General features: G+C 59.1%; 48 protein-coding genes, 5 pseudogenes and 1 other annotated feature (1 of these 54 running past the window's edge). Of the genes and pseudogenes, 32 read left to right on the forward strand and 21 right to left on the reverse strand.

The genetic code is table 11. From position 1 onward, the window contains the following. Both AC1D2R_RS16860 and cmoA read right to left on the reverse strand, forming a co-directional pair. On the reverse strand, positions 1-736 hold a 736-nt coding region (locus tag AC1D2R_RS16860), incomplete at its 3' end, for a methyltransferase family protein (protein ID WP_477968564.1). A 23-nt stretch (positions 737-759) separates the two neighbouring features. Continuing rightward, a complete protein-coding gene (gene cmoA, locus AC1D2R_RS16865; RefSeq protein ID WP_477968566.1) occupies positions 760-1521 on the reverse strand; it encodes a carboxy-S-adenosyl-L-methionine synthase CmoA in 762 nt (253 codons plus the stop codon). A gap of 655 nt (positions 1522-2176) precedes the next feature. On the opposite strand from cmoA, the gene AC1D2R_RS16870 reads away from it, so the two are divergent. After that, on the forward strand, positions 2177-3853 hold the full coding sequence (locus AC1D2R_RS16870; protein WP_477968968.1) for a phosphoethanolamine transferase: 1677 nt from the start codon (positions 2177-2179) through the stop codon (positions 3851-3853). Positions 3854-4148: 295 nt separating this feature from the next. Here the strand turns inward: AC1D2R_RS16870 and AC1D2R_RS16875 are convergent, their stop codons facing one another. After that, positions 4149-4430: a hypothetical protein gene (locus tag AC1D2R_RS16875; protein ID WP_477968568.1), complete on the reverse strand. Its 282-nt coding sequence runs from the start codon at positions 4428-4430 to the stop codon at positions 4149-4151. Between the two features lie 317 nt (positions 4431-4747). Here AC1D2R_RS16875 and AC1D2R_RS16880 point away from each other — a divergent pair, with 317 nt between their 5' ends. After that, the gene (locus tag AC1D2R_RS16880) at positions 4748-5131 is read left to right on the forward strand and encodes a response regulator (RefSeq protein ID WP_477968569.1); all 384 of its coding nucleotides are present in this window, start codon (positions 4748-4750) and stop codon (positions 5129-5131) included. An 81-nt stretch (positions 5132-5212) separates the two neighbouring features. Here the strand turns inward: AC1D2R_RS16880 and AC1D2R_RS16885 are convergent, their stop codons facing one another. The 3 genes from AC1D2R_RS16885 to AC1D2R_RS16895 all read right to left on the reverse strand — a co-directional run bounded on the left by AC1D2R_RS16885 (position 5213) and on the right by AC1D2R_RS16895 (position 8770). Next, the gene (locus tag AC1D2R_RS16885; RefSeq protein ID WP_477968571.1) at positions 5213-5923 is read right to left on the reverse strand and encodes an acid phosphatase; all 711 of its coding nucleotides are present in this window, start codon (positions 5921-5923) and stop codon (positions 5213-5215) included. 259 nt (positions 5924-6182) lie between these two features. After that, positions 6183-7286 (reverse strand): hypothetical protein, encoded by a 1104-nt coding sequence (locus AC1D2R_RS16890; protein ID WP_477968573.1) that lies wholly within the window; start codon positions 7284-7286, stop codon positions 6183-6185. Between the two features lie 386 nt (positions 7287-7672). Continuing rightward, positions 7673-8770, reverse strand: coding sequence for an alpha/beta hydrolase (locus tag AC1D2R_RS16895; RefSeq protein ID WP_477968575.1), 1098 nt, complete (start codon positions 8768-8770; stop codon positions 7673-7675). A gap of 375 nt (positions 8771-9145) precedes the next feature. Here AC1D2R_RS16895 and AC1D2R_RS16900 point away from each other — a divergent pair, with 375 nt between their 5' ends. The 3 genes from AC1D2R_RS16900 to AC1D2R_RS16910 all read left to right on the forward strand — a co-directional run bounded on the left by AC1D2R_RS16900 (position 9146) and on the right by AC1D2R_RS16910 (position 12432). Further along, positions 9146-9403: a hypothetical protein gene (locus AC1D2R_RS16900; protein WP_477968577.1), complete on the forward strand. Its 258-nt coding sequence runs from the start codon at positions 9146-9148 to the stop codon at positions 9401-9403. A gap of 368 nt (positions 9404-9771) precedes the next feature. Then, positions 9772-10998, forward strand: a complete 1227-nt coding sequence (locus AC1D2R_RS16905; RefSeq protein WP_477968579.1) for a cation:proton antiporter — start codon at positions 9772-9774, stop codon at positions 10996-10998. A gap of 528 nt (positions 10999-11526) precedes the next feature. Continuing rightward, positions 11527-12432 carry a LysR family transcriptional regulator gene (locus tag AC1D2R_RS16910; RefSeq protein WP_477968581.1) on the forward strand — a complete coding sequence of 302 codons (906 nt, stop codon included), beginning with the start codon at positions 11527-11529 and terminating at the stop codon, positions 12430-12432. A 19-nt stretch (positions 12433-12451) separates the two neighbouring features. Here the strand turns inward: AC1D2R_RS16910 and AC1D2R_RS16915 are convergent, their stop codons facing one another. Continuing rightward, positions 12452-12700 carry a CBU_0592 family membrane protein gene (locus tag AC1D2R_RS16915; protein WP_477968583.1) on the reverse strand — a complete coding sequence of 83 codons (249 nt, stop codon included), beginning with the start codon at positions 12698-12700 and terminating at the stop codon, positions 12452-12454. 249 nt (positions 12701-12949) lie between these two features. On the opposite strand from AC1D2R_RS16915, the gene AC1D2R_RS16920 reads away from it, so the two are divergent. The 5 genes from AC1D2R_RS16920 to AC1D2R_RS16940 are packed head-to-tail and all read left to right on the forward strand — an operon-like array spanning position 12950 to position 19937. Beyond that, positions 12950-14518 carry an ABC transporter substrate-binding protein gene (locus AC1D2R_RS16920; RefSeq protein ID WP_477968585.1) on the forward strand — a complete coding sequence of 523 codons (1569 nt, stop codon included), beginning with the start codon at positions 12950-12952 and terminating at the stop codon, positions 14516-14518. Next, on the forward strand, positions 14518-15465 hold the full coding sequence (locus AC1D2R_RS16925) for an ABC transporter permease (protein ID WP_477968587.1): 948 nt from the start codon (positions 14518-14520) through the stop codon (positions 15463-15465). Before AC1D2R_RS16920 ends, AC1D2R_RS16925 begins: the two co-directional genes overlap by 1 nt. Next, positions 15462-16289: an ABC transporter permease gene (locus tag AC1D2R_RS16930; RefSeq protein WP_477968588.1), complete on the forward strand. Its 828-nt coding sequence runs from the start codon at positions 15462-15464 to the stop codon at positions 16287-16289. Before AC1D2R_RS16925 ends, AC1D2R_RS16930 begins: the two co-directional genes overlap by 4 nt. Beyond that, positions 16286-17899: an ABC transporter ATP-binding protein gene (locus AC1D2R_RS16935; protein ID WP_477968590.1), complete on the forward strand. Its 1614-nt coding sequence runs from the start codon at positions 16286-16288 to the stop codon at positions 17897-17899. The genes AC1D2R_RS16930 and AC1D2R_RS16935 overlap by 4 nt, the downstream gene beginning before the upstream one ends. A gap of 31 nt (positions 17900-17930) precedes the next feature. Next, complete coding sequence (locus AC1D2R_RS16940) at positions 17931-19937, forward strand: CocE/NonD family hydrolase (RefSeq protein ID WP_477968592.1); 2007 nt, start codon at positions 17931-17933, stop codon at positions 19935-19937. 278 nt (positions 19938-20215) lie between these two features. On the opposite strand, the gene AC1D2R_RS16945 is transcribed toward AC1D2R_RS16940, so the two are convergent. Together AC1D2R_RS16945 and AC1D2R_RS16950 are read right to left on the reverse strand one after the other, a co-directional pair. Continuing rightward, the gene (locus tag AC1D2R_RS16945; RefSeq protein ID WP_477968594.1) at positions 20216-20728 is read right to left on the reverse strand and encodes a hypothetical protein; all 513 of its coding nucleotides are present in this window, start codon (positions 20726-20728) and stop codon (positions 20216-20218) included. Positions 20729-21379: 651 nt separating this feature from the next. Further along, positions 21380-22477 (reverse strand): calcium:cation antiporter, encoded by a 1098-nt coding sequence (locus AC1D2R_RS16950; protein WP_477968596.1) that lies wholly within the window; start codon positions 22475-22477, stop codon positions 21380-21382. 1074 nt (positions 22478-23551) lie between these two features. On the opposite strand from AC1D2R_RS16950, the gene AC1D2R_RS16955 reads away from it, so the two are divergent. After that, positions 23552-27157, forward strand: coding sequence for a hybrid sensor histidine kinase/response regulator (locus AC1D2R_RS16955; protein ID WP_477968598.1), 3606 nt, complete (start codon positions 23552-23554; stop codon positions 27155-27157). Positions 27158-27547: 390 nt separating this feature from the next. On the opposite strand, the pseudogene AC1D2R_RS16960 reads toward AC1D2R_RS16955, so the two are convergent. From AC1D2R_RS16960 to AC1D2R_RS16975, 4 genes and pseudogenes are all read right to left on the reverse strand, one after another. Then, positions 27548-28302, reverse strand: a pseudogene (locus AC1D2R_RS16960) (alpha/beta hydrolase); the annotation flags it as partial. A 105-nt stretch (positions 28303-28407) separates the two neighbouring features. Further along, positions 28408-29025: pseudogene (locus AC1D2R_RS16965) on the reverse strand (tetratricopeptide repeat protein); the annotation flags it as partial. A gap of 139 nt (positions 29026-29164) precedes the next feature. Next, a complete protein-coding gene (locus tag AC1D2R_RS16970) occupies positions 29165-29431 on the reverse strand; it encodes a hypothetical protein (protein ID WP_477968600.1) in 267 nt (88 codons plus the stop codon). 143 nt (positions 29432-29574) lie between these two features. Next, a pseudogene (locus AC1D2R_RS16975) lies at positions 29575-29733 on the reverse strand (SUMF1/EgtB/PvdO family nonheme iron enzyme); the annotation flags it as partial. Between AC1D2R_RS16975 and AC1D2R_RS16980 the strand changes: the two are divergent. Continuing rightward, the gene (locus tag AC1D2R_RS16980) at positions 29716-29985 is read left to right on the forward strand and encodes a hypothetical protein (protein WP_477968984.1); all 270 of its coding nucleotides are present in this window, start codon (positions 29716-29718) and stop codon (positions 29983-29985) included. The pseudogene AC1D2R_RS16975 and the gene AC1D2R_RS16980 sit on opposite strands and share 18 nt — an antisense overlap. A gap of 34 nt (positions 29986-30019) precedes the next feature. Here the strand turns inward: AC1D2R_RS16980 and AC1D2R_RS16985 are convergent, their stop codons facing one another. The 3 genes from AC1D2R_RS16985 to AC1D2R_RS16995 form a co-directional block, all read right to left on the reverse strand. Beyond that, complete coding sequence (locus AC1D2R_RS16985) at positions 30020-31267, reverse strand: enolase C-terminal domain-like protein (RefSeq protein WP_477968602.1); 1248 nt, start codon at positions 31265-31267, stop codon at positions 30020-30022. Between the two features lie 22 nt (positions 31268-31289). Then, positions 31290-32072, reverse strand: coding sequence for an SDR family NAD(P)-dependent oxidoreductase (locus AC1D2R_RS16990; RefSeq protein WP_477968604.1), 783 nt, complete (start codon positions 32070-32072; stop codon positions 31290-31292). A 79-nt stretch (positions 32073-32151) separates the two neighbouring features. Then, complete coding sequence (locus AC1D2R_RS16995) at positions 32152-33045, reverse strand: SMP-30/gluconolactonase/LRE family protein (RefSeq protein ID WP_477968606.1); 894 nt, start codon at positions 33043-33045, stop codon at positions 32152-32154. A 173-nt stretch (positions 33046-33218) separates the two neighbouring features. On the opposite strand from AC1D2R_RS16995, the gene AC1D2R_RS17000 reads away from it, so the two are divergent. From AC1D2R_RS17000 to AC1D2R_RS17035, 8 genes are all read left to right on the forward strand, one after another. Beyond that, positions 33219-33881, forward strand: coding sequence for a FadR/GntR family transcriptional regulator (locus AC1D2R_RS17000; RefSeq protein WP_477968970.1), 663 nt, complete (start codon positions 33219-33221; stop codon positions 33879-33881). Positions 33882-33884: 3 nt separating this feature from the next. Continuing rightward, positions 33885-35087 carry a mandelate racemase/muconate lactonizing enzyme family protein gene (locus AC1D2R_RS17005; protein WP_477968608.1) on the forward strand — a complete coding sequence of 401 codons (1203 nt, stop codon included), beginning with the start codon at positions 33885-33887 and terminating at the stop codon, positions 35085-35087. Positions 35088-35167: 80 nt separating this feature from the next. Next, positions 35168-35860 (forward strand): GntR family transcriptional regulator, encoded by a 693-nt coding sequence (locus AC1D2R_RS17010; protein WP_477968610.1) that lies wholly within the window; start codon positions 35168-35170, stop codon positions 35858-35860. 47 nt (positions 35861-35907) lie between these two features. Then, the gene (locus tag AC1D2R_RS17015; RefSeq protein ID WP_477968612.1) at positions 35908-36882 is read left to right on the forward strand and encodes a substrate-binding domain-containing protein; all 975 of its coding nucleotides are present in this window, start codon (positions 35908-35910) and stop codon (positions 36880-36882) included. A 71-nt stretch (positions 36883-36953) separates the two neighbouring features. Further along, positions 36954-37937, forward strand: coding sequence for an ABC transporter permease (locus AC1D2R_RS17020; RefSeq protein WP_477968614.1), 984 nt, complete (start codon positions 36954-36956; stop codon positions 37935-37937). Beyond that, the gene (locus tag AC1D2R_RS17025; protein ID WP_307235309.1) at positions 37934-38665 is read left to right on the forward strand and encodes an ATP-binding cassette domain-containing protein; all 732 of its coding nucleotides are present in this window, start codon (positions 37934-37936) and stop codon (positions 38663-38665) included. The genes AC1D2R_RS17020 and AC1D2R_RS17025 overlap by 4 nt, the downstream gene beginning before the upstream one ends. 7 nt (positions 38666-38672) lie before the next feature. Beyond that, a complete protein-coding gene (locus AC1D2R_RS17030) occupies positions 38673-39428 on the forward strand; it encodes an SDR family oxidoreductase (RefSeq protein WP_477968617.1) in 756 nt (251 codons plus the stop codon). Beyond that, positions 39428-40336: an aldose 1-epimerase gene (locus AC1D2R_RS17035; protein WP_477968618.1), complete on the forward strand. Its 909-nt coding sequence runs from the start codon at positions 39428-39430 to the stop codon at positions 40334-40336. Before AC1D2R_RS17030 ends, AC1D2R_RS17035 begins: the two co-directional genes overlap by 1 nt. 348 nt (positions 40337-40684) lie before the next feature. On the opposite strand, the gene AC1D2R_RS17040 is transcribed toward AC1D2R_RS17035, so the two are convergent. Next, positions 40685-41911 carry an MFS transporter gene (locus AC1D2R_RS17040; RefSeq protein WP_477968620.1) on the reverse strand — a complete coding sequence of 409 codons (1227 nt, stop codon included), beginning with the start codon at positions 41909-41911 and terminating at the stop codon, positions 40685-40687. Between the two features lie 119 nt (positions 41912-42030). Between AC1D2R_RS17040 and AC1D2R_RS17045 the strand changes: the two genes are divergently transcribed. Both AC1D2R_RS17045 and AC1D2R_RS17050 read left to right on the forward strand, forming a co-directional pair. Then, positions 42031-42624: a TetR/AcrR family transcriptional regulator gene (locus AC1D2R_RS17045; RefSeq protein ID WP_477968622.1), complete on the forward strand. Its 594-nt coding sequence runs from the start codon at positions 42031-42033 to the stop codon at positions 42622-42624. A gap of 183 nt (positions 42625-42807) precedes the next feature. Beyond that, positions 42808-43212, forward strand: a complete 405-nt coding sequence (locus AC1D2R_RS17050; RefSeq protein ID WP_477968624.1) for a hypothetical protein — start codon at positions 42808-42810, stop codon at positions 43210-43212. A 169-nt stretch (positions 43213-43381) separates the two neighbouring features. Here the strand turns inward: AC1D2R_RS17050 and AC1D2R_RS17055 are convergent, their stop codons facing one another. Both AC1D2R_RS17055 and AC1D2R_RS17060 read right to left on the reverse strand, forming a co-directional pair. Further along, positions 43382-43804 (reverse strand): response regulator, encoded by a 423-nt coding sequence (locus AC1D2R_RS17055; protein WP_477968626.1) that lies wholly within the window; start codon positions 43802-43804, stop codon positions 43382-43384. A gap of 298 nt (positions 43805-44102) precedes the next feature. Beyond that, entirely contained in the window at positions 44103-45569 is a 1467-nt protein-coding gene (locus AC1D2R_RS17060; RefSeq protein ID WP_477968628.1) for a SulP family inorganic anion transporter, read from the reverse strand. Positions 45570-45641: 72 nt separating this feature from the next. Next, positions 45642-45697, reverse strand: a sequence feature (sul1 is cis-regulatory element that is thought to sense ions involved in sulfur or methionine metabolism; They are found in Alphaproteobacteria). A gap of 94 nt (positions 45698-45791) precedes the next feature. On the opposite strand from AC1D2R_RS17060, the pseudogene AC1D2R_RS17065 reads away from it, so the two are divergent. Continuing rightward, positions 45792-45970: pseudogene (locus tag AC1D2R_RS17065) on the forward strand (NYN domain-containing protein); the annotation flags it as partial. On the opposite strand, the gene AC1D2R_RS17070 reads toward AC1D2R_RS17065, so the two are convergent. Beyond that, the gene (locus tag AC1D2R_RS17070; protein WP_477968630.1) at positions 45954-47093 is read right to left on the reverse strand and encodes a histidinol-phosphate transaminase; all 1140 of its coding nucleotides are present in this window, start codon (positions 47091-47093) and stop codon (positions 45954-45956) included. The pseudogene AC1D2R_RS17065 and the gene AC1D2R_RS17070 sit on opposite strands and share 17 nt — an antisense overlap. 135 nt (positions 47094-47228) lie before the next feature. Between AC1D2R_RS17070 and AC1D2R_RS17075 the strand changes: the two genes are divergently transcribed. From AC1D2R_RS17075 to AC1D2R_RS17115, 9 genes and pseudogenes are all read left to right on the forward strand, one after another. Then, the gene (locus AC1D2R_RS17075; RefSeq protein ID WP_477968632.1) at positions 47229-48002 is read left to right on the forward strand and encodes an SDR family NAD(P)-dependent oxidoreductase; all 774 of its coding nucleotides are present in this window, start codon (positions 47229-47231) and stop codon (positions 48000-48002) included. Positions 48003-48138: 136 nt separating this feature from the next. Continuing rightward, positions 48139-49260, forward strand: coding sequence for an ABC transporter ATP-binding protein (locus AC1D2R_RS17080; protein ID WP_477968634.1), 1122 nt, complete (start codon positions 48139-48141; stop codon positions 49258-49260). Between the two features lie 33 nt (positions 49261-49293). After that, positions 49294-50409 (forward strand): ABC transporter substrate-binding protein, encoded by a 1116-nt coding sequence (locus AC1D2R_RS17085; protein WP_477968636.1) that lies wholly within the window; start codon positions 49294-49296, stop codon positions 50407-50409. A 69-nt stretch (positions 50410-50478) separates the two neighbouring features. Continuing rightward, the gene (locus AC1D2R_RS17090) at positions 50479-51423 is read left to right on the forward strand and encodes an ABC transporter permease (RefSeq protein WP_477968638.1); all 945 of its coding nucleotides are present in this window, start codon (positions 50479-50481) and stop codon (positions 51421-51423) included. Then, entirely contained in the window at positions 51420-52220 is an 801-nt protein-coding gene (locus AC1D2R_RS17095) for an ABC transporter permease (protein ID WP_477968640.1), read from the forward strand. Before AC1D2R_RS17090 ends, AC1D2R_RS17095 begins: the two co-directional genes overlap by 4 nt. A gap of 50 nt (positions 52221-52270) precedes the next feature. Continuing rightward, the gene (hisD, locus tag AC1D2R_RS17100; RefSeq protein WP_477968642.1) at positions 52271-53593 is read left to right on the forward strand and encodes a histidinol dehydrogenase; all 1323 of its coding nucleotides are present in this window, start codon (positions 52271-52273) and stop codon (positions 53591-53593) included. A 12-nt stretch (positions 53594-53605) separates the two neighbouring features. Then, positions 53606-54682, forward strand: a complete 1077-nt coding sequence (locus AC1D2R_RS17105; protein WP_477968644.1) for a zinc-dependent alcohol dehydrogenase — start codon at positions 53606-53608, stop codon at positions 54680-54682. Continuing rightward, complete coding sequence (gene hutC / locus AC1D2R_RS17110) at positions 54675-55406, forward strand: histidine utilization repressor (protein ID WP_477968646.1); 732 nt, start codon at positions 54675-54677, stop codon at positions 55404-55406. Before AC1D2R_RS17105 ends, hutC begins: the two co-directional genes overlap by 8 nt. A 149-nt stretch (positions 55407-55555) precedes the next feature. After that, a pseudogene (locus AC1D2R_RS17115) lies at positions 55556-56801 on the forward strand (hypothetical protein). 441 nt (positions 56802-57242) lie between these two features. On the opposite strand, the gene AC1D2R_RS17120 reads toward AC1D2R_RS17115, so the two are convergent. Next, positions 57243-57671, reverse strand: partial view of a SulP family inorganic anion transporter gene (locus AC1D2R_RS17120; RefSeq protein ID WP_477968648.1) — the 3' portion only. Its footprint extends 1326 nt past the window's final position; 429 of the gene's 1755 nt are visible here — the last part of the coding sequence; the start codon falls outside the window, past its right edge; it ends in the stop codon at positions 57243-57245.

The following is a 57671-nucleotide window of genomic DNA, read 5'->3' on the forward strand; positions in this document are numbered from 1 at the left end:
AGTAGAGAGCGTTCCGTTCACGAAAGGCACCGCGTTTCTTGAGGTGACTGACGGCGGCGGTGGCGAGGCCGACGCATGCCATCAAAAGCCCCAGAACGATCAGGTAGTGGACGTGCTCGATCTGATCAGCCATCGGGGCGAATCGATAGATTTCAGTGGCAAGGACTGCGATGCAGGTTGATGCGACGGTCGAGTAGTCCTTTGCGATCACACGGCTGATGTTGAACGTCATCCCCTGTGTGGACTCGGCAAACCGGCTTAGGCGCAGCCCCCAGCGCGGAACATCGCGGCAGTAGGCCGTGTATGCGTCAGTGAATTTCGCCTCCAGGAACGCTTCCTCGGCGTAGACGATGCACTGATAAATGAAGGCGAAGAGAGCGATGCCGACCACGGCGACCAGCGGATTGCCGTGGAGGAGGAATATCCCGCTGTAGACGAGCATGTTCCCGACATAGAGGGGGTTGCGGCAGACGCCGAACATTCCCTCGGTGACGAGGTCCTTGGCATAAACCCGCTTGTTGAGACCGCCGCGCTTGATATAGGCAAATCCGATAACGGTTGCCCGCAGCGCCAGGCCGCAAATGATGACCAGCAACGCCAGAAGATCCTTGGCCCGCTCGGTCGCAGCACTTCCCATGACTTCCAGTGGCGGCGCGGCGAGCAGGAACAGCGCCACGATCAATAGCGGGAACACCTGGTTGCGGAAACGGAAGAAGAAGTTTCCGATCTTTATCATTGTCGTTTTCATGTGCCCCCGGCTTACTTAATGGCGACGATGCCGCAGAAATTGTACCAGCGGAAGAACACCTCGACGCTGCGGAAGCCGACCTCCTTGAGGAGCTGAACGTTCTCGTCCAGCCGGTAAGGGATCAGCACATTTTCGAGCGCTTCGCGTTTCTTGGATATCTCGATCTCCGAATAGCCGTTGCGGCGCTTGAAATCGTAGTAGTGCTGGATGAAGAGGCGGTTGAATGTCGTGTCCTCGCTGGTCAGCTTCTCCATCAGCAGAAGACAGCCATGGTCGTTCAGTCCCGAGTGGATCGTCTTCATGACGCGTTCGCGAAACAGCGGGCGAACGAACTGCAGCGTCAGCAACATCGTCACCACGCTTGCGTTCTCTATCGCCAAGCCGCGATGCAGGTCGACGACCTGAAGGTCGATCGAGCGGTTGGTTCCAGATTCTTCGATCTTCTGCGCTGCCTTGTCCAGCATGTCGGGCGCATTGTCGATGCCGATGAACTGCACGTCCGAACCGACCATGCCGTCGAGCGTGAGCAGCGTTGTGGCGGTCGAACAGCCTATGTCGTAGAGATTGGTGTTCGGCTGCGCAAAGTCTTGTGCCAGCTCGCAGACCATTCGCTGCATCTCTTCGTAGTACGGCACCGAACGGCTGACCATGTCGTCGAAAGCGTTTGCAACGGTCGCATTGAACGCGAAGTCTCCAACCGGACCTTGGCTGTTCGCAAACACTTCGTCCTTGTGATCCTTGCGCAGAATCAAACGCGTCGGGCTATCGGCCATGATTGTCCCCCAATCAGTTCGCAATGACGCCTGAGACCAAACCGGTCACCACGAAGGCGTCACGTTACAGTGCACTATATGCGTCGAAAAAACCTGACGCCTACCTGAACGTCCCCCGGATTATTTCAAATGAACGCAATTTTGCGTAACCCTTGCAGGCTACCACACCAAAGCAGAGGCAAGAAGGGGGTTTCAAACCTTTTGAACTCCCCTGGCAGCGTGGCGCGACAGGTGGCGAACATTTGGTCTCGATAACTAGCGTCCGTGTTTCGAAGATCCCGCAGGTTTAGAGCATGGGATTGCGATGCTGCGTTTCATCGATAGTTCTCAATGCGAGCTGAGCCCCAAGATTCCTGCGCAGCTAAAAGTCCGTGGAAGACGAGCGCCTGTAGGCGAGCGCCAGGTTTCTGTCGCCATGACCACTTGGCGAACCCTCACTTTTCATCGGTGTATGCCATGACCTCGGCGGGGTTAAGCGGCATTCGGCCTCGAAAGTCGTGTGAAACCGTCACGTGATGCCGATTAGCAACACCGGTTTCAGGCTGATGTCAGAAAAGCAGGTCATCCGGTGGCCATTGGTGGGAGGCAAGTCTCAGATTCTGAGGCCTCCTGCGTTGGCTGTTGCGGAGACATTGAGTTGAGCGAGACCACATCCATGCGTAGGGCGCAGGTTTTCCGACCTGAAATTGGAAGCGTTATGCTCTGTCTGCTGACGACGATCTATCTGCTGATCGCCACCAACAGGACCTTCTGGTCGAAGGCCTTTGGGTATTTTTCGGCCGATCACTTCGCCTTCGCCCTCTTCGTCCTTGGCATCGCCGCGGCCAGCATGGCTGTGGTCACCGCCCTTTCTGCGAAGTACGCAACTAAGCCGTTTCTGATCGTCTTCGTCGTTGCCGCCTCAGCGGCATCCTGGTTCACCGATGAATTCGGCGTGGTCGTGGATAAGGAAATGATCCGAAACGCCATGGTGTCGACTGGCGCAGAAGCGGGACACCTGATCACCGCGAGATTTGCTCTGCACCTGTTGCTTACCGGCGTTGCACCATCGCTCATCATCCTTTGGGTTCGGGTCCGGCATCGCCCCCTTCTCCAAAAGCTTGCTCGCAACACAGCCGTCATTCTGGCGTGTGTCGCGATTTTTGCGGTGGTGGGCCTCGGAGATTATCGAACATTCGCTGGTGTAGGGCGCGCGCACAAAGACATATTGGATACCCTCAACCCGTTCTCGCCCATCACCAGCGCGGTGAAGTTCGCCGTCTCATCAGGGCGCGACGCAAACGCGGTCGCGCAACCTCTGGGTACCGACGCTCACCTTGTTAACCGCAGCAAAACGAGCAAGCCTCGCGTGACGATTATCGTGGCTGGGGAAACAGCGCGGGCGGAAGATTTTGCACTCGGCGGATACAAACGAGACACGAATCCAGAGTTGGCGAGCCAGGGTGTGGTCTACTTCTCGAATACCAGCAGCTGCGGCACCGCCACCGCTGTATCGCTGCCATGTCTGTTTTCGATCTACCCTCGGACCGAGTACACTCATCGGAAAGGCTTGGAAACGCAAAACCTCCTTGACGTGCTCGGTCATGCGAAAGTGAACGTTTCCTGGCTGGACAACGATACAGGCAGCTACAACGTCACCGAGCGGGTTCCTTATGAGTACCTTCCAGATTCTGCAGACAAGCGCTTTTGCAAGGACGGTGAATGTCTAGACGCGATCCTCCTGGACAAGGTCGATGGATGGCTGGACCAGATCAAGGGCGACAGTGTGCTTGTCCTTCATCAGCTCGGTAGCCACGGTCCCGCTTATTTCGCACGATATCCCGATGAGTTTCGCCGTTTCCAACCGGATTGCCGCGCGAACGATTTCGGAAGCTGCTCGCCAGAAGAAATCCGAAATGCCTACGACAATACGGTACTTTATACCGACCATGTCGTTTCCACGGTGATTGACAAACTGAAACGACGTTCCGACCAATTGGCCGCATCCGTCGTCTATCTCTCCGATCACGGAGAGTCTCTGGGGGAGAATGGCCTCTACTTGCACGGTGCACCGTATTTCATCGCTCCGCCGCAACAGACACATGTGCCTTTTTTGGTCTGGCTGTCACAGGATTTGCAGACGTCGGCCGGCTACGACATGGGTTGCTTGGCAAAGAATGCCAACGGCCAGTACTCGCACGATAATTTTTTTCATAGCGTCCTTGGGCTGATGGACGTCGCCACCAAAGTCTACCAGCCAGAGCTTGATGTCTTTTCGGGCTGCAGGAAAGGAAATACACACCTCGCCAGTTCTGACGCGAACTTAGGCCGGAGGGAAAACAGGCCAGATTGACGATGCCGCAGAGGGCGGCCGCTTCGGGCGACCTTCTCAAGCGGCATGTTGGCCTTGCACCTGCGGAGCCGCAAACGGCAGCTATTGCTCTCGCAGTCGAACGCTTGTGCTTTCAGGTTGCCGTCAGTCTTATCGTCCACATTCAAACGGTGCTTTGATTGTTGAGGGTTGCGGTGAAGAACTTCGGCAAGACGCGGAAGAATAACCTCGCGGACCTAGCGATCGGGGGAAGCTGACAGGGGCCTGAATGTCGGCGCCCTCCTAAACTGCGGTTCAGCGGCGAGACGGCCCCGCCTCATGGAGTTGACTTTTCTCCCGATCCCATAATCGACATGGATTCGACGAGCAGCCTGTCTGCGCGAACATCGTCGTCATCGTTGCACTCCTCGACCGCGTCACCCATGAGTGCAATGACCCTGTGTGCGTCAGTATCAGTAAGGTTTTCAGAGGCTTGAAGGGCACGCGCCTGCCGTAACAACTGTTCACACGGAATGGACGCCCGTGCCGGGATCGACACGATGATGAAGCCCATCGCCACGATCACATTCAAAATTGAGGCGGCGACTATGGTCCTCATCTTCGGTTCCTCTCGGCAGGAAAGATGGGCGGCGAATTCGCAGAGCCGCGGAAGACTTCACTCTAGTCGAGCCCATATACTCCCACGTTTCGGAAAGCATACGTTTTCGTACGGTTCAGGTTGCGATGTAGACGTTACGCCCAATCGTTCACGGCCGATCGTCAGCCCTGCATCGATTGAGGTGTTGTCAGCCCCATCCAAGGCATGCCACCTTCGGCGCTGCTTTTCAGGTAGCGGTCAGTCCAGGTGGTCATAATGCGCTCGCATGTTTTGCAGCTTGCTCCATCACACCGCGGCGATGCGAAAGGGCGAACCTCATGAATGTCTTGTTGGTCGAAGATAATGCCTTGCTTGGAGACGCGGTTCGCGACCATGTCTGCGCAAAGGGTCATTCAGTCGAGTGGTGCTTGACACTCGCAGATGCAACGGTAGCAGCTGACATCGGTCACTACAGTCTCGTCCTGCTCGACCTGCGGCTGCCTGATGGAAGCGGATTGACACTTCTCCAGAGGCTGCGCACCCGACGAGATGCTGTACCAATCATCATTTTGACGGCGTACGATCAGGTTTCCGATCAGATCGGAGGTCTCTCGTGCGGCGCAACCGACTACCTCGTCAAACCATTTGGCTTGTCAGAGCTGGATCAGCGGATACGCGCAGCCACCGACCACGCTGGCCCTGTTCCTCGCGCGGGGGCTTAGCCACCCCTTGTTTGGGGCTGGCATCGGGGAGCAGGAGAACCGCCGGCCGAGCCGGGCGGTTCTTTCGACCACATTGGCAGATCAAAGGCCGAGCGCGGCTCTGAGCTCTGCGCGGGCGGCTTCGTACTCTACTTTGTAATCGTCATGTGTCATGATTGTCTGGGCAATGAGCATCCCAGAAATCCGACCTGCTTCGATGTCGCTGGCATAGTGAATGCCGCCTACGATCCGGTTGTGTCCGTATTCCCAGGCGCGAGCCATAATTACATCCCGCTTTTCGGGAAGCATGTTGGCAAGAACGACACCCATTAGGGTTCCCACCGTTGTGTGGCCGGATGGATATCCGCCCGACTTGGAAAGAGGGACGATTGGTTTGACCAAGTCAGGATAGAGGAGATGCGGGCGAGGGCGCTTCCAGGTATCTTTTGCTGGATCGACCACAGCAGCTTCCGTTTCAACAATGCGATCGAAAAAAGCTGAGAACTTCGGCAAACTCTCTTTTGAAAATTTGTCGTTGTTCACCACGTCCGAGAAACGCCAGATGGTTTCGTCGGCGTCGGCGACCGCGCGCGCTGCCATTTGGGGTGTGCGCGTGACCTGGAGCGTGAGTATTTCGCCGACCTCCGCCTTCGTCTGTGCGGAGTCATTGGCCGGAGGTGGCGGGAGCAGGCTTACGAGGCTGACTTCCTTGTCGTCGGTAAAGGGCTTCGCCTTGTCTTCGGCCCAGACCGGCAAAGCGAATGTGACCGAAGCGACTAGGCCAATAGCTATGAATTTCGATAGGCTGCGCATAAACAACTCCTGTGAGGGCAAGTAGCCGCGTTCCCCTAACGGACGTCTGTATGCGTATGATGACAGGAAGTCGCTTGCGATCGGAGCTGCGCAGGGAGCGAATGCGAAAGCCGCAGCGAGGACGAGAATTTGCGGTCGCTATGGAATGAGGACAGAGCCCACGAGACCCCACTTGTTGCCGCATTCCGGAAACTTCGTTGTATGAGACCATGAGGGTTCTGGTCGTTGAAGGCAATCATGCAGCGTTGCGCCGGGCCAATTACACCGTCGTCATCGCCCATAACGGTGAGGATGCAGAACCGCCTTGCCGTTGCGGAATACGCAATTGCTGTGCTTGATCTCCCATTGCCGAAATTGGGCGGGAGGTCTCTGTTGAAACGCCTTCTGCAGGCTGGAAATAAGATGCCGGTCGTAACGTACTCGCCGCGCCTCCCGTCGCACCCACGACCGGCTCAGAAAGGGGTGCGGCAATGGCCCTAGCGATCGAGCGGCCGATTGCCGCCACCACGTCCAACGTACTCCGACCCTCAGTAGAGACGTCATAGTCGGCAGACCAAACGACAACACCATCGGCCTTGCGAACCAGTCGCGCGACGGGTCGCATATGGCCGTCCTGCAACCGAACGCTTCCTTGCAGGACATAGGTCGGATCGACCTTTTGAGGAGCATCGTCCGGCGCGATCAAGACAAGCTCTGTAAATTTAGATAGATCGACGACTATTTCGTCCGTCAGTCGGCGCAAGACATTGTCGGATATATTGCCTTGTCCCGTGTCTTTGAAATGCTCTATTTTGATCACAGGCCGCCCTCCACTCGCGAGCGGCGACTTCGTTTCCGCGTTGTTGCGTTCGGCGAGCGAAGCGAGCACTACAGCGGCAAGAACGATCATCGACGCGCCGACCATGATCCAACGGATCAATCGACTTTCGCGCTTAGACGGCTCCGGCGAAGTTGCCTCCACGTCTGTTGCTCTGTTGGCGGCCTCTGCGCAAGTCTCGACAACTCTTGCCGAAAATATGGGAATGTAATGGCCTTTGGGAACAGTTATCACAACGTTGTCGGTTATTCCGGCTGTAAGGTAGTAGCGCTCAAGAGCGCTTCGGAGCCGGCCTGCCATCGCACGCACGCAAGGGTCGTTTGGTGCATCGAAGGAGTCGTTTCGATCAAATACCGACTGTGCGAGCGTGAAAGCCTTTAGGTACTGTGAGCGTCCAGCAAGCGTTTCACCAACGATGAACCGTAGGAAACTGCGCCCCCGATCGGGGATGATAAACTCGGCACTTAAAAGAATACGCTCCAGTTGTTCCCTGACGTCGTCGTCAGACGGGGGCGGTGGATGCACGCTGACAGTCGAATTTCCCATCGATGGGCCTCCCAACAAACATGCATTTAAGGGGGGGAAAGGCGTCAAAAAAGCGGCAACGCGGTTATTGGACGAACCAATAAAGGTATTTCTGATGCAGGGCGAGCCGAGCAGGCAACGAAATAGAACATACCGTACGGCCATATGGAGCGGCCGCGCTCCAGCTTCTTCGTAAACCAAGCAGGCACCTTGGCCATCGTGCCAGATTACCTTGATCAGCCCGCTCCGACGTCATCCCTTCAGGTCATCGTCCCGGACAACAAGGAACTCCCGAGGAGCTCAACGTCCAGCTTTTTGTTTGTGCTGAGGGCGAGGAGACCGGAAGCGAACTCAGACGGCGACCCAATCCCAGTGAGGAACGTTGCGCTCACAGGGCCGGCCGTTGGCTACCAACCCCTCGCTCCGGCGAGGACCCCCGTCGTCGGGCGAAACACGAAGATGCCCGGCCTGGAGTTTCTCGCACCCTGCCCGAGGGCCGCCAGTTGGGCAGCGTACTGGGGTAACGAAGCGAAACGGGCGTGTCCGAACCCGTCGGAGTCCTTCAAAGAGGTAATGTCGATAACGCGCACATCGTAGCGCTTAGCGGCGGCCCGCACCGCAGGATCGTCGGCCGACAGGCTTCCCACTCGCTTCCTTTCGCCTGCTATGAAGCTCGAGAGCCTCAAGACCCGGTCGGTGTTTGAAACGAGCAGGGTTACAGGGGTCGACAGTTTACCGATCGTCTCCATCTGCGTCCTGAATACGTCCGCGTCTATGTCTGGGGCGGCAAGGACGATGGAAAGCTTCTCCACGACATCGGTCCGCCCCTCGAGCTTCAACTGTCGCGCAGTCTCCATCACAAGGAAGCCTCCCATGCTGTGCCCGAACAACACGATCCGTCTGACGCCAGGCTGGGAAGCCAGGCTGATCAGTAGCGAAGCGAGGGCGTCTCGTGACGCAAGGCTCGAATCCTTGTCGGCGAGATAGGCAGTCGCCTTCGCCTGCGACGGCCACGAGAACAGAATAGGTATCGCCCTCAGGTTCGCATCGGCTGCGATCTGAGCAAGCCTGAACAAGCCTTCCTGGTAGCTGTAGTTGTAGCCGGGTACGAAAAGGCCGACTGAGCCGTCCCCCGCCGCAGCAGCGGCCAAGAGACGGTCCTTCGAAAGGCCAGTGCGAGACGTGACCACGAAGTCGGCAAGTGGATCAGGCGTCGTGTCCGGATACTCGATTGCGGAAGCCTTGTGAGCGGGCGGAACGGACAGCGTGTACCTCTCGAAGGTGAGTGCTTCTGCCCGGTCGCTGTCGAAGCTCCCATCCGGTGCCAGTTGCCGGTTCGTCGCCGAGAGAAGGACCACCTGCCTTTTTGCCGACGTGACGGGCGTCGCACTCAGGACGGTCGCATCAGGGCGGCTTGCGCAGCCTGCAAGAGTGCTGGCCAAAAGCGCGGCAAGCATCAGCGTCAAGCCCCGCGATGTTGTCTTCACCGGCAGCGATAAGATCATGTCCCGGCCAATCTCTGTTCGTAATCAGCAAGGGCAATCGGCCCTGATAGCGAAGCGGACAAACCAATCCACCACTTCGTCGTCGACGGGCGCTTTTCGTATGTCTTTCATTCTATTTACAATTTGAAATTGGAATTTGACAAGTGCTTTTGGCGCGCTATTCAGCCGCCACCATTTCCTCACGCGTTGCCGCAGAGGATTTGCAATCACGAAACGCGTTGTTGTCATCGGAAGCACGTTGATGGTCGTCTGCAATTTAACACAAAGCGTTGTTACGCGCGAAGTCTGCTTGCTGATGCTTCACCGCTGACCTAGTATGCCCAGGCACCCAGCCTGGACACCGGTTTTGGGTAGGTTTTAGAGGGGATTTTCACAATGCATGCATTGAAGCCTCTGTTCGCTGCCTTGGCGGCAATTATGTTCCTGGCGAGTTCGCCAGCAATTTCGACTGCGACGGATCAAGCGCAACAACGCCGCGCTGGGCGTGACGTCAAACAAGATACGCGTCAGAATTCACGAGACACCAAGCAGGATTGCCGCGCCGCCAATCAGCAAAGCAACGCGGCATGCCGTCAGGACAAGCACCAGACCAAACAGCAGGGACGCCAGCAATCCCGAGACATCAAGTACTAAGTAACAAGCACATATCAGCGTATCATACGTTGTCGTTGAGCCACGGGTCCCGGTCTGCGCCAACACCGTGGAATTCATCGGACGTGCTTTCTCCTGTGGACAAGTACCGCACCGGGACAGCCGTGGTACCGGTTTTGATTGCTGTACGGGAGACAGGCGCGCGCTGATGGTGATGAATTACGCGAGCGCTCACGACAACTGTTGCGCTCGGGTTTTCCTGCGAGGGCAGTTTCCTGTGGCCGACTTGCTTCCGTAATGGGTCGCAAGACTGCTGGGGGGAATCGCGACATCATTCCTCGTCATCATTCCTCGTCATGGCGCTCAACCCAACCAGTCCGCGCGGCGATCAGCCTGGCGACCAAGGAACGATGGACACTGTACTCACCCACACCATCGGCTTTCTTGGCGCAGCTGTTATCGTTGCGATCATTGCCCGACGCATGCGTCTCCCATACACGGTGGGGCTCGTTCTTGCCGGGCAGGGTCTTGCCGTGCTGGGGTTCTCAACGGGTGCAATGACACACGACTTCATTTACGACGTCGTCCTTCCGCCCCTGTTGTTCGAAGCGGCCCTGAGTATCCGCTGGCGCGAGCTTCGACGGGATATGCTCCCGGTTGTAGTGCTCTCAACTCTCGGCGTGGTCATCACAGCAGTAGTTGTCATGGCAGGCATGATAAAATTCCTTGCTTGGCCGGCGGAAGCCGCCGTCGTTTTCGGTGTGCTGATTGCTGCAACCGACCCGATTGCAGTTCTTGCCATGTTCAAGGACACCGGCATCAAGGGCCGCCTCCGTCTTTTGGTCGAGAGTGAAAGTCTTTTCAATGACGGTGTTGCAGCGGTCTTGTTCGTTCTTGTTCTAACCTGGGCACAGGCGACTGGCGGTTCGCAGCTTAGCGCCGTGGCTGTGGGGCGCACCCTCGCGTTAATGACAGGCGGAGGCATCGTGGTTGGCGTTCTCTGCGGCGCAGCAGCCGTTGCGCTTGCTGGGCGGACCTCTGACCATTTGGTACAGGCCGCACTGACCGCCGTTGCTGCGTACGGTTCGTTTCTGCTTGCAGAGAACCTCCAGTTCTCTGGCGTGCTTGCGACTGTCTCCGCCGGTCTTTTCATGGGTAATCTCGGTGTTCTGAGGGAAGACAAGAACCGAAACATCTTTTCCGCCGGCGCTCGCTCCTTCGTGATTGGCCTATGGGAGTTCTGTGCATTCTTAGCAAACTCTCTGATTTTTCTACTGATTGGTCTTAGTCTGGCGCCTCTTATCCGTGTTGACCCGCAGGCCATGGTGCTTGCAGTCGGCTTGGTTCTCGTGGGGCGGGCCCTTTCGGTTTATCCGGTATGTTTATTCTTTCGGGCTTCGACATGGCGCATACCGTTGCGCGAGCAGCACGTCCTCTGGTGGGGTGGACTGCGAGGGGCGCTGGCATTGGCATTGGCTCTTGCACTTCCGCCTTCCTTCCCACACGGCAATGAGATACTGGCCACGGCATTTGGCGTTGTCGTCTTTTCGGTGGTCGTGCAGGGGCTCACCATGCCTTTCCTTCTGCGGAAGCTAAAGTTCTGCAACAAGGACAAGAGCATTCGCCGCCAGACCTGAGAGGTATACTGCTTGCAACGTATCCTCGGGAGCCCAGCGTCAGGCTGGCATCGCAATGGTGGGTGGGGCAAGGCGCGTGCCTGGTTCGCGCCGCTTCGCAGAAGGCGGTTCGCGCGAGGTAGCTGATCAGTTGATCACTCGGTGTCCACTTCTGTTCCCCCGATCGTGGCAAAAAGCCTTTGCATTCGCAGGATAGCGTCAAAGCTCTTCGCCGAGCTCCTGTCGATTCGTGGCCAATACGGCCTGATAGTTCGGTCACCGGAGGGTCAAACTCGGTGGAAATACCGGGTCAGGTCTCCGTGGAAAAAGCCGGCAGGGAACAAGCGCGCGGGCTATTGGCGATGGCGGGAACGTGGATCTACGAGGTTCGCGGAATTAAACTCGACCGCGCACTGAGTGGTCGAATTTAATATGGTCCTGTGTGTGGATGCCGTTGAGCGCGGGGTCGTGACCCGGTACATGGTTCAAACGGGGTTACCATCGAAACCGACAGGCGCGACTATCTCCCGCATAACAGTTGAGGAAAACATGACTGGTGGGTACACCTCTATGCCGCCATTGAACGCCCTTGTGATATTCGAGTATGCGGCGCGTCTTGGCAGCTTCTCGCGTGCAGGTCAGGAGGTCGGGCTGACCCAGAGCGCTGTCAGCCGTCAGATCGGCAAGCTTGAAGCTTTTATCGGCTCCAAGCTTTTCATCCGCTTGCCGGGGGGCGTGCAGCTCACTGCGATAGGCGAGAGCTATGCGGCGGACGTCAGCCGTCTCTTGGGTGAGTTGGGCGCAGTAACGGATGGGCTCCGCGCGTGGTCCGGTCCGCGCCAGATTACGATAGCCTGCTCGCGCGGCATTGCGGACCAGTGGTTCCTCTGGCGGCTGGGACAACTGAAGCAGGACATCCCCGGCATCGAGGTGCGGCTACGGGTTACAGACGACGTTGCTCATCTGCGTCTCGATGAATTCGATCTGGCACTATTCTATCGGAAAGAACGACCGATTGGCGTCAATCTGACCGTGCTCGCGCGCGAGGAAATCGTTCCCGTCTCGGCCGCCGGGTCGCCCAATATCATGGATATCGAAGCACCCCTACTGATCTCCATAGAGGATTCGATGCGCGAATGGCAGGGTTGGCCGGACTGGTGGAAGGACGCCAGATTGAAGCCCCCTGCGAATGCACTGGAGTGGCGCCTTGGCGACTACGGCCTGTGTGCGGCGGCGGCCGCACAGGGCCTTGGCATCACGCTCGGCTGGACATGGTTGATCCGCGAGCAACTTGCAAATGGAACACTCGTGCCGGTTCACGGCCACCTGATGCGATCTGACGCATACTTCTACCTGATGCGTCCTGCGGATCGCCATCAGCGCAAGATCGTACGAGAGGTGTCAGAGTGGTTGGTGGCTAGCAATGGCGGCAGCTACGATGACGTGGAATCATAGGCATCCGTCGAAAGCGCGCCTAGCGGCCAGCGCGCCCGACGCGAAAGCGCACATAGCCGATGATAGTGAAAATCAGCCAGGCGATCTGGGTCACCAGTGATCCAAGGTTGAAGTTACAGGACAGCGAATAGATCAGGCAAATGCCGCCAAGAACGTTCAGCAGCGTTGTTCTGCTGTCCTCGACAGACAGAACACGCAGTTGAAGCAACGCGTAGGCCGTTAGATAGAAGACAGCGCCGATAAGGCCGACGATATCCGGCAGACTCATTTGATCCTCCAGGATCGGTATGATGCACAAAACGAACGAGCTCTCGCGAACGGAAGGATGCTCATTCGACCGCTCGATGATGTTCCTTTACCCCGGCTGAGAGAAAAGCCAATGCTCACAAATGGCATGACCCCATGATTAAAAGTCATACCGGAGAGGCGTTTTTCCGGTCTAGTCATGCCTGGTGATGTGCGCTAGGCCAATCGCATAAATTCGATGGCGAATGCCGTGCACGAAGGGAACGACGAAATGTCCGACAACAAGACCAAGTTTGAATTGACGCGCCGCAGCTTCATGGCGGGTACTGCAGGGCTTGGTATGGCCACGGCCGGCGGGCTGTTCGGCATGCCGGCTTTTGCCGCTGCCGAAGAGAAACCGAAAAAGGGCGGCGTTCTCAAACTCGGCATCGGCGGAGGCAGCACGACGGACAATTTCGACCCGCGCATTCTCAAGGATTGGGTGCCGGTCAACCAGGCCTACATGGTCATGAACGGGCTCGTCGAAATCGACGCCAACAACAACGCCGTCCCGGAACTCTTCGAGAGCTGGGAACCCAATCCGGGCGCAACAGAATGGACCTTCAAGGTTCGCCAGGGCGTAACGTTCCACAATGGCAAGACGCTGACTGCCGACGACATAGTCTACTCCCTCAACCTGCATCGCGGTGAAACGACCTCGGCAGCACGTTCCACCGCCGCCCAGCTTGTCGACGTCGTCAAGGTGTCCGACAGCGAAGTGAAGATCGTGCTTGCGAGCGGCAATGCCGACCTGCCTTATATTCTCTCCGACTATCACTTCCTCGTCGTTCCGGACGGCTGGACCGATTTCAACAAGCCGGTCGGGACGGGGCCCTTCGTCTATGATAGCTATCAGCCCGGCGTTCGTGCCCGTTTCAAGCGCAATGAGAGCTACTGGAAGCCAAACGCGGCGTGGGTCGATGTGGTCGAAGTCATTGTCATCAACGACATTTCAGCCCGCACCAACGCGATGATGTCGGGCCAGGTTCACGCCATCAACCAGCTCGACTTCAAGACCGTCGATCTCCTGAAGCGCAACCCGAACCTCAACATCGTTCAGTCGGCAGGTGGCCAGCACTTCACGTTCCTGATGGATTGTACCCAGGCGCCCTTCACCGACAACAATATCCGGCTTGCCATCAAGCATGCAATCGATCGCGAGCAGCTGCTGAAGACCGCCCTGCGGGGCTATGGACGCATCGGCAACGACCATCCGATTCCGAGCACTGATCCCTTCTACGCGGCCGATCTGCCGCAGCGCGCCTATGATCCGGAGAAGTCAAAGTTCTACCTGAAGCAGGCTGGTCTCGACAGTCTCAAGCTGTCTCTTTCCGCTTCGGACGCTGCCTTCTCCGGCGCGGTCGATGCTGCGGCGATCTTCCGCACCAGCGCGGCTGCAAGCGGCATCGACGTATCGATCAAGCGCGAACCGGCTGATGGCTATTGGGACAACGTCTGGATGAAGGCGCCGTTCTGCATGTCTTACTGGGGCGGACGCCCGACCGCCGACCAGATGTTGACGATCGCATATTCCTCCACGTCGGCCCAGAACGATACGCACTGGAAGAACGATGCCTTCGATGCCAAGCTGCTCGAAGCTCGTGCGCTGCTCGACAAGGCCAAGCGCAAGGAGATCTACGCCGACCTGCAGGCAATGATCTCCAATGAGGGCGGTGCGATGATCCCGATGTTCGGCGATTATCTCGATGCAACGTCGAAAAAGCTGAAGGGCGTCACCACCCATCCCATGTTCAATTTCATGGGCGCACGTCTTGCGGAAAAGGTCTGGCTGGAATCCTGATGACACTTCTTATCCTCAGGCGGATCGCCCTCGGGATCCTGACCCTACTTCTGGTATCGGCGTTAATTTTCGCCGGTACCCAGTTGCTGCCCGGTGATGTCGCCTCCGCGATCCTCGGTCAGAACGCGACGCCGGAGTCGCTTGCAGTCCTTCGCGAACAGCTTGGTCTCGATCTGCCGATCCTGCAACGCTATGTCGCCTGGCTGACCGGTTTCGTTACCGGCGATCTCGGCAATTCGCTCGCCAATCAGCAGCCGGTTGCCGATCTTCTCTGGCCACGTTTCTATAATACGATGGCGCTTGCCGCTTTTGCGGCAGTGATCAGCGTCCCGGTCGCGATCATTCTGGGTTTGGTCAGTGCGGTCAAGCGAGGCAGCCTCTTTGATCGCGTCGTCAATATTCTGGCACTCGCCTTCGTATCGCTGCCGGAGTACTTCCTTGGTCTGCTGCTGATCCTGTTCCTGTCGATCCGCTTCAACCTGCTGCCAAGTCTCGCCGACACCTATGATGGCATGAGCTACTTCGAGTGGATACAGGCAACGGCACTCCCCGCCCTCACGCTCGTACTTGTTACCGTCGCGCAAATGATGCGGATGACCCGCACCGCGGTCCTCTCGGTCATGGACCAGGCCTATATCGAAACAGCCTATCTCAAGGGGCTGCGCACCAAGCGTGTGGTCACGCGTCACGCGCTGCCGAACGCCGCCGCGCCGATCGTCAACGTGGTGGCATTTAACATCGCCTACCTCATCACCGGCGTCGTGCTGGTCGAAGCGGTCTTTAACTACAATGGATTGGGTCGCTTCATGGTCGATGCTGTCTCCAAGCGCGACCTGCCGCTGGTACAGGCTGCCGCTCTGGTGTTCGGCGCGGCCTACGTGGTTCTTAATATCATCGCCGATGTCGCTGCCATCGCTCTCAATCCGCGCCTGAGGCATCCCCGATGAGTACCACCCGCAAGCCCATTCCCGTGACGGCCTGGATCGGACTGACGATCGTCGTCGTGAACCTGATCTTTTTTTCCCTCGGGCCGATGATTGCGCCCTATGGCCAGGAGCAGATCGTCGGCGCACCGTTTGATCCGCCGTCGGCCGATTTCTGGTTTGGCCTCGACCAGAACGGGCGCGATATGGTGTCGCGATTGCTGTTTGGAGCGCAGATGTCGATCGGCGTTTCGATCTCGGCCTCGCTGCTTTCGTTTGCCATCGGGGTGCCTCTGGGTTTCCTGGCGGCGATTTTCGGGGGCTGGGTCGATACGGTCCTTTCGCGCATCGTCGATACGGTGATGTGCATCCCGGTGCTGATCTCCGCCCTCGTCGTCCTTCAGGCGCTCGGTTCGTCTCTGCCTGTGTTGATTATTACCATCGCTCTGCTCGATTCCACGCGCGTCTTCCGTCTGGCGCGTATCGTTGCGCAGGGTGTCAACGTGCTCGAATATGCCGAAACCGCTCGCTTGCGTGGCGAAGGCCTCGGCTGGCTGATCCGCAAGGAAATCCTGCCGAATACGCTGCCGCCGCTGATTGCCGAGTTCGGGCTGCGTTTCTGCTTCACGTTTCTGTTCGTAGCGGGCCTGTCGTTCCTCGGCCTCGGGATCCAGCCGCCCTTTGCGGACTGGGGCGGCATGGTGAAGGACAACCAGCAGGCCATCCTTTATGGGCTCTACGCACCACTTTTTCCGGCGGGTGCGATCGCGATCCTGACCGTTGGCGTCAACCTCGTCGTGGATTGGCTTCTTGCCAGCCGCACCACCATGCAGGGAGCCGACAGATGAGCGACGACACGATCCTTTCCATTCGAGGCCTGGTGGTCAAGGCTCCAAACGGTGCAACGCTGGTCGACGGGATAGATCTCGATCTTGCACGCGGCGAGGTTCTCGGTTTGATCGGCGAATCCGGTGCCGGAAAATCGACGATTGGCCTTGCCGCGATGGGCTACGGCCGCGGCGGCTGCCGCATCGCCGCCGGGCGTATCGTCATCGGCGAAGTGTCGATGATGGACGGCACGCGTGCAACGAGGGAAGCCGTACGCGGCGCCCGCATTGCCTATGTCGCGCAAAGTGCAGCTGCCTCCTTCAATCCGGCCAAGCGCATCGGCCAGCAGATCATGGAAGGGCCGCTCTACCACGGCCTCATGAATCGCGGCCAGGCGCAGGCCTCGATGTTGGAGCTCCTCACCGCGCTGCAATTGCCCGACCCGGAAACATTTGCGAACCGCTATCCACACCAGGTGTCCGGCGGACAGCTCCAGCGTGCCATGGTTGCCATGGCAATGTCCTGCCGCCCCGACATTCTGGTGCTCGACGAGCCGACGACCGCACTCGATGTGACCACCCAGATTGAGGTCCTTGCACTCCTTCGCGATCTCATACAGCGATACAATACCGCCGCGCTCTACATCACGCACGATCTGGCCGTGGTCGCGCAGATCGCCGATCGCATCATGGTGCTGCGTCATGGCAGGAAGGTCGAACTGGGCACTGCCGAAGAGGTCCTGGAGGCTCCACAGGAAGACTATACACGCAAGCTGGTCGCGGAGCGTGAGGCAAGCATCGTCGGAGACCGTTCCGTCCATGAAGCCGGTGCCGTCCTTCTGGAGGTGAGGAACGCCGTTGCCTATTACGGCAAGAAGCAAGTGTTAAGCGATGTGTCCTGCCATATCCGTCGCGGCGAGACCCTGGCCGTGGTTGGCGAATCCGGCTCCGGAAAATCGACACTTGCCCGCGTTATCGCCGGCCTCCCGCCGCACTCGTCCGGCATGATCAATCTCGACGGTCATCGGCTTGCCGCGAGCTATCGCAGCCGTTCGCGCGAGGAACTTCGCCGCATCCAGCTCGTCTACCAGCTGCCCGATGTCGCGCTCAATCCGAGGCAAACCGTCGCCGAGATCATCGGGCGCCCGATGGCCTTCTACTTCGACATGACCGAAGAGCAGCGCACGAGCGAGGTAGCGCGGCTTCTGGATCTTATCGGCCTGCCGGGCGATTTCATCGAGCGATTGCCAGGCGCGCTTTCGGGCGGCCAGAAGCAGCGTGTCTGCATTGCGCGTGCACTTGCGGCAAAGCCGGATCTCATCATTTGCGACGAAGTGACATCGGCGCTCGATCCGTTGGTGGCCGAGGAAATTCTGAAACTGCTGCGCAAGCTGCAGGACGAACTCAAGGTTTCCTATTTGTTCATCACGCACGATCTCGGAGTCGTAAAACGCCTTGCGGACCGGACGATGGTAATGCAGCACGGCAAAGTCGTCGAAGAGGGCACGACCGCCGACATCTTCAAGCCGCCATACGCGCCTTACACCGAGCAATTGATCAGCTCCGTTCCGGAGCTGAGGCGCGACTGGCTTGATGACGTACTGAAGTCACGCGGCCAGACGGCCGCCTGACAACTCTCCCTATTTAGCCTGGAAAAGAACGATGACCGTGACGATTCAAGAACACATCTGGATCACGATGAGCGACGGTGTACGCCTCGGCGCGCGCCTCTGGCTGCCTGACGGAGCGCAAAGCACCCCGGTTCCCGCCGTTCTGGAGTATATCCCCTACCGCAAGCGCGATGGAACACGCGGTCGTGACGAGCCGATGCACGGCTATTTCGCCGAGAACGGCTATGCCGCGATCCGTGTCGACATGCGCGGTACGGGCGAGTCGGATGGTCACATGGCCGACGAGTATCTGAAGCAGGAGCAGGATGATGCGCTGGAGGTGATCGCATGGTTGGCCGCGCAAACCTGGTGCGACGGCAATGTCGGCATGATGGGCAAAAGCTGGGGCGGTTTCAATGGCCTGCAGGTCGCAGCACGCCGTCCGCCTGCCTTGAAGGCAATCATTACCGCCTACTCGACCGACAATCGCTTCACCGACGATATTCACTACATGGGCGGCCTGCTGCTGAACGACAATCTTTGGTGGGGCACGATCATGCTCGCCTATCAGAGCCGGCCGCTCGACCCTGAAATCGTGGGCGAGGAATGGCGTGCCCGCTGGATCGAGCGTCTCGAGAAGCTGCCCTTCTTCCCCGCACTTTGGCTGGAGCACCAGCGCTACGACGACTACTGGAAGCATGGCTCGGTTTGCGAAGACTGGTCGGCGATCCAGTGCCCCGTATTGGCGGTCGGAGCCTGGGCAGACAGCTATACGAACGCCGTACCGCGCCTGCTTGAAAACCTTCAGGTGCCGCGCCGTGGAATCATCGGCCCGTGGGGTCACGTGTACCCGCAGGATGGCGCACCTGGACCCGCCATCGGCTTCTTGCAGGAGGCGGTGCGCTGGTGGGATCACTGGCTGAAGGGCAAGGACAGCGGCATCATGGACGAGCCGATGCTCCGTGCCTATCTCAACGATACTGTCGAGCCGACCGGCTCGCGCGATTTCACTGCGGGCCACTGGGTCGGCGAGGAGAGCTGGCCCTCTGCAACAATTGCTCCGCATATACTGACGCTCGGCTCGGACCACAGTCTTACCGAAGGCGCAGCACGTTCCGGCGTCCTCTCGATCTCATCGCCCCAAAGCCACGGCAAAGCGGGTGGTGAGTGGATGGCAACGGGGTGCATCGGCGAGCATCCGACCGATCAGCGCCTGGATGACGGCGGCGCCCTCGTCTTCGACAGTGCTGCGCTGGATGCCGCTGTCGATATCCTCGGCGCCCCGGTCGCCAGGCTAAAATTCTCGGTGGATCAGCCAGTCGCACAGATCAATCTGCGTCTTTCGGATGTGCTGCCGGACGGCCGCGTGACCCGCGTCAGCTACCAGGTATTCAACCTCAATCATTGCAATGGCCATGACGTGCCCGTCGCGCTCGTTCCCGGGGAAGTCTACGAGATTGCAATCAAGCTCAACGACTGCGGTTACCGATTCGAAAAAGACCATCGCATCCGGCTGTCGATCGCAACGGGCTACTGGCCGATGGTGTGGCCATCGCCGGCAGCCGTGACGCTCTCGGTTCTGACCGGCGAGAGTGCACTGGAGCTTCCCGTCCGGCCGGACTGCAAGGCGGAAAGGACTATCGCCTTCGAAGCGCCCGCACACGGACCGTTGACTGCAATCACGCAGCTTGACAAGGGCAGCGTACGACGCTGGACGACGCAGGATCACGTGACCGGCGAAACCACCTACGTAACGGAAGGCATCGGTGGCCTCTTCGGAGAGGGCGTTCTACGGTTCGACGACATCGGCACGCAGCTCAGCCACAGCCTGAAGCGCGAGCTGAAGATCCGCGACGACAACCCGCTGTCGGCCCGCTATGTGCTCACCCAGACCTACGAGATGGGGCGCGAGGGCTGGATGATCGAAATAACCAGCCGAACCGAGATGCACTCCGACGTTGCCAATTTCCATGTTTCCGGCGTGTTGGAGGCAAGAGAGAACGGTGAGATCGTTGCGACCCGCCATTGGGAGCAGGCAATCCGGCGGGATTTCTTGTAACGGCTGTGCGACCGCGACACTCCCATCATGTCTGGTCAACGACACGACAATGATGGAACTGAGGTTCAGATCCCGACAGCATTGATTGTAAGTCTCCGTGCAATCGGCCCCCGCGGCCGAACGCGCGGGGCGTATGAACGAAACAGGCGAGCGCCTTCCCGGGTCGTGTGGAAATCAAATGACACGGCCGACGGATCTCGATTTGGCCTATCTGACATGCATTCCAGTTGGGTTTCCGCGCGTTCACGATGACGGCCGGGATCGATTTGGAGGCTGGGTCACAACTTCCCGAAGGCCACGCTTTTCCAACCCCAGCCGGCCCGATGCGCGGCGTCAACTAGGGGCGTCTTCATTTCGGCGGTATTGAAGCGATATTCGTAAACCTTGCCGAAGGACAGATCTTCCTTGAAGGCGAAGGCCGTGTCGAAGCTCATTTCCCACTTGCGACCGCGAAACGCTTGAGCCCTCAACGCAAGCGTGGGCACGCCGGCGCGCCATTCGACCGACCATTCCTGATCGACGGCGCGGACTTCACAATTGGAAGCATCCAATTTCATCAACACCTTAAACACCCTCTGCAGCCCGGCTTTGGCAAATAATTCGTACCAGGGAGCATCAACGATCTTCCATTCGGCGACGAGATCGACGCCTTCCGGCTTTCCGTCACGAATGATGAACGGCGCAGTCTTTCTGTTGATGGCGAGTAGATTATTGCGAAGCGCTGCCGTCGATTGGCGGTCTACGTCCTTCGGCGCTGGTTTATATCCTGTCAGCCAGTCGAACAATTTCACGGCAGGTTTCCTCAATCAGCGGCGCTTTGGGCAATCCTTATAGTGAGACACATTAAAAAATCGAGATCATTGGCGCTCCGTAAGCAGCTTGATGTGGTGTTGGTGCGAGGATCGCAATCCAGTCTTTGATGACGTTGGTCATTTTGTTGCACCAACGGTCGATCACGCAAACCCCTTACGGTTTGCTGGTCGCTCGGCTTTTGCCGCCGATTGAAGCGGATCCGAAATCTTCGGCGCCTTGGGTGCCTCCTCTTTCTATGCGCGGCCTGAATGCGGATGGCACGGTTGTCTCCGGTTCTGCTGATAACAACTTCGGATCTCTGGGCGCTCTCACTCGCTCTGGTTGTCGTTGAAGAAGCGTTGCCAAATGCAAGTGTGCCTGAGATTCAGCAATAGTGCGTCATATCTGGCGTCGACGTGTCCGTTCTCAGTGGAAATCAACAGCCGACGCCCCGAATTCGAAGGGATCCTGTCTGTCGCTTTGTCGATGGGAGGATTCAACGACCTGACGAGCGCAGGCTAATCAATGACATCTCGAGGCAAAGGGCGTGCCGGTCGACGTACTTGCCGGAGATGGTAGCGCGTTAAGGGTATCGGGCTTGCGCGCGTCATCATCGGACGGCGAGCCCAGCATGATTCTACCTTGGTGCGTCAAGGGACCGCAGATAGCAGCAGGAATACAGCAAAGATCACAAGATGGATTGCGCCTTGCAAAACCGTTGTTCGTCCCGTGCCCAAGGTGAGGGTCGAGACGAATAGCGTCAGCACCAACAACGTCGTGTCCGCAGCGGATATTCCGAGTGACAGCTTTTGGCCAAGGATCAGCGATAGGACCGCAACCGTCGGGATTGTCAAACCGATGCTGGCGATTGCCGATCCCAAAGCGAGATTAATGCTGTTCTGGAGCTGATTTTTGATGGCAGACTTGGTGGCAGCAATGCCTTCCGGCAGTAGAACGATAGCAGCGATCACGACACCAACGAACGAGTATGGGAGCCCGGCGGAAGCAATGCCTTTGTCCAATGCGTATGACAGACTCTTGGCAAGCAGGACTACCGCCACAAGGGAAACCAGAAGCAACCCGAGACAGGCAAGGGCATCTCTGTCGGAGGGGTTTTCGTGATGCTTCACTTCCGCACCTTCCTCGATATCATCGAGAAAATAGGCACGGTGCTTGACCGTTTGCACAAAAACGAAGACGCCCCACAGTACCAACGAAGCGATCCCAACAAATATCGCTTGGGTCGGCGAGTAGGACGGACCGAGTACTGTCAGCGTGTAGTTTGGCAGTATCAATGCCAAAGACGCCAGCGTGCCGAGCACCGCCAGCGCTGACGACGCGCCCTGAAGCTGGAAAGTCTGCTCGAAGTGCCTCTGTCCTCCCGCGACGAGGCAAAGACCGACGACCCCATTGAGGACTATCATCACTGCGGCAAACACCGTGTCACGCGCGACTGCGTCGTTTCCCTCCGCACCGGAAACCATGATCGATACAATGAGCGCCACTTCGATGACCGTTACCGCGACTGCAAGAAGGATCGAGCCAAAAGGTTCGCCGAGCTTAAGGGCGAGGACTTCGGCGTGATGTACGGCGGCGAACACCGCAGCGGCCAACAGCACACCTGCGACGACAAGAAACGCGGTTGCATCCGGAGGAACGACATCTAGAAATTTGAGCGCCAGAACCCCGGATGCCAGTGTCGGCGCGATCCAGGTCCAAGCTGGGATAGCGCGATTTGCGTGTGGCATCCGGTCATCCTTGTACAATGTTTAGGGGCCTTGCCGTTTGCGCAACGGGCTCATCACTCCGCGAGCGTCAGAACCTAATCAAAAAGCCAATTAGAACCCCTCTGGTGAACTACATTCCAGCGAAACTGGTTGCCGGTAAAGTCGTCCGCCCCGAAATATCCTCCAAGAGGTGCTTGAGATCGCCACCGGTCCAAGAAAACATCTATTGCACTCTCTGCCTTTGCCGGCGGAAGTTCCTGATGACGGCGGTGTGCGCGACCTTGGGGTGTCGCCCGATCAGAAATGGTAGAGCGCGTGGTCAGCACCCCCAAAACCCCTGGCAGGCATCACTCGCGGATCATGATTTGGTGGATGAGATCAAAGCGATCCTCACCGATTTGCCGACCTCCGGATCGTCGCTGTGTTCCCGAGCCGACTTGCGCAACTCATTCTCCCGGACATCAAGCACACGGGCCGCAGGGAGAGATATCAATCCAAATGGTCGAACAGGTGAAGCTAGCCGCTATCCTTGCCGCGGATGTAGCGGGATTCAGTCGTCTGGCCGGTGCGCACCAGGATCGCACCTTGGCAGCCCGGGGCAATTACGCAGCGACCTGACAAACCCGACGATTGGCGTTTATGGCGGGCGCGTAGTGCAGCGTCGAAGAAAGCATCTCGCATCCTATCTTGGGCTGGCTACCAGTCCTACTCCAGTAGAAAGGAGTCGCGGGATCAAGGGACAAGCAAGGCGGGAAGCAAACAGGCGCTTGCATGCTGGTCGAGCTTGCGTTGTGTTGGCTCAACTATCATGCCGGCGACCGGCGACTTTGGAAGAACGCCTCAAAGGTTGCCACTTTGATCCGACCCGGAGGATGAAGCGGCCCTGCCGAGCTCCGGATAGCTGATGCCGGAAAGTCGGCCAAAAATCGCTTGCGACTGAGGCAACTCAAAAATCTCATAAGAGCAAAGAACCAATCGCAAATCTCGAGGCGTTTACGGCCCTGTCTTTTGTCGTAAACGGACGGAGGTTCGGCGTAATCGCGCCGTTGATGACGACCCTTCCTCTCACGTATCGATTCGTCTAATAACACCGGCATGAGCCCACAAAACAGCGCCTTTGACTTCCTCGCACATGACGGCGAACTCGCGCGTCTGATCGCCACCTTCGACTGGGCAAAAACCGCGTTGGGATGCCCCGGATCCTGGCCGCAAAGTCTGCGCACTACGGTTGCGCTCATCCTGCAGTCACCCGTGCCTATCGTCACGCTCTGGGGCGAAGACGGCATCATGATCTATAACGATGCCTACTCTGCTTTCGCAGGCGAGCGCCATCCGCGTCTCCTGGGGTCGAAGGTTCGAGAGGGCTGGGAAGAGATTGCCGACTTTAACGATAACGTCATGCGTGTCGGGCTATCGGGACAAACGCTTCGGTACACTGATCAGGAACTCTCGCTGAACAGATCAGGTGCTCCAGAGCCCGTCTGGATGAACCTTGACTACTCTCCGATCATTGATGAGACCGTCAAGCCGGCGGGCGTCATGGCGATTGTCATCGAGACTACGGCGAAGGTCCACGCCGAACGTGCACTCACCGCTAGCGAGGAGCAGAGCCGGCAGATCATTGATAGCGCGATCGACTACGCGATCATCGCACTCGACCTCGACGGGAGGATTCTGCGATGGAACGAAGGCGCGCATCGCATATTCGGCTGGAAGCAAGAAGAGGTGTCGGGTCTTTATTGGGAGATGCTGTTCACGCCCGAAGAACGCGCCGCCGGTAAACCGCGGGAGGCTATGGATGCGGCCTTGGCGTTGGGTACCGCTCATCATGACCGATGGCACGTGAGAAAGTCTGGCAAAATCTTCTGGGCGAGCGGCGAAATCAGCACTCTGCGGGATAGCGCTGGCAACCCGATCGGACTGGTAAAAGTCCTTCGTGATCAGACCGAGCAGCATAAGGCCTTGCAGGCGCTCGCCGAGGCCGAAGCGAGACTTCGGCGTGCACAAGAAGCGGGAGGCGTCGGGGTATTTTCGGTCGACCTTCAAACGGACATCCTTAGTCCGACACCCGAGTTCTGCAGCATCTACGGGATCGATCAAACGGACGCCATCTCCATTTCGGCGATCGAGAATCTTGTCGTCGAGGAGGATCAGGAGATCGCGTCCAACACAGACACCAGAAAGACGGGTAGCGCGCCACTCACTGTAGAATATCGGATCAGGCGTGCAGACACCGGCCAGAAGAGGGTCGTTGCCCGGCGAGGAGAATTCGAGTTTAGCCCCGATGGGAAGCCGATCCGGTTTGTCGGGGTCGTCCAGGACATCACCGACCGCCGCAAGGCGCAGCGCGAACTGCGAGAGAGCGAACAGCGCTTCCGGGCGCTCGCTCAAGCCATACCAAACCATGTCTGGACCGCAACGTCCGATGGCCTGCTCGATTGGTTCAACGATCGGATTTACGAGTACGCAGGCAGGGAGAGGGGCGAACTCGACGGCGAGGCATGGCTGTCGATAGTTCATCCTGACGATGTTGTCGCCACGGCTGAGGCATGGCGGCGAGCGCTCGACACCGAGGAGACCTATCAGACCGAGTTCAGGCTGCGTCACAGGTCGGGCAAATTTCGTTGGCACATCGTGCGAGCCGTCCCCATCAAGGGCGATGATAGTCGCATTGTTCGTTGGATCGGCACCAACACCGAAGTCGAGGAACTTCGAGCAACCCGAGAGAAGCTTCAGGCCCTCAATCAAACCCTGGAGCAGCGAGTGGCCGAGCGCACGGCCGACCGAGACCGCATGTGGCGGCTTTCGACCGATGTGATGCTTGTGGCTTCCTTTGACGCGATTATCACGGCGACTAATCCGGCTTGGACTTCAGTTTTCGGGTGGAACGACGACGATCTGATCGGGCGGTCCTTTATGGATCGCGTCCATCCTGACGACCAGCATGACACCCTGAACGAGGTTGGAAAGCTCGCTCACGGCGCGACAACACTTTCATTCGAAAACCGCTATCAGTGTAAAGATGCGTCTTACCGGATGATCTCCTGGACGGCCGTTCCCGACGAGAGCTTCATTCATGCGGTCGGTCGCGACGTGACCGAGGAGCGAGAAGCCGCGGCAGCGCTTCGACAGACCGAGCTTGCACTACAGCAGGCTCAGAAGATGGAGGCGATCGGTAACCTGACGGGCGGCGTCGCCCATGACTTCAACAACCTTCTGCAGGTGGTGGCAGGCAATTTGCAGCTCCTTTCAAAGGATGTCGCTGGCAACGCCAATGCTGAACGCCGCATTACGAACGCACTTGCCGGAGTCAATCGGGGATCGAAGCTTGCTTCCCAGCTCCTTGCCTTCGGGCGACGCCAGGCGCTCGATCCAAAGGTTGTCAACGTCGGCCGGCTAATCCGCGGCATGGACGAGATGCTAAGACGCACGATCGGTGAGGGCGTTGAAATCGAGACGATCGTATCGGGCGGCCTTTGGAACTCTCTCATCGACCCCATGCAGATCGAGAACGCGCTACTCAATCTTGCAATTAACGCGCGCGACGCAATGGAAGGATTCGGTAAACTCACCATCGAAGCTGGCAACGCCTACATCGATGACACCTACGCCCGGCTACACGACGACGTCCAGCCGGGGCAGTACGTGGCGCTCTCGGTGACGGATTCCGGGAGCGGCATGTCACCGGAGCTGATGGCGAAGGTCTTCGAACCATTTTTCTCCACCAAGCCTGAGGGCAAGGGCACGGGTCTTGGCCTGTCGATGGTGTACGGCTTCGTCAAGCAGACCGGGGGTCACGTCAAGGTCTATAGCGAACTGGGCCATGGGACGACGGTGAAAATGTATCTGCCTCGGGCGATGCAACAGGAAGACGTGGAAGTCGAGCGGTTTGATGGTCCGGTCGAAGGTGGACAGGAGACGATCCTCGTAGTCGAGGACGACGAAGGCGTTCGTGCGACGGTGGTCGAACTTCTTCATGAGTTGGGCTATCGCGTCCTTAAGGCGCCGGACGCGTCGGCTGCATTGTCGATCGTCGACAGCGGAATAAAGATCGATCTGCTCTTCACCGACGTGGTTATGCCGGGCCAATTGAAGAGTTCTGACCTCGCGAAGAAGGCGAAGGAGCGCGTACCGGACATTGGTGTTCTATTCACCTCTGGCTACACCGAGAATTCGATCGTCCATGGAGGTCGCCTAGATCCCGGCGTTCAGCTTCTCTCAAAACCGTATAGTCGCGAACAGCTTGCCAGAAAGATCCGGCACGTCCTCAACAACCGCCTGCAGGTTGACCTAGCCGGACGCCCGCAGGTGAGTGCGCGGATAACAGCGCCAGCGACAAGCGAAGACCGGTGTCGCGTCCTCCTCGTCGAAGACAACGATCTGATTCGAATGGCGAGCGCTGACATGCTGGCCGAACTCGATTGCAATGTGATGGAAGCGGGGTCCGCTGAGGAAGGGCTGGCGCTGTTGGAACAGGGGGTGGTCGATATCGTCGTGTCCGATCTCGGGCTACCGGGCATGTCGGGAGAAGCCTTCTGCCGTGAGGTTCGCGGCCGCTGGCCTCAGATTGGCATCATTTTTGCGACTGGGATGGACCGCGGTCCTGCACTGCAAGACGATTCCCGAACGGCGCTGTTATCGAAGCCGCACGGGCTCGATGAGTTGCGGACAGCGCTCGAGAAGGTGAGAAAGCCCGGTTAGCTGGAAGCAGGAAGCGTGCAGGAGAGCTCACCTTCATCCTCGCGAGGCGCGCGGCGACTTTCATGCCGCGTGTGCTTTCCTCGCCGCGCTAAGGATAGATAGTGTCACATGCACGGTGGCAGTCGCCGTGAGGATTTTCATTCCGCTTTTCCCGGCTTTGTTCAAGCTCTCACTTGGCTTCGGGTGTGCGTAGCGGGATCGTCATTTTGGAAACAGAAATGTCAGCGCCACCCGGAAGCCCAGTCCATTTGGGCCGTTGTCCGGCGCATCGGCCCAATATCGGATGCCCGCCGTCAGGCTGATCGGCTGCTTGTTGATCGTGATTAGCTTCGCAACCGTGAAGTTGATCGGTACGGACCAGTCCTGCGTTTCCCAGTCGTAGGTGGATTCGATCTGTTGTCGGAACACATCGACGTCGACGTCGGGTGCCGCCAGCATGACGTTCTTGAATTTCTCGGGCAGGCGGCCGTTGCGGATCGCCATCTGACGCAAGGATTCAAGCGCCAGCCAATTACCCATCGAATGCGCGAGGATGGACACCTCCTTGACGTCGGAGTCCTTCGCGAGAAACTGAAACAGCGTTTCCAGCGCGTTGCGGGTAAAGTTCGTGCTCTCACGATCATAGCCATAGGCAAGCAGGCTGCCGCGCGATGGCCACGTCACGAGTATGGGCGCGCTGTGGACGCCGGAATCGTGAACGATCTGCGCGAAGCGGTAGACCGAGTCCTCGAAACGGTTATTGAAACCGTGAATGAACACAAGGACGCTCCGGTCAGGACTCTTCCTGACAGTCGCGCTCAACCAGCGTTTGGCTTGACATCGATATTGTCCGCCTTCAACGTCGCGAAGTCGGTGGCGGGATTGGAGGGAAGCCGTTTCGGCCAGGCGACCTCGCCCTCCTTGCGGACGCTGCTTGGGGGGATGGACACGGTCATATCGGCGAATGCCGGGGCCAGTGCACGTTCGCCGTTGAACATCTCCCCTGGAATGGTCGAGCGGTTCCGGGTCGTCGTGATCAGCATGTCAACCTTGGCCGCCTTAGGGGACGTTTCCGCGACAGGTATCAGCACACCCTTTGGATGGCCCCCACATCCGGAAAGCGTTATCATCACTCCACTTACGACAACCCAACCTATCCGGCTCATTGGAGCCGATGCCCACCCAAAAATACTAACGCCCGCCACTATTGCCCTCATACAAAGTCCCGAAACATCGGGTACATTCGGTGGAAATCATGTCCCAGCGGCCTCCTATCGAGGCTGAAGAGTGGTCGAGGAATCCGTCGGAAGCAGCATGGTGGACTGCACCTCGTCGACGGCAGGCAATCCCGCCTTTCGAAGATCCGCAATCATCCGAGGGCGATCTGCAGGTCGAAAATTGCGCCCCTTGAGCTCGGCGACGACATTTGGAATGAAATCGGGACGCATCTCGTTGAACAGCGCCGCCTCGCGGCGGGCGTCTTCGACCATGCCGGCGTCGGCATAGATGACCGCGGCGACTGCACGGTAGAGCGGAAACTTCTGCAAATCCGACACTTTGATCTCGATGATCGCGGTCTGGGTGTCGTGGAGCATGTAGGCAGCAAGGGCCCGCATTCCGTGATAGAAGCCCGCCCCACCGGGATCGAGGGCCAGCGCCCGATCCAGAATCTCTGCTCCGCGTTGCCATTGCCCGCTCATCGCGACACGGCTCCCAAACTCTCCGAGCAGCTCCGTGTCGTTCGGATTCGTTGCTAGCGCCTTTTCGCCGACATCAAGGTCTTCCGGGACCTAATTGCTGAAGTACAACGCAGTCATCAGAGCCTGCTTGGCACGGGTATTGGCCGGATCCTGTTGAACTGCACGGCGAGCTGCCTGGAGGCTGCGTTCAGCTCGACAAGGGCCTCGACGAGGCGCAGGCGCAGGGATGGACGGTCGTCAGCATGAAGGACGACTGGAAGACCATTTACTTGAACGAGAAGAAGTAGCCTCGTCTGGCAGGCGGGGATCCGAACGCCGGTCCCCGAAGTTAGCGCCGACCGGGAAACTGCGCAATCTTGGATGCCGCCAAGACTGCCTCAATCTCCTTGCTGAGGGAGTTGACGAGTTCCGTGATCTCGGCGTACCGCTCGTCGCGTTCGGGTGCCGACGAGCGCTCCCAATCCTGCATCAGGACACTTGCCAACGAGAAATCATGGCAAAGTTCATGGAAGCTTTCGTTTTCGCGGGCGAGCTCGTCGATCACCTTGGCGCTCGCTGGAAATGCCTGTTTTACAAGCCCGGTATCGTATATCATCCATCCCACCCCCAAGACGGCCGTCGCGCTTCGACATCGATGCCCTACGGACCATGCATGATGATCCAGAACCCCGCGGACGCAATGTAGGTTACTGTATGAACTGGTAGGACTCGTTCTTCCAGGCCGCATTGCCCGTCACTTCAGGCTCGATTCGCGCATCTGAGCCCGACGTGACTGGTGGACGTGTCCTCCGGCTCGGCGTGGCGGGCGGCCGGACGTTATCGACGGCAGACGTTCGGCGCACAAAGATGTGATTCACCCTTGAGCACACGCCTTGGAATGTGGATTTCCGGCTGGCGCAGCTGGGGGAGGCGCTGTCGGGCGCTGGCCTGGCTGTCGCCCCGGTTGCGGGTATCGCCTTGTTTCCCCTGGGTGTCATGGCATGGTCGGGAAGGGAGATCTCGGGAAGAGGCCCGGCTCTTGCGGGCATGCTGACCTACAATGTCCTGGCGGCCATCTACCTGGCGGTGGTGTTCGTTCAAGGCGTCCTGGTCGGTAAATTTCTGCTGCCTGCCGTCGTGCTGCATTCGGTGTTGGGCTGTTGCTTCTGACCTCAGTCGCTTGAGGCGAGGCTACCATCTCACTCTAATATTCGACCAGACGCGAATCTGTCGGGTTTGCCCAGCGGGTATTCGGTACAGTCGAAAACCAGCCCGGCCGGGCCGGGTCTCGGTCATAGAGATAGCCGCCGAGCGATTTGTAGAGTTCCGCATAGGTCCCGAGTTTCTCACGGTCGAGCTCGACGCCGAGGCCAGGCCCTGTGGGAACAGCGATCTTGCCATTCACATATTTCATCGGCCCGCCGACGATGATGTCATCGACAAGCTGGTGATAGTGCGCATCCGCTGTGAAGACGAGGTTTGGAAGCACAGCACCGAGATGAAGCATTGTCGCAAGCTGGATGCCGAGTTCGCCGGAGGAATGAACGGCGATACCGAGCTGGAACGTCTCGCAGACCGCCGCCGCCTTGACGCACGCCCGGATGCCGCCCCAGAAGGTCGTATCGAGCAAGATCACGTCGCAGGAAGGGCTCAAGACATTGGTCGCGAGCTGCTCGAAATTGACGACGACTGTATTGGTCGCAAGCGGCATATGGGTATTTTCGCGCACCCGCCGCATGCCGTTGAGCCCCCATGTCGGATCTTCGAAATAGTCGTTGTTGAGGTCTTCGATGCCCTTGGCAAAGCGGATCGCTTCCTCGACGGTGAAAGCGGCGTTCGGATCGTAGCGCACACTGTCGGTGCCGACCGCCTTGGCGAGCGCACGATAGACTTCCAGCTCGTAGTCGGGCGGAAACACCCCGCTCTTCAATTTGTGCGCGGTAAAACCGTGCGTCTTCTTCAGGCTCAATGCCTGTTCGATCAGTTGATCGGCCGTGCGAATTTCGCCGGCGCCCGTGGCCTTGTTCGGCAGCCGGAAGAAAAGGTAGCTGGCGAAGCCGATCTCGTCGCGCATCTTGCCGCCCAAGATGTCGTAGGCTGGAATACCAAGAAACTTACCGATGATATCGATACAGGCGAATTCAATGGCCGCGTGCATCTGGGTGCGATTGTTATAGAGGCTGGCCGTCGGGTTGCAGATCTTGAAGCGTAGCTGCTCCAGCTCGAACGGATCATGGCCGACAAGGTAGGATTTGAGAGCGGCGAAAGCGGCCTCGGCGCTCTCGCCCCCGCCGCCCATCTCGCCAAGGCCGATGATGCCGACATCCGTCTCGACCTCGACAATGGTGCGCACGAAACGGCCCCAATGGGCACCGTTGGAATGGCGAAGCGGCGCTTCGAGCGGCACCGTTACGGTGGTGGCGCGAATATCGGTGATGATAGGCCGCTTCATGTCTGGTCTCCTTTGAGAATGCTCATTCGGGAAGCACGATTCCAAGCTTGGCCATCGTGCCGCCGTCGATCTTGATATCTGCGCCAGTGATAAATCGCGCCTGGTCGCTGGCCAGGAAGGCGACGAGGTCGGCAATCTCGGAGGCCTTGCCGACACGCCCGAGCGGGTGACCTTTGCCCCAGAGCGCAATCATCTCGTCCTGGCTGCGATCGCCCTTCCACTGGTCTGCCGCCCAGCGGAGCATCGGCGTATCGACCGAGGCGGGGCAAACGGCGTTGACGGTAATATTGTCGGCCGCATGGTCGAGGGCCATGGCCCGAACCAGCGCATTGATCGCACCCTTGCTGGCGGTGTAGGCCGCTACTCCGGCCTGCGACGCAAAGGCCTGAACGGATGAGATAGCGACGATCGCACCGCCACCACGCTTTTTCATCTCCGGTATGGCAAAGCGGGAGGCGAGATAGATGCCCTTGAGATTGACGTCGAAGACATCATCCCAGACATCCTCCGGCGTATCAACCACCGTGCCGTAACGCTGGATGCCGGCGCAGCACGCGAGAATGTCGAGGCCTCCATGCCGTGCGACGGCTTCTGAAACAGCCCGTTCCATATCAGCGGCCGAGCGAACGTCACCCACAAGTCCAAAGGCATTTGCCCCGATTGCAGCTACGGTCTCGGCAACCGATGCGGCATCATTCGAGACCACCAGAACCTTGCCGCCGCCTTCGGCAAAACGCACGGAACATGCCCGGCCCATGCCGAGACTACCGCCGGTGACGACGATGCTCTTGCCCGAAAACTCCATTGAACCGCTCCCCGCCATGGACATCCCCCTAACTAACATTCTACCATACTAGTAAGTCAATCGACTTTCGGCATTTTCGTCAACCAGCGAATTTCGGCTCGGGAATGCCGAGCCCGGCGTCGGCGACCGCAATAAGACTGCCTTCCGCCGGGTGGGCGGCCAGATGATGCGGCGTCATGGTAAAGCGCGCTGAGGTCACGTAGAGTGTCGTCAGATCAGGCCCGCCAAAGGTGCAACTCGTCGGCCAGGAAACGGGAAGCTCGATAAGGGCGAGCAGTTCGCCTTGTGATGTAAAGCGGGCAACCGAGGCGCCGCCAACGACACGGCAATTCCAGAGCGTATCATCAGCATCCATGCAGGAACCATCAGGTAGCCCTCGCCCGAACGCTTTGACCATCGTCCGGCGATCGGAAAGGCGCTTTGCCTGCGGATCGTAGCCAAAGGAATAGATCTCGTTCTCCAGTGTGTCGGCGAAGAGGAAGCGGTTGTCTGTCGTCCAGCCCATGGTGTTGGTGATCCCGTATTCGCGCGGAGTGAGCTGCATCACCGTGCCGTGCGCATCGATACGATAGATCGCGCCGGACTTGCCGGTCATGTCGCGTGGTGAGCCGTCGGGATGGAGATTGTTCTCCATGGTGGAGACCCAGAAGGATCCGTCAGGGGCAACGCGTCCCTCGTTCAGCCTGTTGTCGGGCAAATCGGGCTCGGGAATGACGAAGGGCTCGAAGGCGCCGCCCGGACGCCAGAAGCAGACCTCCCTGGAGAGGCCGACAATAAAGCCACCCTTTGCCCGCAGGCCGATCGACGTCGGAAAATCGGGGGCTGGCCACGCGTCGTGCTGACTGCTTTCCGGTTCCAGCCGGTGAATGCGCCTTCCGCCGATATCGACCCAATACAACGCCTGTTCCTGCGCTGCCCAGATAATGCTTTCACCGACAATATCCTGTGCGGCGAACTGAATACTCGTCTGCATGACCCCTCCCAAGGCGTCGAATAATTGCGGTTGACAATAGCCGAGCCTCATCATAAATCAAGGATATGCCAAACCTATATGATAGGTAGGAGTTAAGCTTGATAGATTTGATGCCTGGTGCTGGTGACGGGTCGCTCGATAAATCGGCAGGCGAGGGGCTTCTGGGCGGCGTGATGAATGCCGTGAAGCTCTATATTCGCGAGCACGGCCTGCAGGTCGGCGATGAGCTGCCAAGCGAGGGGGCGTTTGCCGAGCAGACCGGCGTCTCCCGCACCATTGTCCGCGAAGCCTACCGATCGCTGGCGGCGCTGACCCTGATCGATATCGGCAATGGCCGCCGGGCGCGGGTGGCCGCGCCGAAAGCGGATGTGCTGGCAATGATCACAGACCATGCCGTTCACACCGACCAGGCGACGATCCAGCAGATTTTCGACGTTCGCCGCACGATCGAGCGCAGGACGGTGGCGCTCGCAGCGCTGCGGCGCACCGACAAGGAGGCGGCGGAGATCATCGGCCTTGTCGATGCGATGCAGCGCGACTTCGCCGATCCGCAAAAGGTGATGGAGCATGACATCGCCTTCCACGAGGCGATCGGCATCGCATCGCGTAATCCGATGTTTGCCCTACTCGTGGGGTCCTTCCACCTCTTGACGCGCCACACCTGGCCGATCGGGTGGGCGAGCCGCGGCAGCAACGAAACGCGGCAGGAAAGTATCGACGGACACATGATCATCGCCCAGGCGATCGCAAACGGTGATCCGGCAAAGGGCGAGCAGGCCATGGTTGACCATTTTGATTTGACGGTGAAGGCGCTTCTGGCGGCCGGGGTGTATTGATCAATGAAAATTACGGCATTTGAAACCGTCCGCGTCCACGAATTCCCAAACATCCTCTGGGTCCGGATCCACACCGACGAGGGGCTTGTGGGTCTCGGCGAAACATTCTTCATGGCTCAGACGGTCGAGGCCTACATCCACGAGGTTGTTGCCCCGAAACTTCTGGGCCGTGATCCACTGGAAATCGACCGGATTTCCAAGGACCTGACCGGTTATCTCGGCTTCCGCTCGACCGGCGCTGAGATGCGCGGGAATTCGGCCGTTGATATCGGCCTTTGGGATCTGTTCGGCAAGTCCACCAACCTGCCCATCGCCCAACTGCTCGGCGGCTTTTCGCGCCGCGAGATCCGTACCTACAACACCTGCGCCGGCAACACCTATATGCGCGACGCCAAGGGACAGCAGACCGCAAATTACGGCATCGGCGGTCCACGAAAGGACTATGACGATCTCAACGGGTTTCTGGAGCGGGCTGACGAGCTTGCCGAGGACCTTCTTGCCGAGGGCATCACTGCCATGAAAATCTGGCCGTTCGATATCGCGGCAGAGAAATCCGGCGGGCAGTACATTTCCGGCCCGGACTTGCGCCAGGCGCTCGAACCTTTCGAGAAGATCCGCAAGCGCGTAGGCGATCGCATCGACATCATGGTCGAATTTCATTCCATGTGGCAATTGATGCCGGCCATTCAAATTGCCCGAGCGCTCGAACCCTATTCAACGTTCTGGCACGAGGATCCGATCAAGATGGATTCGCTCTCGAGCCTGAAGCGCTATGCTGCCGCCAGCCGGGCGCCGCTGTGCGCGTCGGAGACGCTCGCCACACGCTGGGCCTTCCGTGATCTCCTGGAAACGGATTCCGCCGGTGTCGTCATGCTCGATCTGTCGTGGTGCGGCGGCATATCGGAGGCGAAAAAGATCGCCACGATGGCCGAGGCCTGGCATTTGCCCGTGGCTCCGCATGACTGCACCGGACCCGTGGTGCTTTCCGCCTCGACCCATCTGTCGCTGAACGTGCCCAACGCGCTCGTTCAGGAGAGCGTGCGGGCCTATTACAAGACCTGGTACGCCGATCTCACCAACCAGCTTCCAACCGTGACGAACGGGATGATCACCGTCCCGCCCGGTCCCGGCCATGGTGTTGATCTTGCACCCGATCTCGATCGCAAATTCACCGTCAGCCGCCGGGTATCGAAGCCTGACGCCTGAGGGCAGCATTGGTGCTCTTGACTTGTATGGTAGTATGCTAGTAGCTTTTGAAGCAGATTGAACGAAGGGGAGGGCTGAGGATGGACAACGCAAAGCCGCTTCGGGTTCTGTCGGCGACAGAAGCCGTTGGGCCCCAAGTTTATCGCATTTTGCGGGAGCAGATCATCCAGGCCGAGCTGTTACCGGGAGAGCGGATTTCCGAATCGGAGATCGCCAAGACCCTGTCGATCAGCCGTCAGCCGGTTCGCGAGGCTTTCATCAAACTGTCGGAAGAAGGTCTCGTTCAGGTCCTTCCGCAGCGCGGCACCTATGTCACCAAGATTTCCACGGCCTCGGTCATGGATGTCCGCTTTGTTCGCGAAGCAATCGAAGCCGACATTGTCCGTCACGTTGCCGCAGATCATGCGGCTGGGACCATCACAGAACTGCGCAGCCAGATCAGCCGGCAAAAACAGGTGCGGCAGAACGATCGTGCCGCGTTTCTGCGGCTCGATGAACTGTTTCATCATACGCTCGCCAACACCGCCGGCAAGGCCTACGCCTGGAGCGTCATCGAAAGCGTCAAGGCGCAGATGGACCGCGTCCGGTTCCTCAGCGTCGATGACATGCAAATCGGCCGTCTGATCGAACAGCACGAGCGGATCGTCGATGCCATCGCAGCCGGCGACGTCGCGCAAGCCGAGGATGCCGTGCGCACGCACCTGCGCGAAATCTTGAAATCGCTGCCGGAGATTGCCCGGTCACGGGCCGAATTTTTCGATGCGCCGGAGTGATCGGCGCCAGCAAACCAGTTTGATGTCACAACGGGAGGAGAAACATCATGATCCGGAAATTGATAGCAGGCACAGCCCTCGGGCTGACAATGATGGCGTCCGGCGCAAGCGCCGAGGGCCTCAACATCGCGTTCATCAGCCATTCGTCGGCCTCCAACACCTTCTGGCAGTCGGTCAAGAAGGGTTATGACGATGCCTGTGAAAAGGTTGGAGCCAATTGCCAATTGATACTTACCCAGACGGAGGGCTCCGTCGAGCAGGCAGTCGCCAATCTGCAGGCGGCGATCGCTTCCAAGCCGGATGCGATTTTCGTCGCGATCGTCGACAACAAGGCCTATGACGCTGTCATCCAGGAGGCGGTCGATGCCGGTATTCTGGTGCTGGCGGTCAATGTCGATGACAGCGAAGGTGCCAAGGGCAATGCGCGCAAGGCCTTCATCGGTCAGGGCTTTACCGCCGCGGGCTATTCGCTCGCAAAGGCACAGTCGGAGAACTTCCCGAAGGAAGGGCCGCTGAACCTGCTCGTCGGCGTCAATGCTCCGGGTCAGACCTGGTCTGAGCAGCGCGCCGGTGGCGTGACGAAATTCCTTGAGGAATACAAGGCCGAACATAAGGATCGGGAAATCAACATCACGCGTATCGATGCAGCGACGGACCTTGCCTTGACGGCGGACCGCATCGGTTCCTATCTGAACGCCAACCCCAACACCACGGCCTATTTCGACACCGGTTACTGGCATGCCGGTGTTGCCAAGGTGCTGAAGGACCGCGGGATCGAGCCGGGTAAAGTCCTCCTCGGCGGCTTTGACCTTGTGCCGGAAGTGCTCCAGCAGATGCAAGCCGGTTATGTGCAGGTGCAGGTCGACCAACAGCCTTACATGCAAGGGTTCATGCCGGTCATGGAAACCTACCTCTACAAGACCGCCGGCCTGACGCCGTCCGACATCGACACCGGGCAGGGCATTGTCACGGCCAAGGACGTGCCGACTATTCTAGACATGGCGAAGAAGGGTCTGCGCTGATTTCCGATTGTCTTTTGAAACCAGCGACTTGTCTCCCCGGAGACAAGTCGCTGAACGATGAGTAGCAGCCCATGAAGCGGTTTTTGAAAATCTATCTGGACAAGCCGGAACTCGCCGGCCTCGCCCTTCTGATTATCCTGATGGCTATCTTCCAGGTCAAATCGAACGGCATCCTTCTGTCATTCGAGAACGTCCGCGGCATCATGGGCCTGTTGCCCGAAATGGCGCTGGTTGCAATTGGCGTTACCATCCTGATGATTTGCGGCGAGTTCGATCTTTCGGTCGGCTCGGTTTTCGCGCTGATGCCGATGACGATGGCGGTTGCCCTCACGTCCGGTGTACCGTTTACCGCAGCAGTGCTCATGGGTTTGCTTCTGTGCGCCCTGATCGGCTTTATCAACGGCTACATCACCCTGCAGTTCACCATTCCGAGTTTTATCACAACGCTCGGCATGCTCTTCATTGCCCGCTCGCTGACCATCGTCATTTCCGGCGGATTCCCGCCCTTGCTTCCCGATGATCTGCCGACCTGGCTGTTCACCGACTATATTTGGCAGGGTGCCATTGTCCGCATGTCCTTCATCTGGTTCCTGGCAATTGCGGTGCTTGCCGCCGGCCTGCTGTCGCTGACGAATTTCGGCAACTGGATCCGCGCCACCGGCGGTTTCAACGAAGCGGCGGCGTCGATGGGTATCCCAGTCAAACGCGTCAAGATCATCTGCTTCATGCTGTGCTCGGTCCTCGCGGGCTTTGCCGGCCTGTTGCAGGTGCTGCGTCTCGGTTCGCCGCTTCCCTCAATCGGGGAGGGACTGGAGCTTCAGGCCGTTGCCGCAGCGGTCATCGGCGGTACGTCGCTTGCGGGCGGTATAGGTACCGTGTTTGGCGCGGTCATCGGCACCCTCTTGATCCGCACCATCGACAACGGCCTTGTTCTGTCGCGCGTCGATGCCAACTGGTTCAAGTTCGCAATTGGCTTGCTCACCATGTTCGCCGTCATTGCCAATGCCTGGATGGGCAAGATGTCCCGCAAGATCAAGGTGGAGGCGCACAAGTGACAGTCCCGATCATTGAATGCCGCAACCTGCAGAAATGGTACAGCGGTGTCCACGCCCTGAAGAACATCAACCTGACGATCAACCCCGGAGAATCGGTTGGCCTCGTCGGCGACAACGGCGCCGGCAAGTCGACGTTGATCAAGATCCTCTCGGGCGTCCATCATCAGGATTCGGGCGACATCCTCATCGAGGGAAAGAAGGTCGAGATCCGCAATCCGAAAGAGGCCATGCGCCACGGGCTTGAGACCATCTACCAGTACAATTCCATGGTCCCGACCATGTCGATCGCCCGCAATCTTTTTATCGGCCGCGAGCCGATAAAATGGTCTATCGGCGGCTTCGGCATCATGGACCAGAAGCGTATGCGTGATGAAAGCGTCCAGGCCATCGCCGATGTCGATCTGCATCTGCGTTCACCGGACGCCTTGGTCGGCGAGCTTTCTGGCGGGCAGCGGCAGGGCGTCGCGATTGCCCGTGCCATGCATTTCAAGTCGAAGGTGCTGATCCTCGACGAACCGACCAACCATCTTTCGGTCAAGGAGACCAACAAGGTGATCGGCTTCGTGCGCGGCCTGAAGGCACAGGGTCTCACCGGCATCTTCATCTCGCACAATATGCAGCACGTATTCCAATCCTGCGACCGCATTGTTGCCATGGCGCGCGGCGAGATCGTGTTTGACCGGCCGACCGCGGCAACGTCGATCGATGAAGTCCACGAACTTCTGTGAGGTAGATATGACCGACCTGTCTGGGAAAACCGTACTGTTGACCGGCGCTTTGGGGACCCTCGGCCGCGCCCAGGCCGACCGTCTTGCCCGCAGCGGCACGACGCTGCTGCTGCTCGATCGGCCGGGTGCCGAGAGTGGGGAAGCCTTCGCAGCACAGATCGCCGCCATCCATGGCGTCAGGGCAATCTATGTCGGCGAGGACCTGAACAAGCTCGCATCCGCCGAAAAGCGGGTGGCTGAGCTGTCGGCGACCACCGGCGGCATCGATATCCTGATCAACAATGCCGCGCTGATCATCAACAAGCCGTTCGAAGAATTCTCGCTGGAGGAATACGAGGACCAGGTTCGGGTCAATTCTTCCGCAGCCTTCGCGCTGACCCGCGCTGTGGCACCGGCGATGAAAGAGAAGGGCTATGGCAAGATCGTCAACTTCTGCTCGCTCACGCTCAACGGGCGCTGGGATGGTTATGTGCCTTATGTCGCCTCGAAAGGGGCGATGCTCGGTTTGACAAAGGCATTGGCGCGAGAACTCGGACCGCATGGCATCCGCGTCAATGCCGTCTCGCCGGGTGCCGTCGTTTCCGAGGCTGAGGAGCGCGTCTTCGCCGACCGGCTGCAGCAATACAATGACTGGATCATCGAAAGCCAGTCGTTGAAAGCGCGTATCCAACCGGCCCACGTCGCCGATCTCGTGCATTTCCTCGTCTCACCGGCATCCGACATGATTTCCGGCCAGAACATCGCCATCGACGGCGGCTGGTGATGGCGGCGATCAGCCTTTCCAATGGCAAGGCGCGGATCACCATCCGCTCCGACCTCGGCGCGGGCCTCAGCTGTTATGACGTCTTTGACGGCGCGGCGTGGCAACCGATCCTGCGGACCGCCGATCCGGCAACGCAGCATCCCTTCCATCTGTCCAACATCCTGCTGGTTCCTTTTTCCGGGCGGGTTTCGGGCGGCGGCTTCACGTTCGACGGAACGTTCCACCCGATCGCCCGCAACATCGAAACGGAGAAATATCCGATCCACGGCAGCGGTTTCTCCGCAGGCTGGACCGTCGATGAACAGGCAGATGACCGTGTCACCCTGTCGCTTTCGGCAAACGGCCCCGGCCCGTTTCGCTATGATGCAGTCATGACGTATCGATTGGACGGCCTGGCGCTGGCGATGGAGCTTGCAATCAGCAACCGCGCGCGTATCCGTCTGCCTTTCGGCGCCGGTTTTCACCCGTGGTTCGTGCGAGACACCGAGACGTTTCTGACGGCTTCCGCAGACGGCATCTGGCTGGAGGAGGTCGATCACCTCCCGGATGTGTTCGAGCCTGTATCAAACCACGCGGATATGGACTTCAACGCGCGCTGCCATTTGCCGGAGCGCTGGATCAACAACTGGTTCAGCGGCTGGAACAGGACCGCCCGGATCGAGTGGCCTGCGCGCGGCCTTGCCGCGGAGATCGATGCCAGTGAAGAGCTCGATCAATATGTCGTTTTCTCCCCCTCCGCGACAGCCGATTTCTTCTGCTTCGAGCCCGTCACCCATCCCGTCGATGCATTCAATCTGCCCGAGGGACCCCGGGCGCACGGGATGAAAGTGCTGAACCCGTCCGAGACATTGAGCGTCACGACCAATATAACGCCCTCCTTTGTCAAAGCCTACCAAGCCGACGCTTAGGGGGCAGTACAAGGAGTTCAAAGTCCTGCGCGTTTCTTCGGCAGTGGTGTGAGCAGTCTTCTGGCGGCTTTGGTATAGCGACGTTTGAACGACCGCGTCGAGAACAAAGAACAAGCCATCCTGGTTGACGGCGCCACAGCGAGCATTTCCGGTCATTGATGCGCTCGGCAACTTCATCGAGATGCCAAGGTCGTCCTTCGAAGCCGGCTTACGTCGGCTCCGGGGGCATAGATGCTCAGCAGCCCTCCGGAGGTTCGTCCGCCCGGCGTCTTCGCTTGCATGGCCGACGCGCACCGATGAGGCGCGCCGGACGATGGAGGAGGGGACGGCTGCGGACAGCCGGGGCTTTCATTCCGCCGGTCGCGCGACGCCGACAACATCCGAGGGAGATCGCTTGCCCGAGAGGCTGCTCTGTCCAAGGGTCACGATTACGACGGTCATCAGGCTGGCTGCTACAGATACCCAGAAGCCGTTGGTGGCGCCGAAACTGTCGACCACCCAACCAGAAACAAAAGCGCCGAGCGCCATCCCGATGCCGATCCCGGTCATGACCCAGGTAACACCTTCCGTCAGCATAGATTCCGGTACGCGCCGCTCGATCAGGCTGAAGGCGGTGATAAAGGTCGGCGAGATTGCGACGCCGCTGACGAAGATGGCGAAAGCGAGCAAGGGAACCGATGTACCGGCGATGAGAAGCGGGAGGGACGTTAGAGCGAGGACGCTGACGGCGACGAGCAGCTGGCGCGGGAGTGGCATTTTGGGGTTGAGCGCCCCAAGGATCAAGCCGACGACGAATGAGCCGACTGCATAGACGCCGATGACGAGGCTGGCGGCGCTCGGCTGCCCGAGCTCTTTGGTGATTGCGACAGCACTCACTTCAGCCGTGGCAAAAGTCGAGCCTACGAAGATCAGGGCCATTGTGATGATCTGAACCGGACGCAACCAGATCGCAGAGCGTTGCGGAATATTTGATGCAGAGGCGTGGACCGCGGGTTCCGTCGACCGCTGCAGGAGAAAGGCGATCGTTCCAAGAGCCAGGAAGGCTGTACTGATGACCATCCCTGCTTCCGGAAAGAGCGAGACGGCGAGGCCGACGGAAAGCGAAGCACCCGCGATGTAGACGAGCTCGTCGGCCGCAGATTCGAACGCAAAGGCTGTATTCAACTCTGGCCGGTCGCGGAAGATTTCCGTCCAGCGAGCGCGCACCATCGCCGGCATGCTGGGCATGGCCGCCGCCAGGACGGCGGAGGCGAACAGCGCCCAGTCAGGCCAGCCATGGTTTGCGGCGGCGATGAGAGCGATAAATGCGATCACAGACAGGAGCGTGGTTGGCCCGACAACGGCCCGTTGACCGCGCCGGTCAACGAGGCGCGATATTTGTGGCGAGACGAAAGCGTTGGTCAGCGCGAACGTCGCCGAAACGGCACCGGCAAGCCAATACTCCCCACGGGTCTGAGAAAGCATGGCGACGATCCCGATGGGGGCCATTGCAATGGGCAGGCGGGCGAAGAAGCCGGCAGCCGAAAAGCCTTTGGCACCTGGCGCCCGAAAGATTTCACTGTACGGATTGGACATCGGACTGTTCCTTGATTGGACGTCTCCGCCATGCACATACGCGGCGTATGCCAATGAATAATTGCATACGCCACGTATGTCAATTAGTATACGCGACGTATGCAAAAGTGGAGAACATGATGCGCAAGCCGCGCAGTGAGATGATTGCGGAGACGCGGGCGAAACTGCTGGCGGCGGGCCGCAAGGCTTATGGGACCGTTGGCTATGCCGAGGCGTCAATGGACGACTTCACGGCATCAGCCGGCCTCACGCGCGGCGCGCTCTATCACCACTTCGGCGACAAGAAGGGGTTGTTGGAGGCAGTCATAAGCGAAATCGATGCGGAAATGGCAGCACGTCTTTGCGCGATCTCATCCAAGGCGCCGACGCGGTGGCAGGGCTTCATCGACGAGAATGTCGGTTACGTCCAGATGGCGCTCGAACCGGAGATTCAGCGTATAATGTTTCGTGACGGGCCTGCCGTCCTTGGCGACCCTTCCGGATGGCCAAGTGCCAACGGCTGCATCGCCGCGGTCGCGCGAAGCCTGGGCAGCCTCCGGGACGAGGGCACTATCGTCGACATTGATCCAGAAGCTGGCGCCCGCCTGGTCAATGCGGCGAGCAGCAGCGCCGCACAGTGGATTGCCAATTCGGCGAACCCGCAAGCAACGTCTAAGCGAGTGGTCGAGACGTTCCGGACATTTCTCGAAGGGCTTCGCATCAAGCAGGACTAGCTTGCGCTGCCACCTCGGTCGCAACCAGTCTGCTCTCAGCGCAAGTTGATGCGCGAAAAGAAAGCGCGACCGCGAAAGCGGGGAAACAAGACAACCGCATCTCCAGGTGCCGAATTCCTGGCGGCAGTCTTCCCGCCCGATGCTCAGCTTTGATCAAGGCCGGGCAGAACTCGTGGACGTGCGATGCGCGCGCGTCATACTACAAGGGCGATCTCGGTTGTCGCCGCGGGGAAGGCGCCGGTTTTCCTGATCACGCAGGCCGAGGAATGCGCAACGTCCGGGCACCAGATGCTTGAAGTAAGTGTGACACCTGAGATTGTCCAACTGAACGAGGAATATCTGCCCGAAAACGAAGCGAAGATTTCGATCTTCGATCATGAGTTCGTCTTTGCAGACGCCGTCTACGACGTTACACCTCGGTGGTCGACGGAAGCGCTTGACTTCGAAGACACGTCGCTCACCCCGCCGAAGACATGCGTTTGCGCAGTCATACGATTGTTTTCGATCGATCTGAACGCTTCGCGCGCCCTGTCAACTGGAACTAACCACTTCGCGTCCCCATCTCTGCAAGACGCAGATGAGGAGTAAACCCAGATGGAAAACCGGAAGGAGTTGAGAGAGTACACCCTCAAGATCGAGATCATCCCGCCGCCGAGATGCTCCCGATCGCGCTTGCCTGTGACCTGCTCATGCTGCCGAAAACAGGTGGAGCCGTCCGAGCAGGAGGCAATGGAGTACGGCATCTGCGAGGAGTGTATCAGACGCCCCTAGAAGGAGTGGGTGCTAGCGCGCCTGTCGATTGCGGCATGGACACTGCGCGGCCCACGGCCGAAATTAATTCATCCGGGCCGCACGGTTTTGTGAGCCAGAGACCGCGCCCGAAAGCTGGCTCCTCGTCGATGAGAGACCCTGATTCACCCGAGTATACGACAAATGGAACGCCACGGGCGACGAGATGCCTTACCGCCGCAACGCAAATCCCGTCGTTCAATCGCGGGTCGATAACGGCAACATGAGGTGTTGCTTCAAGAAGCCAACTTTCGGCGTCCCTGCAAGTTGATACGGTATGGATGTCGCTTAGGCCTGCACCGTTCAGAACTTCCTCGACGTCTAACGCGATGAAGGGCTCGTCCTCGAGCAGCAACAGCGTAATCGGCTTCAAATCGGTCGGTTTCTTCATCCCACTCTCCCTAGGATGCGCGACTGTAACGCTGAGATGGTCGGCTTTGCATAGAATAGTCCGCGTGCCATGAACCACAGGTGAACCGCGTTTGGCCGCTCAGCCCGGGGTCAATGAGCATTGGGCCGCGTGGGGCCGAGTATCATTCGATCAACCCCCAGAGCTGTCGGCAGGTTCAGCTTGCTCGAAACGCTCCTTCGTCGAGTGTACAGCCGAACCGATGGCCAACTGATGTTCAACAATCTCGGTCCTGAGCGGCCCTTCACGAAAAACCCTTGTTGACGCTGGAGAATCTGAATCAGACCTCTTTGAGCTTCATCGGGCCATCGAGGCTTCCGATCAGCGTCGCACTCGCTTCATTCAAGCCCTCAACTTTTGCGACAATGCCATGGGCCTTGAAGCGCTCAACGACCCTATCGAGCGCAGCAACGGCGGTAATGTCCCAGAAATGAGCCCGTGATACATCGATCAGTACCGTCATACCTGTTGCTCCTTCGATATCGAATGCCTCGACGAAGACATCGGCCGAGGCGAAGAACACCTGGCCCGAAACCCGATACGTCGCCCGATCCTCGCCAACACTGATCTGGGTTTCCACCTGCAAAAGCCGGGCAACCTTGAAGCTGAAGAACACGCCACTCAGAAGAACGCCTACGGTGACCCCCAGAGCAAGATTGGAACTGAACACCGTGACGATAACGGTCACGACCATGACGGCGCTCGACATCTTCGGGTGGACCACCATGGTCTTCAATGACGACCAATCGAAAGTATCGATGGAGACCATCACCATGATGGCAACGAGTGCCGCGACGGGAACCTGAGAAACCCACGGCTTCAGAAGAACCATGAGGACGAGCAGGAACGCACCAGCGAACAGAGTGGAAAGTCGGCCACGTCCGCCGTATTTCACGTTGCTGACGGTCTGGCCGATCATACCGCAGCCTGCGATCCCGCCAAAAAGGCTCGCGGCGGTGTTGGCGATGCCAAGACCAGTGCACTCCCTGTTTTTTGAGCTCGGGGTGCCTGTGAGATCGTCAACAACGCTGGCCGTCATCATGGATTCCAGTAGCCCAACCATGGCGATGGCAAGCGCCGGTCCGGCGATGATCATCAGGGTTTCCAGTGTAAGGGGAACGGCGGGCCAGCCGAAGACTGGAAGGGATTCTGGTAGCTTGCCGAGATCGGCGATCGTCAGCACTGGAAGCTGCAAGGAAATCGAGGCAGCGGTGAGAACGAGAATGCAGATCAAGGGCGACGGTATGGCAGTGGTGATCCTAGGCACAAGGTAGATGACCGCAAGCCCTGCCGCCAGCATACCGTAAGCAAGCCAGTCACCTCCGATTATGTGCGGTAGCTGGGCTGCGAAGATGAGAATTGCGAGTGCGTTGACGAAGCCCGTTCGCACAGATTTCGAAACGAAACGCATCAGGACACCGAGACGGAGAAGTCCAAACGTGATCTGAAACACACCCGCCAACAAGCCGGCTGCAAACAGATAAGCAAGCCCATATGTATGGACCAAGGGCGCCGCGACGAGGGCAACCGACCCGGCAGCCGCCGATATCATTGCGGGACGGCCGCCTGTGAACGCGATCACGATACCGATGATGAAGGATGCGAACAGGCCGACTTGAGGATCTACGCCCGCGACGAAGGAAAACGCGATAACCTCGGGGATCAGCGCAAAGGTCGCGACAGCTCCGGCGAGCATTTCGCGCATGGGATTGGCTGACCAATCCCGACGGATGGAAGAAAATTGCATTTGAAGAATTCTCGCAAAGCATGGCGAACGCGCTCTCTGATAGGCGGTCGACTGAATGGCATGCAGGTTTTGCGTGGTCTGGCGGATCGGCGGCCAGAAGAGCCACCCGGAGTTACACCGGGTCCGTGGTGAGTGAATTTGTAATACTGCAATTTTTCTGCATTGCAATATGAAATAGCAATGGCGGCTCATGGCGCCATCCCGCCACGGCCTCGATGCTCGATGCTCGATGCTCGAAGCTCCCTGTCTTCCTCCCTTGCCGTCCTCATCGACGGGGACAACGCTTCGGCGTCGATGGTCTGGTCGAAGAGATCGCGAAGATCGCAGAAGCGAGTGTCCGGCGGATCTGTGGCGACTTCCCAAGTTCCCGTTCGTCTCGACCCGCTACAGCCTATTCGCGCCCTCATCAGCGCTCTCATCCCCAAGGACGCTGATCAGCGCCTCGACGAAGAGGTCGTTTTCTTCGGCCAATCCGATACTGACGCGGACGAAGCTTTCATAGCCCCGTTGCTTCCAGGGCTTGACGATCACGCCCTGCTTCAACAGCCTTTCGGCGATGGCGGTTCCGTTTTGTCGCGTGTCGATGAACAGGAAATTACCTTTGGAGGGGGCGACGCGCAGTCCTTGAGCGAGCAGCTTATCCCTCACGCGGACGCGCTCGTTTGAAGCCAGAGCAACCGTTTCGCGCAAATGTGCGGCGTCGCCAAAGACGAGGAGAGCGGCCGCCTGCGCAATCGCATTGGTGTTGAAGGGGGTGCGGGCACGATCGAGGAACGAGCGCAATTCTGCGTTGCTCACAATGCCGTAGCCGATACGAAGGCCGGCGAGACCGTAAGCCTTGGAGAAGGTGCGCAAAACGACCCACGGTTTGCCTGAGGCTTCAAGGAGCGGAACGGCGGAAGGATAATCGTCCCCCAACGCGTATTCCGCATAGGCTTCGTCAACGACGATCAGGGTGGCGTCGTCGGTCGCCTCGATGACCTGTGCGAGTTCCCTCGAGGAGAGCCAGCTACCGACCGGGTTCGACGGGTTGGAAAAGATCACCATCCTCGCTGGTTTGGCCACGGCCGCAAGCAGAGCCTGCGTATCGATGGTCAAATCCTGTCGAAGATCGACGCGCTCAACCTTGGCGCCCATCAGCGTGGCATAGTCTTCGTGAAGCGGGAAGGAAGGATAGAGCGTCACGACGCGATCATCTGGGCGAAGGACCGTTCGGGCGATGACGGCGATCAGGTCCTCCGAGCCATTGCCCAGGATGATGCGGCTGTCGGCGACGCCGAAACCTGACGCCAGCACCTGCGAAAGTTCACGCCCGGCAGGGTCAGGATAGAGGCGAAAAAGTTCTCTGTTGTCTGCAAGCAAGCTCGCGATCCTGGGCGAGGGGCCAAGTGGGTTCTCGTTCGATCCAAGTTTGACGATGCGCGCCGGACTGTAGCGTTCCTTGACCTCTGCGACCGTAAGGCCGGCATTGTAGGGCGAAAGGCTTTTTACTTCGGCACGAACCAGCGACCCGGATTTCGGCATGCGCATCACTCTCCACTTCAGCTGAGAGCGAGCATAGGGGGCGCCCGTCCATTTGTACAGATATGTATAGACATCTAGTTTCAAAAGTGCTGTTGTTGCCGTGTTCATCAGGTTTGACGGGGAGTCGTTGTCGCAATGGAAGTCGCTGCCCTCTTTGATCTTTCCGGCCGCAAGGCGCTCGTGACGGGTGCAAGCCGCGGAATAGGCCAGGCTATTGCGGAAGCCCTAGCCAGCGCGGGCGCCGACGTGGCGGTGACCGCGCGCGATGCTCGCTCGCTCGAAGAAACCTGTCAGCGGATCGCCAGCGCCGGGAAAACAGCGTTGCCGTTTTCGTTGGACGTCCGGGATACCGGTGCTTGCGCCTCAGTGATCGCACAGGCGAGTGAGGTGCTCGGTGGTCTCGATATTCTCGTCAATAATGCCGGCTATGAGGAAATCCGGCCCTCGATCGATGTCGATGAAACGCTCTGGGACCAGATCGTTTCCACCAATCTCAAGGGTGCTTTCTTCTGTGCGCAGGCAGCTGCACGCCAGATGTCTGCGCAAGACCGGGCGGGAGCGATCGTCAATCTCTGCTCGCTCACCTCCTATGTGGGAGTGCCGACCGCCGTGCCTTACGGTTCCTCCAAGTCGGGACTGCTGGGCATGACCAAGGCACTTGCCGCCGAATGGGCGTCTCTCGGCATCCGGGTGAACGCGATCGCGCCTGGCTATTTCCGCACGGCGATGACCGATGTATTTTACGAGGATCCGGCATGGCAGCAGGCGATGCTTGCCAAAATTCCCCAACGCCGGTTTGGCATGCTGGAAGACATCGCCGGCGCGGTGGTCTTTCTCGCGAGCGACGCGTCGATCTACGTGACGGGACACTGCATCCCGGTCGATGGTGGCTACCTCGCATCGATCTGATGTACTGACGCAGTGCATGCGAGATTAAAAAATAGGCATACGATTCGGGTGCACAAAAAATATTGACAGCAATGTATGTAGATGTATAGGCAACATGCATTGCTGATCGGCGCCAGGCCGATCGTGAGAGGACGCCATGCAGCATACAGCCAGGAATTCCAGCGCGATCGTTGTCTCAGTCAAGGACGTCAACATGGTCTATGACGGTTTTCATGCCGTCAGAGCAGCTTCGTTCGACCTTCCCGCGGGAAAATTCCTGACCATTCTCGGTCCTTCCGGTTCCGGAAAGACGACGCTTTTGCGGTTGATCGCGGGCTTCCAGGCGCCAACGAGCGGTGAAATCGTGATCAATGGCAAGGCGGTGAGTGCGGTACCTGCGCACAAGCGTTCCATCGGCATGGTTTTCCAGAAGCTTGCGCTGTTCCCCCACATGACGGCCGCCGAAAACGTCGCCTTTCCGCTGAAGATGCGCCGGCGAGACGCACGAACCATTCCGGAGCGCGTCGAAAGGTATCTCGACCTCGTCAAGCTCGGCGGCTTTGGTGGCCGGCGCATTCACGAGCTGTCCGGGGGGCAGCAGCAGCGCGTAGCAATCGCCCGGGCTCTGGTCTTCGAACCGGATCTCCTGCTGCTCGATGAGCCGCTGGCTGCACTCGACCGCAAGCTTCGCGAGGAAATGCAGCTCGAGTTCCGCCGCATCCAGCGGGAACTTGGCGTTACGACCATCAACGTCACGCACGACCAGCGGGAGGCGCTCGTGGTTTCCGACGAAATCATCGTCATGGACAATGGCGAAATCCAGCAGAAGGCGCAGCCGGCCCGCACCTATCGCAACCCGCAAAACGCTTTCGTCGCGAATTTTATCGGCGTCACCAACTTCATCTCGGGTGCCGTCCGCACGGTAGCCGATGGCGGTGCCGTACTGGTTCAGGGGACAACCGAAATCGCCGGCGTGGTCGGAGACGCGCGCAATCCGCCGCGCGCCGGCGAGACGGCATCCGGCGCGATCCGTGCTGAGCAGATCCGTCTTGCCGCCAGCGCTGCGTCCCTGGCCGGGTTGGAAACCGTGCTCGAAGGCGCGGTCAGCGATGCGATCTTCGAGGGCGAGCGTATCGTCTACGAAGTGCGCGTGCCGGCGCTTGGCGGAGAGACGCTGAGAGTGTTCGACCACGACCCGATCGACCACGTCCAGCACGAGCCAGGCGCGGCCGTCAGCCTCGGCTGGAACAGCCGCGATGTCCTTGTTTTCAATAATTAAGCCGAACCAACGGAAAACCAGAGGAGAATGAACATGAGCAGACAGTATTTGACACCGTTGGCGCTGCGCCGGCGCAGCTTTCTACAAGGGGCGGCCGCTATCGGCGGTGCCGCGGGGCTTTCAGCGCTCGGCATGCCCCGTGCCTTCGCGCAGGAGCCGGAAAAGCCGAAGGAAATCATCGTGCGAGCCTGGGGCGGAAGCTGGGTCGACAGCCTCAAGGCGGGTGTGTCCGACAGCTTTACCAAGATGACCGGCATCGCTGTCCGGCATGATCTCACCGAAGACAACGAAATCCAGCCGAAGGTCTGGGCGGCCGTTGCACAAAAGCGCGTTCCGCCGATCCACATCAACTGGGACACGACGACGAATGCGACGAAATCGGCGCTGCGTGGCGTCACCGAAGACCTGTCCGATCTTCCCAATCTCAAGAACGTCACCGAGCTGGCAAAGCCGGTCGGCCTCGACGGCTACCCCATCGTCAACACCTATGGCTATGTATACGTACTTGCCTATCGCCCATCGGCCTTTCCGGGCGGCGCGCCGAAATCGTGGAAGGATCTGCTTGATCCGAAGTACAAGGGCCGTATTGCCTTCTACAATGACGGCATCGGCTTTCACTTCCCGGCTCAGGTCGCCGGTGGCGGCAAGCTCGAAGACATTCCAGGCAACATGCAGCCCGCATGGGACTTCATTGCCAAGATGAAGGAACAGAAGCCGCTGCTCGGCGAGGATCCGGACTTCACCACCTGGTTCCAGAAGGGCGAGATCGACGCCGCCTGCACGATTTCCACGAATGCCCGCGAAGCCCGCAAGAACGGCATCGAGATCGAATGGGTCATTCCGGAGGAAGGCGCGAAGTTCGATACGGACGGTCTCTGGATCCCGAAGGGCCTTCCGGAAAACGAACTCTATTGGGCAAAGCAATACATCAACCACGCGCTGACCAAGGAGGCACAACAGGTTTGGCTCGACGGCCTTGGTCTGCCTGGCGTGGTACCCGGCCTGACGCCGCCCGCCGATCTCGTCAACGATCCGTCCTATCCGACGAAGGAGGAGGATTTCAAACACCTCATCCGGATTTCGTCGAAGACCCAGGTCGAGAACGAAAGCGAGTGGTTCTCCAAGTTCAAGGCGATCATGCAGGGCTAAGTCCTTCGTGGGCCGTCGCGTGTTCCGACGGCGGCCCGCACAATTCAGGTCCAATGCCGGGAATTTCCTATGCGAGCAGCCCGAACAGCCTATCCCCTGACATGGCGTGTGATGGACGCGCTGGAAGCATTCGCCGCCTTCGTCTGGCCGGCGAACTTCAAGCGCGCCATCCCCTATCTGATGCTGGCGCCGGCGCTCCTGCTGGTCGGCCTGCTCGTTCTCGGTCTCATTCAGATCGGTGACAGCAGTTTGAGGACGCTCGACACGAGCACCTTCCTGCTCTCTGAAAACTACACACTGGCGAACTACCGCAAGGCGATAAGCGAACCGCTCTTTGCCATCGTGGCCACGCGCAGTCTCCTGGGGTCGCTGATCGTCACAGTCGTTACGCTGATCTTTGCCTTTCCCTATTCCTATCTGATGGTGCGCACCCGCTCGGCAGGGCTTCGCAAGTTCCTGTTGATAGCGCTCTTCCTGCCCTTCTTCATCGGCCAGGTCGTGCGCGCCTATGGCTGGCTGATCATTCTCGGCAATCAGGGCATGGTCAACGAGGCCCTCGGTTTGGTCGGCATCGCACCCATCCGGCTCCTCTATAACTATTCGGCCGTGCTCTTCGGCCTCGTGCAATATATGCTGCCGTTTGCGGTATTGATGCTTGCTCCGGCGCTGACCGCGATACCTGAGGAGCTGGAAACTGCAGCGGGTTCGCTCGGTGCCGACTGGGTGCGCAGCTTCACCCATGTGGTGCTCCCGCTGGCACGCCCCGGCCTCGTCGGCGCCGGCCTCGTGGTGATGACCCTGTCTCTGACCGACTTCGCCATGCCGGCGATCCTGGGAGGCGGATCACAGGATTTCATCGCCAACGCCATCTACGACCAGTTCTTCCGCACCTCCGATCAAGGGCTTGGCGCTACGCTGGCCCTGATGCTGGTCGCCGTAGGTTCGCTTCTCGTCGGTCTTGTCTTCACGCTTTTCGGAGCGGGAACGCTCGCCATGGGGAGGGCGCGCCAGTGAGTGGATCGATCAGCAAATCCATCGTGCTCTGGTGCTTCGTAACCATCGCACTCCTCATGCTGTCGGCGCCGACGATTGTGGTGCTCGGCGCCTCCTTTACCTCGGGCAACATCATCACTTTCCCGCCGGACGGCCTGTCGCTGAAATGGTATGCGGCGATCCTGCAGGCAACCGACCTTCGCGACGCCTTCCTGCGTTCGGTCTATGTCTCGGCGGTGTGCACGCTCGTTTCTATCCCCGTAGGCACGCTGGCCGGTATCGCGCTCGCCAAATATGCGGTGCGGTTCGAGAAGTCGATTCAGGTCTATTTGCTGTTGCCTTTCACCATTCCGTTGATCGGTTCGGGCATCGGACTGATGCTGGTCTTCGGAAATGCGGGAATTCTCGGCCAGCTCTGGCCGGTCGGTATCGCTTGCAGCGTCATCAACCTGCCATTCATGATCTGGGCAGTGACGGCAAGCGCTGCGAGCCTCGATCCCGATCTGGAACTGGCCGCCGCCAATTGTGGCGCGGGTCCGGTGCAGACCTTCCTTTCCGTGACGCTGCCCGCCGTCACGCCGGGCATCATCACCGGATCGCTCTTGATGTTCATTCTGGCGCTCAACGAATTCCTGGTGAGCCTGTTGCTCGTCGATGCCCGCATCGTGACGTTGCCGGTGCAAATCTACAATTCGATCCGCTCGATCATCACGCCCGATCTCGCGGCGATTTCGGTGGTCTTCATCGCCTGCGCAGCGGGAGCCATCTTCGTGCTCGATCGGCTGGTCGGGCTCGACATCTTCCTCAAATCCAAATGACAACAGGATGCGGGGCGGCGGAAGCGCCTGCCCATAGCAAGGGAACTCAAATGACCAACGTCTCCTTCTACGAACTCGACAAACTCGATGCCACTGAGCGCGCGGCACTGCTTCGCCGCTCGGAAACAGATTTGTCGGGGTTCATTGAGAAAGTGAAGCCGATCATCGAGGCCGTCAGGACCGAAGGCGACGCCGCGCTGGTGCGCTTCGGCCGTGAACTCGACAAGGCCGACCTTGATGGAAGCAGGCTGAAGGCAACGCAAGCCGAGTTCGATGCTGCTTTCGATTTGGTGGAAAAGGATGTTATCGAAGCCATCCAGTTCGGCATCGAAAATATCCGGAATTTTCACGAGGAGCAGAAACCGGAGGCGATGTGGCTGAAGGAGATGCGCCCTGGAGCCTTTGCCGGCGACCGTTTCACGCCGATCCAGTCGGTTGCGCTCTATATCCCGCGCGGCAAGGGTGCGTTTCCGTCGGTGACGATGATGACCGCCGTTCCCGCGGTCGTGGCACGTGTGCCGGAACTTGCCATTTTCACGCCGCCTGCGCCAGATGGTTCGGTGGATGCTGCAACATTGGTTGCTGCGCGCCTTGCTGGCGTTGAAACCGTCTATAAATGCGGCGGCGCGCAGGCTGTCGCAGCCGCAGCCTACGGCACGGAAACGATCAAGCCGGCGCTGAAGATCGTCGGCCCGGGCAGCCCCTGGGTTGTCGCGGCGAAACGACTGCTTGGCGGCGTTATCGATCCTGGTCTTCCCGCCGGTCCGTCCGAAGCCGTCATTTTCGCCGACGATACGGTCAGCGGTGGCCTGGCGGCGCTCGACCTGCTTGTCGAGGCGGAGCATGGCCCGGACTCGTCGGCCTATCTCGTGACTCATAGCCGCCGTGTGGCGGAAGAGGCGCTGAAGTCCCTTCCCGAACATTGGGCGCGCATGACGCAACAGAGGGTCCAATTCTCCAGCGCCGTGCTTGGCGGCAAATGCGGTGGCATCGTGCTCACGTCCTCGGTCGAAGAGAGCTATCGCTTCATCAACGACTATGCGCCCGAGCATCTGGAAATCCTCTCGACCGATTCCTTCTCTCATCTTGGCCATATCACCGAAGCCGCCGAAATTCTGATGGGCCCCCATACCCCGGTCAGCATCGGCAATTTCGGCCTTGGACCGAACGCTGTCCTGCCGACCAGCCGGTGGGCGCGCACCTATGGACCGCTCTCGGTAACCGATTTCGTCAAGCGCTCCTCGATCGGTTATGTGACGGCTTCCGCCTATCCGGAGTTCGCCAAGCATGCCCGCACGCTTGCACGCTACGAAGGCTTCTCATCGCATGAAAACGCGGTGTCGGATATCCGCACCGCCTATCTCCCACGCTGAGAGGAGCTGGTGATGAAAGCGGCGAGACTCTATGCGGCCGGTGATCTGCGGGTCGAGGAGATCGGAACGCCCGGCGCGCCGAAACCTGGCTGGGTGCGGCTTGCCGTGACCGCCGCTGGAATCTGCGGATCGGACCTGCACAATTATCGCACCGGGCAGTGGATCAGCCGGTCGCCTTGTGTTGTCGGACATGAGTTTGCTGGCGTAGTAATGGCAATGGGGCAGGGGGTCACGGGACTTGCTGTGGGCGACGCCGTAGTTGCCGATAGCCGCTATTGGTGCGGCGAATGCGCGGCCTGCCGCAGCGGACGCCACAATGTCTGCGAACAGCTCGGATTCGTCGGCGAGGTTTGCGATGGCGGCTTTGCCGAGGAGACCGAATTGCCGGCGCGTCTGCTTGTCAGGCATGAACCCTCCCTCGATCCCGCCATCGCAGCCATGGCCGAGCCATTGGCGGTTGCTCTCCATGCGGTGCGTAAGCAGGCTGTTGAGGCCAGCGAAGCGGTGCTGGTCGCCGGTTGCGGCCCGATCGGTGGGCTCGCCGCACTCATTCTCTCGCAGTTGCATGATGGGCAGCTGCTCGTCGCCGACCGCAATCGGGCGCGTGCTGCCCGTGTTGCCGATGCGACTGGGGCTTCGGTCGTCGAACTCGACAGCAGATCCATACACGCGACGCTTGGTGGAAAGGTCCTGCGCTACGCCATTGACGCGACCGGCAATATCGACGTGTTGACCAAACTGGTCGATCTCGTGTCCGGCGGCGGGTCCATAGCCCTGGTCGGCATTACCCACGGGCGCATCGATCTCGATCCGAACATTCTTGTGGAGCGCGAGATATCGCTGGTCGGTTGCCACGCTTTCGCAGACGAGCTTCCCGACGCAGTTTCCATGCTACCCGGGCTCGAGCCGGCGTTGCGATCGCTTATCGACGAAGTAATAGCGATCGAGGCTATTCCGTCAGCCTACGAACGGCTTCTGAGCGGGCGGTCAACCGGATTGAAGACGATAGTGCGTGTCCGTCCGCAGGATGGCGCGTCGGTCGCCGGAACCACCGACATCGATCCTCAAAAGGCGAGCGGAAATGAATAATCTTCCAGCGACAGCGGGGCCGCTCTACGAGAAGGTCAAGGACTATGTCCTGCAGAATATTGGCAGCGGCAAATGGGGACGGGACCATAAACTACCGTCTGAACATGATTTTGTCTCCGAGCTGGGTGTCTCGCGCATGACGGTGCATCGGGCTCTGCGTGAACTCACCTCGGACGGGTATCTGATCCGAATTCAGGGGGTCGGCACGTTCGTTGCGCCGCCGAAACCGCAGTCGGCGCTGATCGAGATCAATAATATCGCCAGCGAAATCCACGAGCGCGGTGGCCGGCACAGGGCGAAAGTCATCGTTTTGGAAACGATCCCGTTGAGCTCGGACCTGTTCGCAGCGTTCGAATCCGGAACGCGCGGGCTCGTCGGCCATTCCATGGTCGTGCACTTCGAGAACGACATCCCGGTGCAGCTGGAAGAGAGGTTCGTCAACATCGACCTTGTACCCGACTACGACAAGCAGGATTTTGGCGCGACGACGACCTACGATTATCTGCAACAGAGTACGCCGCTGACGGAGGTCGAGCATGTCATAGCCGCAGTCGCCGCCGATGAGGAGACGGCTCGCCTCCTCATGATCCAGCCGCGTGATCCCTGCCTGTTGCTGCATCGCCGAACCTGGTCTGGCTCAGTGGTCGCGACTGTCAACAGGCTTACCTACAGCGGCAACCGCTATACGCTCGGCAGCCGGTATTTTCCTGCGTCCATACGCTGAGCCCCGATTGCGACACCAGTCCAGCCAGGGTGCAAGTCAACCAGCGATCCTCGGCCGGATCGGAATGAAAGGTCTCCAGAATGTCGACATCGAGCCGAACCGCGGAAATACGCCGTATGGCGTGCACGAACGAAGCCGGGGCGGTATCCATGCTGGGATCGCTTCTGCGGGATGTCTTTAGTATCGATGCCCACAACATCGCCATCAATCACGATCGCTATAGTCTCAATTCGCTCAACGGGTTCTTCGAGACGGACGAAGGCGATTTCTTCTTCAAGTTTCACCAGGAAGAGGGCGAGGAAGCGATGTCCGGCGAATACTATCGTGCCGATATTCTCGCGAAGGCTGGGTTGCCGGTGGACCAGCCCGTCCACATGTCCGTTTTTCCCGGCGAACAGATCCTGATTTACCGCCGACGGAGCGATCCGCGCTTTTCCGATGTCCTGCGCGCGCTGGACATCGAACCAGACGCGGACAGGAAGCCGTGGCGATTTCTGCCGAACGCCGGCTTCAGCCGAGCTTCTTGCTGTCTACCGCCGCACGCTGCACACGGTCACGGTGGAAGAAGTCGCCTCCGAACCTATCCACCGGCTTTTCCAGGAGCGGATGATCGACCCGAAGACCCGCTCCGTTCCGGGCGGACGCTATGCTGATTTCTACATCGGCCGAACATTCCGCTTCCCCGGTCTCGACCTCGAATGGGACGCTTTCTCCCGAGCCCGTTTCGTCATTAACGGCCGGCGATATCGGCGCACGATTGGGGAACTTTTCGCTGACGCCGCTGAAAGGCTTCAGCCCGATCGGCTTGCGGATGCCGGGGGTGTGACCGCGCACGGCGACGCCCACAACGCGAATGTCTGGTATAGCGCCAAGGGCGCGGACGCGACGCTGTCCTTCTTCGACCCGGCGTTTGCGGGTCGTCATGTGCCAACCCTTCTTGCCGAGGTCAAGGCAACCTTTCACAACGTGCTGGCGCATCCGCTGTGGCTCTACGATCCGGGCGAGGTGGAGGCCCGATACCGCGTAGAGGCGCAATATGCGGACGGCGTGCTGGCTGTCGAGACGGATTGGACACTCAGCCGTATACGGCAAGGCTTGCTGGACGCGAAAGCGGACGATCTCTGGAGGCCGCTTCTCGCGGAACTTAAGGCGCGTCACATGTTGCCCGCCGACTGGCGCGCTGTCCTGCGGCTTGGCCTGTTTCTCTGCCCCACGCTGGTGATGAATCTTCGGGCAGGTGCAAGCACGCATACCCCATCCTCGTCGCTGCTCGCATTTTCTGTCGCGGTCATTTCAGGCAGCGATCCAGCCGAAGGCAGCGATGTGATCACCCGGTTCCTCGACGCGATCGATCCCGATGGCCCGGTCTGCGGGTACGCTGGAAATGGTGAATGATGGAAGGTTGGAAATAGTCCCGCAAGCGATTTCAGTGCCCGAAGCTCTTCCTTCACGGCGGCCCCTCGTGCGTTCGCGATGATGGGGCGAAAGGAGCCTCGAAAGATGGCTGCGATCGCAACTGTCCACGTTGCATGTCCACGTGCCGTCCTCGAGGTCGCGGCCCAGCTCGGTGACAAAGCGCTCCGCGATCGATTGATTGATCGACAGACTCCACGATGGAATTCGCCAGGCGGGCACCCGGATCGAGAAGCCGTTCCGGACTACCGTAATATCCTTCGCCGAAACCGTCGGTGCAGTGCATTCCTCCGACGGCGCGGTCATCTGGCTGTTGAACACCCGTACGCAGGAGCCACCTCCTACGAAGGCTGCATCTTCGAGGGCGAACCAGGGACGGATGTTTTCCCGACGGCCTTCGCTGCGTCTCGATGGGATGTTAGGCTACTGAGCAACATCAGGAGATTGACCAGCCGCATCATCGCCATCTCTGCGCTCGACGACCGGTTGGTATTCAACAAGATCTACCGCTTCTTCCAGTTCGTCGAAGACCATGGTGGTGCCAATACGCGCAAGGACGCCGGAGCGTTCGAGGATTTCCAGTGGCTCGCTGTGCAGTTCCACTATCGCGAACTTTATGTCCCGCTCCTGTGCCATTGCCCTTACCTCGTCGAGCATCACCGCTGCGGTGCTGTCGATCTGAGCGGCTGCGCCTGCATCGAGAATGAACCACTTTGTATCCGGTGCCAGCGTCGCGAAGATCTCCTCGATTCTGCTCTTGACGTGTTCTGCGTTAAAGAACAGCAGACTGCCCTGAACGAGGTAAATTACCACGCCGGGAACTGGCTTTGCCTGGGGATAGCGATGCAGCTT

The sequence above is a fragment of the Rhizobium sp. P1_C7 genome (genome assembly GCF_056406295.1).

Excerpts from the sequence above, each read along its gene's own strand:
- AC1D2R_RS16995 (WP_477968606.1), bottom strand. The coding sequence starts at position 33,045 with ATGCAGACGAGTATTCAGTTCGCCGCACAGGATATTGTCGGTGAAAGC.
- AC1D2R_RS16870 (WP_477968968.1), top strand. The coding sequence starts at position 2,177 with ATGCGTAGGGCGCAGGTTTTCCGACCTGAAATTGGAAGCGTTATGCTC.
- hutC (WP_477968646.1), top strand. The coding sequence starts at position 54,675 with ATGAATAATCTTCCAGCGACAGCGGGGCCGCTCTACGAGAAGGTCAAG.
- AC1D2R_RS16900 (WP_477968577.1), top strand. The coding sequence starts at position 9,146 with ATGCATGCATTGAAGCCTCTGTTCGCTGCCTTGGCGGCAATTATGTTC.
- AC1D2R_RS17055 (WP_477968626.1), bottom strand. The coding sequence starts at position 43,804 with ATGAAGAAACCGACCGATTTGAAGCCGATTACGCTGTTGCTGCTCGAG.
- AC1D2R_RS16925 (WP_477968587.1), top strand. The coding sequence starts at position 14,518 with ATGACACTTCTTATCCTCAGGCGGATCGCCCTCGGGATCCTGACCCTA.
- AC1D2R_RS17080 (WP_477968634.1), top strand. The coding sequence starts at position 48,139 with ATGCAGCATACAGCCAGGAATTCCAGCGCGATCGTTGTCTCAGTCAAG.
- AC1D2R_RS16885 (WP_477968571.1), bottom strand. The coding sequence starts at position 5,923 with ATGCGCAGCCTATCGAAATTCATAGCTATTGGCCTAGTCGCTTCGGTC.
- AC1D2R_RS16970 (WP_477968600.1), bottom strand. The coding sequence starts at position 29,431 with ATGATATACGATACCGGGCTTGTAAAACAGGCATTTCCAGCGAGCGCC.
- AC1D2R_RS17040 (WP_477968620.1), bottom strand. The coding sequence starts at position 41,911 with ATGTCCAATCCGTACAGTGAAATCTTTCGGGCGCCAGGTGCCAAAGGC.
- AC1D2R_RS17105 (WP_477968644.1), top strand. The coding sequence starts at position 53,606 with ATGAAAGCGGCGAGACTCTATGCGGCCGGTGATCTGCGGGTCGAGGAG.
- AC1D2R_RS16985 (WP_477968602.1), bottom strand. The coding sequence starts at position 31,267 with ATGAAGCGGCCTATCATCACCGATATTCGCGCCACCACCGTAACGGTG.
- AC1D2R_RS16905 (WP_477968579.1), top strand. The coding sequence starts at position 9,772 with ATGGACACTGTACTCACCCACACCATCGGCTTTCTTGGCGCAGCTGTT.
- AC1D2R_RS16880 (WP_477968569.1), top strand. The coding sequence starts at position 4,748 with ATGAATGTCTTGTTGGTCGAAGATAATGCCTTGCTTGGAGACGCGGTT.
- AC1D2R_RS16890 (WP_477968573.1), bottom strand. The coding sequence starts at position 7,286 with ATGGGAAATTCGACTGTCAGCGTGCATCCACCGCCCCCGTCTGACGAC.
- AC1D2R_RS17060 (WP_477968628.1), bottom strand. The coding sequence starts at position 45,569 with ATGCAATTTTCTTCCATCCGTCGGGATTGGTCAGCCAATCCCATGCGC.
- AC1D2R_RS17050 (WP_477968624.1), top strand. The coding sequence starts at position 42,808 with ATGCGCGCGCGTCATACTACAAGGGCGATCTCGGTTGTCGCCGCGGGG.
- AC1D2R_RS17020 (WP_477968614.1), top strand. The coding sequence starts at position 36,954 with ATGAAGCGGTTTTTGAAAATCTATCTGGACAAGCCGGAACTCGCCGGC.
- AC1D2R_RS16910 (WP_477968581.1), top strand. The coding sequence starts at position 11,527 with ATGACTGGTGGGTACACCTCTATGCCGCCATTGAACGCCCTTGTGATA.
- AC1D2R_RS17070 (WP_477968630.1), bottom strand. The coding sequence starts at position 47,093 with ATGCCGAAATCCGGGTCGCTGGTTCGTGCCGAAGTAAAAAGCCTTTCG.
- AC1D2R_RS16915 (WP_477968583.1), bottom strand. The coding sequence starts at position 12,700 with ATGAGTCTGCCGGATATCGTCGGCCTTATCGGCGCTGTCTTCTATCTA.
- AC1D2R_RS17085 (WP_477968636.1), top strand. The coding sequence starts at position 49,294 with ATGAGCAGACAGTATTTGACACCGTTGGCGCTGCGCCGGCGCAGCTTT.
- AC1D2R_RS17030 (WP_477968617.1), top strand. The coding sequence starts at position 38,673 with ATGACCGACCTGTCTGGGAAAACCGTACTGTTGACCGGCGCTTTGGGG.
- AC1D2R_RS16955 (WP_477968598.1), top strand. The coding sequence starts at position 23,552 with ATGAGCCCACAAAACAGCGCCTTTGACTTCCTCGCACATGACGGCGAA.
- AC1D2R_RS17005 (WP_477968608.1), top strand. The coding sequence starts at position 33,885 with ATGAAAATTACGGCATTTGAAACCGTCCGCGTCCACGAATTCCCAAAC.
- AC1D2R_RS16950 (WP_477968596.1), bottom strand. The coding sequence starts at position 22,477 with ATGCCACACGCAAATCGCGCTATCCCAGCTTGGACCTGGATCGCGCCG.
- AC1D2R_RS17035 (WP_477968618.1), top strand. The coding sequence starts at position 39,428 with ATGGCGGCGATCAGCCTTTCCAATGGCAAGGCGCGGATCACCATCCGC.
- AC1D2R_RS17000 (WP_477968970.1), top strand. The coding sequence starts at position 33,219 with ATGAATGCCGTGAAGCTCTATATTCGCGAGCACGGCCTGCAGGTCGGC.
- AC1D2R_RS17090 (WP_477968638.1), top strand. The coding sequence starts at position 50,479 with ATGCGAGCAGCCCGAACAGCCTATCCCCTGACATGGCGTGTGATGGAC.
- AC1D2R_RS16920 (WP_477968585.1), top strand. The coding sequence starts at position 12,950 with ATGTCCGACAACAAGACCAAGTTTGAATTGACGCGCCGCAGCTTCATG.
- AC1D2R_RS17015 (WP_477968612.1), top strand. The coding sequence starts at position 35,908 with ATGATCCGGAAATTGATAGCAGGCACAGCCCTCGGGCTGACAATGATG.
- AC1D2R_RS17075 (WP_477968632.1), top strand. The coding sequence starts at position 47,229 with ATGGAAGTCGCTGCCCTCTTTGATCTTTCCGGCCGCAAGGCGCTCGTG.
- AC1D2R_RS16990 (WP_477968604.1), bottom strand. The coding sequence starts at position 32,072 with ATGGAGTTTTCGGGCAAGAGCATCGTCGTCACCGGCGGTAGTCTCGGC.
- cmoA (WP_477968566.1), bottom strand. The coding sequence starts at position 1,521 with ATGGCCGATAGCCCGACGCGTTTGATTCTGCGCAAGGATCACAAGGAC.
- AC1D2R_RS16895 (WP_477968575.1), bottom strand. The coding sequence starts at position 8,770 with ATGATCTTATCGCTGCCGGTGAAGACAACATCGCGGGGCTTGACGCTG.
- hisD (WP_477968642.1), top strand. The coding sequence starts at position 52,271 with ATGACCAACGTCTCCTTCTACGAACTCGACAAACTCGATGCCACTGAG.
- AC1D2R_RS16935 (WP_477968590.1), top strand. The coding sequence starts at position 16,286 with ATGAGCGACGACACGATCCTTTCCATTCGAGGCCTGGTGGTCAAGGCT.
- AC1D2R_RS16930 (WP_477968588.1), top strand. The coding sequence starts at position 15,462 with ATGAGTACCACCCGCAAGCCCATTCCCGTGACGGCCTGGATCGGACTG.
- AC1D2R_RS16875 (WP_477968568.1), bottom strand. The coding sequence starts at position 4,430 with ATGAGGACCATAGTCGCCGCCTCAATTTTGAATGTGATCGTGGCGATG.
- AC1D2R_RS17045 (WP_477968622.1), top strand. The coding sequence starts at position 42,031 with ATGCGCAAGCCGCGCAGTGAGATGATTGCGGAGACGCGGGCGAAACTG.
- AC1D2R_RS16940 (WP_477968592.1), top strand. The coding sequence starts at position 17,931 with ATGACCGTGACGATTCAAGAACACATCTGGATCACGATGAGCGACGGT.
- AC1D2R_RS17010 (WP_477968610.1), top strand. The coding sequence starts at position 35,168 with ATGGACAACGCAAAGCCGCTTCGGGTTCTGTCGGCGACAGAAGCCGTT.